We start from the raw sequence: 52,394 nt of genomic DNA on the forward strand, positions 1-52,394 counted from the left end.
GCTGCTGATCCTCACCGAGTGGGACCAGTTCCGGGCCCTGGACCTGGAGCGCCTCAAGACCCTGCTGGCCGCCCCGGTCGTCGTCGACCTGCGCAACATCTACAAGCCGCATGAAATGGTCCGCCACGGCTTCACCTACGCCTCGGTGGGGCGCGGGGCGTGAGCGCCGGCCCCGTCATCGTCACCGGCGCGGCCGGCTTCATCGGCATGCACGTGGTCGAGCGCCTCCTGGCGCGCGGCGAAACGGTGATCGGCGTCGACGTCTTCAACGCCTATTACGACCCTGCCCTGAAGGCCGCCCGCGCCGCGCGCCTCGAGGGCCGCCCGGGCTTTTCGATGATCCGCATGGACATCGCCGAGCACGAGGACCTGCTGGCGCTCGTGAAATCGTCGGGGGCCCGGCGGATCGTCCACCTGGCCGCCCAGGCCGGGGTGCGCTACTCGATCGACAACCCCTTCGCCTACGAGCGCTCGAACCTGGCCGGCCACCTGTCGGTGCTGGAGGCCTGCCGCCACGGCGGGGTCGAGGCCCTGGTCTACGCCTCGTCCAGCAGCGTCTACGGCGAGCGGCCGCTGGCCGGCGAGGGCTTCAAGGAAACCGATCCGGCCGAGGCGCCGGTGTCGCTGTACGCGGCCACCAAGCGCTCGTGCGAGCTTATCAGCCAAAGCTACGCCAGCCTCTACGGCTTCCCGCAGGCCGGCCTGCGGTTCTTCACGGTCTATGGCCCCTGGGGCCGGCCGGACATGGCCTATTTCAGCTTCACCCAGAAGATCCTGCGCGGCGAGCCGATCGAGGTCTATGGCGAGGGCAGAATGGCCCGCGACTTCACCTATATCGACGACATCGTCGACGGCATCGTCGGCGTGCTCGACAACCCGCCGCCGCGCGGCGGGCACGAGGTCTACAACATCGGCGACAGCAACCCGGTCGGCCTGATGGACATGATCGCGGCCCTGGAGGCCGCCATCGGCCGCCAGGCGGAAAAGGTGTTCCTGCCGATGCAGCCGGGCGACGTGCCGGCCACCTATGCCGACGTCTCCAAGCTGCACGCCCTGACCGGCTACAGGCCCACGGTCGGCGTCGAGGAAGGCCTCAAGCGCTTCGCGGCCTGGTACGCCGACTTCTACGGCCGCTGAAACGACGCCTCTCCCGAGGCGCTGAAGCGGATCTTCTGGCCGAACGACACTTCCAGCGTGTTGCCGTCGGGATCGGCGACATAGGCCCAATAGCCGACCGGCTGGCCGCCATCGACGGGCGGCGAGCGCAGCACGCCCTCGGCCTGGGCCAGCGCGCAGAGGCGATCGACTTCGTCCCGCGTGGCGCAGGCCAGGCCCAGGTGACCGAACGGGCCAAGCGGCGTGTCATTGAGCTCGCACGACTCCACCAGCACGACCGCGAAGGCGCCGTGGCGGTCGGCCATCCAGGCCACACGTTGGATCGCCCCGCCCGCCTCGCGTGCGTGAACCATCCGCAGGCCGGCGAACGTCTCGTAGAACCTGCGGCTGCGATCGAGATCGCGAACCACCAGGGCCACGTGCGTCAGCCCCAGGTCATTGTCGCCGACGATGGTCATGTTCAGCTCCATTCTGCTCGGCCACAAAGATCCGCCATCGATTGAGCGAATGGAAATGATCTGTCAGCATGAACAACATGCGCACGACGAATGATCTTCACGGTGTCGACATGAACCTTCTGGTCGTGCTCGACGCCCTTCTGGCCGAGCGGCACGTCACCCGCGCCGCCCTGCGCATCAATCGATCCCAGCCGGCGGTGAGCCACGCGCTCAGCCGGCTTCGCCACCTGCTGGACGATCCGATCCTCGTACGCGTCGACGGGCGGCTGGAGCCCACGGCCCGGGCCATGGAGATCGCAGGACCCTTGCGAGAGGCTCTGGGCGTCATCGGCGGCGTGCTGGGCGACCCAGAAGGCGCGCCGGGCGCTCAGAAACGGCACTTCCACCTGTCGATGTCCGACTACGCCGCCGAGGCCCTGCTGCCGTCGCTGACGCGGGAGCTGCGGCGCCGGTCGCCGGGAACGCAGCTCAGCCTGCTGGCCCTGGGTCGCCGAGCCGCTCTCGCCGCCCTCGAGGCCGGCGAGATCGACCTGGCGGTGGGCGTCTATCCGGACCGCGACAAGTCCGTGGCCGAGGGCCTGTCGTTCGCGCCGCTGCTGAACGACCACTTCGCCTGTCTGCATGACCGTCGCGCAGGGCCCGCGCCGATGACGCTGGAAGCCTATCTGGCGAGACCCCACGTCGCCGTGGCCGCCTCGCCGCGCGATGTCGGCGAGGTCGACATCGCGCTGGCCGCCGCTGGCCGGGCGAGAAGCATCGCCGTCACCCTGCCGCACTGGTCGGTGGCGCCGGCCCTGATCGACGGCGCCGACCTGGTGCTGACGGCGGCGCGGCGCAGTCTTCCGGCCTCACCGTCCGGCGACCTGGTCGTCACCGACGTACCGTTCGAGGTCGCTCCCATTCCGCTGGTCATGGCGTGGCATGCGCGGCGTGACTTCGACCCCGGACACCGTCGGCTGCGCGAAGCTCTGCTCGAAGCCTGCCGGGAGGGATGAGCGCCGCTACTCAGCCGCCTGGCCCGCGATCATCGTCGCGCGCATGGCCTGCGCCTGCTCGGGCGAGACGCCCATGGCCGCCAGGATCGGCGAGGGCGTGCGCGTGTCCCAGCTGCTGCGCGGACCGATGGTGATGCCGCCGTCGACGACGATGTGGGTTCCGCTGACGAAGGCGCTGTCGTCGCCGGCCAGATAGAGGGCGGCGGCGGCGATGTCCTCGGGCAGGCCGGCCTTGGCGATGGGCTGGATCTTGGGCCCGACCTCGGCCACCCGCGCGGCCATCTGGTCGGCGACCGCGCGTGGCAGGCCGATCGAGGCCCCGAAGATCGAGGTGGCGATCAGGCCCGGGCAGATGGCGTTGACCCGCACGCCCAGCGGCGACAGTTCGGCCGCCGCGCAGCGGGTCATGTGGATCACCGCCGCCTTGGCCGAGGAATAGGCCAGCGGCCCGAAGCCCGCCTGCAGGCCGGCGATCGAGGCGGTGTTGATGATCGAGCCGCCGCCCTTCGCCCGCATGGCCGGCAGGGCGTGCTTCATGCCCAGCACCGGGCCGCGCAGCAGCACGGCGAAGGTGGCGTCCCAGGCCTCGCCGGTCATGTCGGCCACGCCGTTGTGGGCGCCGCCATGGCCGGCGTTGTTGAACAGGATGTCGAGCCCGCCGAAGGCCTGCGTCGCCAGGCCCATGGCGGCGGCGATGTCGTCCTCGACGGTGACGTCGCAGCGCGCGAAGCGCACCGCGTCGGGGAAACGCTGCTCGAGGATCGCGCCCTTTTCGGCCTGCAGGTCGGCGGCGACGACCTTCGCGCCTTGGGCGACGAACAGTTCGACGGTTCCCAGGCCTATGCCCGAGCAGGCTCCGGTGACGACGGCGACCTTGCCGTCCAGACGTCCGGCCATGCGGCGTCCTCCCTTTTGGCGCGCGGCCTCTGGAGGCGGGCCGCTTTACGCGGGAGGATCATGGGACGGGCCGCCGCGTGCGGCCAGCCTTACGCGGCGTCAGCGGCCGAGGCGCGGCCGAACGGCGAGCGCCCCTGAGGGCGGCGAACGACCAGGCTGAACAGCAGCCACAGGGCGCACGGAACCAGCATCACCGCCCAGGCCAGCACCAGGCCGGCCAGGCCGAAGATGGCGCAGACCCGCTGCCAGGCGTTGGGCCGCTCGGCGGCGCGACGACGCGGCTTCTTTTCGATCTTCAAACCCATGGGTCCCCCACGGACGTCAGGTTAAGGCTTGAGCGCGAGATCGGTGGCGCGCCGATAGGCGGCCTCCGGCGGAACGGCGTTCTTCTTTTTGCCCGGCTTCAGCTGCCGCGCAAGGGCGTTGCGCGCATCGACCATGGCCGGACCGAACAGGTGCCAGGGCTCGACGCAGTAGCGGGTGAACAGCCGCTCGGGATCGGCCATCAGCCGGAACAGCCATTCCATGCCCACCTGGCCCATCCAGCGCGGTGCGGCCAGCTGCACCCCGGCCTCGTAGTCGAAGGCGCCGCCGACCGTGAAGCCGACGCAGGGGTCGAGCTTCTTGTGGTTTTCCAGCAGCCACTTCTCCTGGCGCGGCATGCCCATGCCGACGAACAGGATGTCGGGCTTGTAGGCCTTGATCCTGGCGACCACCGCCTCGTTTTCCGCCGAGCCATCGGTGACGTCGAAATAGCCCTGATGGCTCTCGACCTGGGCGTTCGGCCAGTCGCGGCGGATGTTTTCCAGCGCCGCATCAGCCACGCCCGGAGCGCCGCCGACGAAGAACACCTTCCAGTTTTCCTTGGTGGCGCGGGCCCAGAAGTCGTTGCGCCAGTCGAGATAGGTGCAGCGGTGGAAGCGGCGGCTGGCCCGGCCGACGATGCGCGCCCAGAAGATCAGCGGCACGCTGTCGACCTCGATCAGTTCGGCGGCCTTGAAGAAGTCGACGACCTGCGGGTCCTTCTGCAGCAGATACAGGCTGTGCAGGTTGTGGTTGGCGACGATCGCGCCCTTGCCGCCCGCGATCCGGCCCGCCACGAAGTGGAAGACCTCCTCGGGGCGCACGAGATCCATCTCGCCCCCGAGCACCTTCACGCGCTCCTCGGGACGCCGGTTCATACGGTACGGGCGGCGCGTCTCCACGGGAAACGCGTCGCGAGCAGGAAGGAACATCTGAACGCCGCCTCCGACTATTCGAAGAGCAGCAATAGCTCAGTTGATCTCACCGCTTTGCTAAGGGACGTCCTTACCGACCGTTTAACCGTATGATTTTACTGTTGTTTCAGAACGGGACGGCAGGCAGGTGATTTGCGAAGACTTAACCACGACCGCCCCGTCATCCCGGCCAAGCGCAAGCGAGAGCACGGGCCCCAGGCGCCGTGCGCACAACGCCGAACCGAGCGGACGGGCAGCGGCGATTAACGCCGCGCCAAGTCGCCTGGGTCCCGGATAACGGCTGCGCCGCTTCCGGGATGACGCAGTAGGTGCGAGGCGGCGTTGACGGAGCCCTACTCCACCGTCACCACGACCTTGCCCATGGCCTTGCGGCTGGCCAGGTGGGCGATGGCGTCGCCGGCTTTCTCCAGCGGGAAGCGCTCGGAGACGTACGGCCTGATCTTGCCGGCGGCGTAGAGGTCCATCAGCTCGCGGACATTGGCGGCGTGGCCGGCCGGGTCCCGGGCCACGGCCGCGCCCCAGAACACGCCGACGATGTCGCACGACTTCAGCAGGGTGAGGTTCAGCGGGATTTTCGGGATGCCCGACGGGAAGCCGATCACCAGCATGCGGCCGCCCCAGCCGGCGGCCCGGATGGTGGCTTCGGAATAGTCCCCGCCGACCGCGTCGTAGGCCACGTCCCAGCCATTGGGCCCGCAGGCGGCCTTCAGCTGGTCGGCCAGGGCCTTCTGGCCGTCCTTGTCGAACGGGCCGCGGGCGTAGACGACGCCGGCGTCGGCGCCGCGTGAGATGGCCAGGTCCACCTTCTCCTGGCTGGAGGCGGCGGCGATGACCCGCGCGCCCATGGCCTTGCCCAGCTCCACCGCGGCCAGGCCCACGCCCCCGGCCGCGCCGAGCACCAGCAGGGTCTGGCCCGGCTTGAGGAAGCCGCGGTCCTTCAGGGCGTAGTACGAGGTGCCGTAGGTCAGGATGAAGGCCGAGGCCTCGTCGAAGGGCATGGCGTCGGGGATCGGCGTGCAGCGCGCGGCCTCGACGGCCAGCTTGTCGGCCATGCCGCCCCAGCCGGTCGACGCCAGCACCCGCTGGCCGACCGACAGGCTGGTGACGCCCTCGCCCAGGGCCGCGACCACGCCCGACACCTCGCCGCCGGGGGCGAAGGGGCGCTGCGGCTTGAACTGGTACATGTCCTGGATGATCAGCAGGTCGGGATAGTTGACCCCGCAGGCCTTGACGTCGATCAGCACCTGGCCGGGCGCGGGGACCGGATCGGGCAGGTCTTCCAGCACCAGGGTCTCGGGTCCGCCGACCGCCTTGCTGAGCACCGCCTTCATCTCGCTTCTCCCGCATTTCTTGGTTTTAAGAGCGCGCAACGGCCGCCAAAACCGCTCACACTTTTGGCTGTTGCGCTTTAGAAACCCGACGCTAACCCACGCCGCACGGCCGAGAAAGCCAAATGTCAAACAAACGTTTTACCCTCGCCCTGCACGGCGGCGCCGGCGCCAAGCGCGGCCATGACTACTCGGTCGAGATCGCCCACATGCGCGGCCTGATCGAGGCCGGCCGCGAGCGGCTGGCGGCGGGCGCCAGCGCCCTGGACGTGGTGGTCGAGACCGTGGCGGCCCTGGAGGCCTCGGGCCTCTACATCGCCGGCAAGGGCGCCTCGCCCAACGCCGACGGCGAGTACGAGCTGGACGCCAGCCTGATGGACGGCGCCACCAGCCGCGCCGGCTCGGTGGCCGCGCTGCAAGGCTTCGCCAGCCCGATCCGCGCCGCCCGGGCGGTGATGGACCAGACCCCGCACGTGATGCTGGCCGGCGAGGGCGCCATGGCCTTCGCCCGCGCCCAGGGCCTGGAGACGATCTCGGATCCCGAGACCTACTACACCCGCGCCGGCGCCTTCGAGGACAACGCCCCGCCCTCCTCTCCCATGGGCGGCCTGCCCACCGGCACCGTCGGCTGCGTGGCCTTGGACCAGGACGGCCGCCTGGCCGCCGCCACCTCGACCGCCGGCGTGTTCGGCAAGCTGCCCGGCCGGGTCGGCGACAGCCCGATCATCGGCGCCGGAGCCTGGGCCGACGACTGGGCGGCGGTGTCGTGCACCGGCCAGGGCGAGTATTTCATCCGCACGGCCGTAGGCGCGCAGATCGCCCACCGCATCCGCTTCGGCGGCCAGGACCTGGACGAGGCGGCGGCCGGCGCCATCCAGGGCGTCGCCGACCTGGGCGGCCACGGCGGCCTGGTGTCGGTGGACCGCGACGGCAATGTCGCCATGCCCTTCGCCTCCAGCGGCCTGAAGCGCGCGGCCCTGATGCCCGACGGGACGATCCTGGCCGAGGCCTTCTGATCTGGCCTACCCCCTTGACCCCGCCCGATCCCGCGCCAAGAAGGAGGGCGGGGCAACCTGCGGACTCATAATGGAAATCGGAGCGCGACCTTGAGCCAAGCCATCCTCGTGGCCGGCGGCGCGGGCTATATCGGCTCGCATACCTGCCTGCGACTGGCCGAGGCCGGCTACACGCCCGTGGTCTACGACAACCTGTCGAACGGCTGGAAAAGCTTCGTCCAGTGGGGTCCGCTGGAAGTGGGCGACATCAACGACGCCGCCCGCCTCGACGAGGTCTTCGCCAAGCACAGGCCCGCGGCGGTGATCCACTTCGCCGCCTTCATCGAGGTCGGCTTCTCGGTCGCCGAGCCCGGTCCGTTCTACGGCAACAATGTCGGCGGCGCGATCACCCTGATCGAGGCCGCCCGCCGCGCGGGCGTCAACAAGCTGGTGTTCTCGTCGACCTGCGCCACCTACGGCGCGCCGGTGCGGGTGCCGATGGACGAAAGCCATCCGCAGGCGCCGCTCAATCCGTACGGCCGCAGCAAGCTGATGGTCGAGGAGATCCTGCGCGACATGGACCGCTACAAGGGCTTCCGCTCGGTGGCGCTGCGCTATTTCAACGCCGCCGGCGCCGACCCGGAAGGCCGCATCGGCGAGAAGCACGAACCCGAGACCCACGCCATCCCCCTGGCCATCGCCGCGGCGCGCGGCGAGCGCGACAAGTTCATGCTGTTCGGCAGCGACTACGACACCCGCGACGGCACCTGCGTGCGCGACTACATCCACGTGCTGGACCTGGCGGACGCCCACGTGGCGGCGCTGAAGTGGCTGCTGGCGGACAAGGAGAGCGCGGCGTTCAACCTGGGCACCGGCACGGGCACCACGGTCAAGGAACTGATCGGCGCCATCGAACGCCGCTCGAACCGTCCCTTCCCGCTCGAGCCGGCCCCGCGCCGTGACGGCGACGCCCCCAGCCTGGTGGCCGACAACAGCAAGGCGCGCGAGCTGCTTGGCTGGACCCCGCGGTATGGGCTGGACGACATCATCGAGCATGCCTGGGCCTGGCACGCAGGCGGCGCGGCCACGCTGAAGCGCTGAAGCGCGAAAGCGGCTTTCCCGCGAGGGTGGAAACCTTCTAGCGTAGGTCCATGCATGGCCTGGCCCTCGCCCTGATCTGGCTGGCCGCGACGCCTCCGGCGGTCGCGGGCGGCGACATGGCGGGCGGCGTGACGGCCAAGGTGCGGGCCGGGGCCGACGGACGCGGCGAGGTGCGGGCGGCGATCGACATTCCCGCCCCGCCCGAGCGCGTATGGCGCACCATCCTCGACTGCCGCCTGGCCGAGCGCATGACGCCCAGCGTCAAGCGCTGCACGGTGCTGGAGCGCTCGCCCGACGGCCGGACCGAGACCCGCGAGCACTGGATCAAGCGCGGCCTGTTCTCGCCGATGCTGCGCTCGGTGTCGCGGCTGGAGCTGGAGCCGGGCCGGCGCATCGGCTTCCGCTGCATCGGCGGCGACATCGACGACTGCGAGGGCCAGTGGCTGCTGAGCCCGCTGGACGACGGGGCCGCCACCCGGGTGGTCTACGAGAACAAGGTCAGCGCGCCGTTCGGCCTGCCGGCCGGCATGGCGGCGGCGGCCATGCGGCGCGACGTGCCCGCCGCCTTGCAGGCCCTGAAGCGCGAATGCCTGGAGCCCCGCCCATGAGCGCACCCGTAACCGCGCCAGAGCCGCTGTGGCTGTTCGACGGGGTGTGCAACCTGTGCTCGGGCTCGGTGCGGGCGGTGCTGGCCATCGACCGCAAGGGGATCATGCGCTTCACGCCGATCCAGTCGGACTATGGCCGGGCTCTGGCGATCGCCCATGGGATCGATCCGGACCATCCGGCCAGCTTCCTCTATCTCGACGACGGCAAGGCCCTTGAGAAGAGCGCCGCGATCCTGGCCCTGCTGCGCCGGCTGGGCGCGCCGTGGTCGGGACTGGCGGCCGTGGTCGGCCTGCTGCCCAAGACCTGGCTGGACGGCGGATACGATTGGCTGGCCGCCAACCGCTATCGGCTGATGGGCAAGCGCTCGACCTGCATGGTCCCGACACCGGCCCAGCGGACCCGTTTCGTGCTGGAACCGCCGACGGCATGAGCCATGGCCTCTTCCCGCGCGCGCTGGGCGAGGCCTTCGCGGACCTTCCCGCCGAGGTGCGCGCCGCCCACCAGGGCCGGCGGGCGGTGAGCCTTCACGGTCGGGCCCGGGCGCGGGGCGACCGCGGTGTCGCCGCCCTTGTCCGGCGATTGCAGGACCTGCCGGGCCCCGGCGTCCACGACACGACGGTTGAGATCGCGCCCCTGGCCGCCGGCGACGAAGCCTGGACGCGCCGGTTCGGCGATCGGACCTTCACCTCGCGCGTCGCCCCGGCGGCCGACGACCCGCACGCCTTCGAGGAGACGGTCGGCCTGCTAACCTACCGCTTCCATGCCGAGCCCTATGCGGACGGCTTCTGCTGGATCTTCGAGGGCTGGCGGCTGGGCCCATTGCCCCTGCCCTCCGCCTGGGCGCCGCGCAGCCGGGCGCGGATCTTCGAGCGCGACGGAGCCTACCGCTTCAGCGTGCTGGTCGCCCATCCGTGGCTGGGCGTGATCTTCGGCTATGCCGGCCGGCTGGACCGGCCGATCGGCGACTAGCCCTTGCGCAGGCGGGCGTTGATCGCGGGGCGGCAGACCGACAGGCCCAGGATCAGCGGGGCCAGCATCACCGCCAGCACGTAGCGCTGGATGTTGTCGGCCCGCTTGATGAAATAGCGCGCCAGGCCCACGCCCTTGTGGAACTCGACCTTGACCGGATGTTCCAGGCTGGTGTGGCCCAGGTGAATGACCCGCGCGTTCGGATGGAACAGCACCTGCCCCCCGGCCTGGCGAGCACGCCAGCACAGGTCGACGTCCTCGACGTGCAGGAAATAGCCTTCATCGAAGCCGGCCAGGGAATCGAAATCCGAACGCCGGAGGGCGAAGCAGGCGCCGGAGATGGTCGGCATCTGGGTCGGCTCGGCCGGCAGCGGCTCGTGTTCGCGGTGGATCTCGAAGCGCTTGAAGCGCGCAACCTTCTGGCTGAGCTGCGACAGGCTGAGCAGTGTGGTGACCGGCGTCACTTCGCCGCGGCGGCCGCCCCGTTGCTCGGTGCCGTCGATATTCATGACCCGAGCGCCCATCACGGTCGGCACCGGCTGGCCGCGGAAGGCCGAGACCATGGACGGCACGCAGTCGGGTTGCAGGTTGGCGTCGGGATTGAGGAAGATCAGGTATTCGCCCTGCGCCACCGAGGCGCCGAGATTGGCGCCCTTGGCGAAGCCGACATTGCCGTGGCCCTGCACCAACTGGACGCGCGGCTCGGTCAGGCCCAGCGCCCGCAGCATGTCGACGTCTTCCGGCGGCGAGCCGTTGTCGACGATGACGAACTCGTCGACCATCGGCTCGGCCAGCACGTGGCGGATGCTTTCGACCAGCGCTTCTCCCGTCCAATAGACGACCATCACCACCGAGACCAAGGGCTTGGCGGGACGCGCGCCTGCGGCGAGCACCGTAAAGGACGGGAGAATGCTGTTCATGTCAGACCTGGACAGGCTCCCGCGTGGATTGCGGCGCGCGGGCGCGAGCGAGGTCGGGGGGCGTGGCTTCCTGGACGAGGATGGACAGCGCTTCGTCGAGCGAAAGGATCTGCTGACCCTCGCCGCCCAGGCGCCGCAGGGCCACTTGCCCCGTCTCCGCTTCCTTACGTCCGACCACCGCGATCACAGGAACCTTGGCGAGACTGTGCTCGCGAATCTTGTAATTGATCTTCTCGTTACGCAGGTCGACCTCCGCGCGCAATCCCGCTGCCGTCAACCGCTCAACGACAGTGCGCGCGTAATCGTCAGCGTCCGACGTAATCGTCGCCACAACGATTTGCGTCGGCGCCAGCCAAAGCGGCAGGTGGCCCGCGTAGTTTTCCAATAGAATACCGATGAACCGCTCGAACGACCCCAGGATCGCGCGATGCAGCATCACCGGCCGCTTCTTGGATCCATCTTCGGCAACGTACTCGGCGCCCAAACGTTCCGGTAGAACGTAGTCGAGTTGCAGCGTGCCGCAGGTCCATTCGCGACCGATGGCGTCCTGGACGATGAAGTCGAGCTTGGGCGCGTAGAAGGCGCCGTCGCCCTCGGCGATCACCGGCTCGACGCCAGCCAGGCGCGCGGCCTCGGCCAGCATGCCCTCGGCCTTGTCCCAGAACTCGTCCGTGCCGGCGCGCAGCTCCGGACGCGTGGCCAGGGCGACGTACTTGGTCGTCATGCCGAGATCGGCGTGGATCATCCGCGTCAGACGGATGAAGCGCTCGGTCTCCTCGACGATCTGGTCCTCGCGGCAGAAGATGTGGGCGTCGTCCTGGGTGAAGGCGCGCACCCGCATCAGGCCGTGCAGGGCGCCCGACGGCTCGTAGCGGTGGCAGGCGCCGAACTCGGCCATGCGCATCGGCAGTTCGCGGTACGAACGCTGGCCGACGTTCCAGATCTGCACGTGGCCCGGGCAGTTCATCGGCTTGAGGGACAGGATCTCGCCTTCGACCGTCTCGCAGACGAACATGTTGGCGCGGTACTTGTCCCAGTGGCCGGAGTTTTCCCAGAAGGTCTTGTCCAGGACCTGGGGCGTCTTGACCTCGATATAGCCGGCGCGGTCGAGGCTGCGGCGCATGTAGGCTTCGAGGTTCTGCCACAGCTTCCAGCCCTTGGGATGCCAAAAGACCATGCCCCGGCCCTCTTCCTGCATGTGGAAGAGACCCAGCGACTTGCCCAACTTGCGGTGGTCGCGCTTCTCGGCTTCCTCAATGCGCTTCAGATAGGCTTCGAGGTCGGCCTCCGAGGCCCAGCTCGTGCCGTAGATCCGTTGCAGCTGGGCGTTGTTCTGGTCGCCGCGCCAGTAGGCGCCGGCCAGCTTGGTCAGCTTGAAGGCCTTGCCCACATGCTTGGTCGACGGCAGGTGCGGGCCGCGGCAAAGGTCCTTCCAGTTCCCCTGGCGATAGACCGTGATCGTGTCCGTGCCCGGCAGGTCGCGGATGATCTGGGCCTTGTATTGCTCGCCGATCTCGTCGAAGTGCTTGATGGCCTCGTCGCGGTCCAAGACCTCGCGCGTGATCTTCTCGTCGCGGTCGACGATCTCCTTCATGCGCTTTTCGATCGTCGCCAGGTCGTCCAGGCTGAACGGCTCGTCGCGGGCGAAGTCGTAGTAGAAGCCGTCCTCGACGTTCGGGCCGATCGTCACCTGGGTGCCGGGGAACAGCTCCTGCACGGCCTCGGCCAGCACGTGGGCGGTGTCGTGGCGGATGGTGTCGAGGGCCTCGGGCGCGTCGCGCGTCAGGATCTCGAACTTGCGCTCGCCGGTCAGCAGGTCGGGCGTCAGGGCGCGGTCGAGGTCCAGCACCTGGCCGTCCAGCTTGATCAGCAGGGCCTTCTTCTCAAGCGACTTGGAAATGGCCGCGGCCACGTCCCGCCCCGTCGAGCCGTCGGGGTACTGACGGGAGGAGCCGTCGGGGAAAACCAGATCGATCATTCTTCACACATCCACTTGCGCGGCTCGCGCGGCGGGGGCGGCGGGTCGTATCCCCAGCCCCCGAACGGATTGCATCGGCAAATCCGTCGCAGAGCGAGCCAGGACCCCTTGGCGGGTCCGTGATCCTTGAGCGCCTGGGCCGCATACTCCGAACAGGTCGGCAGATAGCGGCACTGGCGCCCGATGAGAGGCGAGAGCGTCAACTTGTAGGCGCGCAGGCCGAAGTCGACGACGCGGTGATAAAGGCTCATGCCGGCGCTTTCGCGAACGGAGTCGGGCACTTATCGCACCCGCGAGAAACCGATCAAGCGGCGCCGGCGCTGCTAGTTCGCGTTTGGGTCGACCCTGTGGCCTTACGGACAGCCTCGACCGCGGCCTCGAACGCCAGAAGCGTCGAGGCGTGACGGGCGGGATAGTCCTTGACCGGCTCCAGCACGGCGAGCTCCGCAAAGCGGCCCGCAGGGTGCGGACCGTTCGTTTTCAGCATAGCGGCCAGGGCGTCGCGGGCCAACTCAAGTTCGGCGAGGTCCGCCCCGATCACATGGGCGCCCAGCACCGCGGCGCTGGCCTGGCCCAGGGCGCAGGCCGTGACCTCCTGGGCGAAGTCGGCGACCTTGCCGTCCTCGACCACGACGTCGACGATGATCCGGCTGCCGCACAGCTTGGCCGTGCGGTCGGCGCTCGCGTCGGGCGCGGCCAGGCGCCCGGCCCGCGGCATGTTGGCCACGAGCGTCAGGATGCGGGCGCTGTAGAGATCGTCGATCATCCGGCTTCAGATGGGGCGGCCGCGCGCGCCTGCCAGAGGGCCTCGGCGCGGTCGCGCACCGCCTCGCCCATGGCCGTGAAGGCCGCCTTCAGGGCGCGGCGCTCGTCCTTGGAGATCCACTTGACCAGGAGGCCCATGAACAGCTCGCCGTTCGAGAAGGTGGCGTTGCCAGGGCCCATGTTCTCGACTTCCAGATAGCGGATGGCCGTGACGAAGCCGCCCAGGCGTTGCGAACGCCAGTGCAGCTGCTCGAACGGCACCCAGTCCTGGACGACCGGCTGGATCACCTTGACCGGGCGATCGCCGATGGCTTCTTCCAAGGTCAGGGCGGTGCCGATCTTCAGCTGGCCGGCGGCCTTGACGTAGAGCGGGTTCCACTCGTGCCAGCGCTCGAACTCGGACACGACTTCCCAGACGATCTCGGCGGGGGCCTGGACCCCGATACGGTGCTCGACGGCGCGTTTCATGCTGGCGATCTAGCACATCCAGGGGGTGGAGCTACAGGCGTGAATTGATCCCGTCATCAGGGCTTGGCCGGTAGCACGGCCATCAGGGCGCGGGTAAAGCCGACCGGGGCTACGGTCAGGTGATCCTCGCCCGCAAGCACGGTCGAGCGCACCTTCAGGCCCGGATAGCCGTGCGACTTCAGCACCTGCTCCATGGTCTTCACATCAGCGACCATGTCGGGGCCGGAGGTGTTGCGCGAGCTGGGCCCCGGCGCCTCGTAGCCGCCGACGTACATGAAGACGTCGGCCGGCAAATCCTTGTGCGTGCGGGCGTAGTCGGCCTCCATCGTCATGATGTGGCGCTTGTCGAACCAGAAGGACGGACTGCCCAGCACATAGGCGTGGAACATCGCCGGGTCGGTGAACAGGACCTGCGCGCCCAGCAGGCCGCCGTAGGAATGACCCAGCAGCACCCGTCGGGCCGGATCGGCGCGGAAGCGGCCCTCGACGAAGGGGATCACCTGGCTCTTCAGGTAGGCCTGGTAGGCGGGGCCCTGGCCGTGGACGGTGGCGCTGGCGTTGCGAGGTCCGTTGGACGTGGGCGTGTAGTCGCGGTTACGGCTGACGACGCCATTGTCGCCGCGCGAATAGGACAGGCCCACGAGGATGAACTCCTCGATCACGGGCCCGTCCAGGTTCACCCGTCGGGCGACCTGGCGGATGATCGGAAAGGCGTAGTCGGCGTCGGTGACGAAGACCACCGGATAGCGCCGCTGGGGGCTGGCCTCGTAGCTGGCCGGCAGGCTGACAAAGACCTCGTAGTCGCGGCCCGAAACGGGATCCGGCACGGTCCAGACCTGGGTGCCCCTCAGGACGTAGGGACCGCCCTCGACCGAGACGGCCGCAGCCGGCGGCGGCGATTGGGCGTCGGCCTTTTCGGTGCAGGCCGACAGCACGCCCGCCGCCAGCAGCGTCATCGCCAGTCCAAACGTCCGCATCCCCGACTCCCCTGAAAGCTGCACCGGGGCACCCTAGGGGCGAATGGGGCGAAACTCGGCCTTGGCGAGCGCGGAGCTGGCCTCAGACCCCGGCCTCGCGCTGGTAGACGGGCAGGTCCAGCGACGGCGGGGCGATCCCGGCCTGGCCGATCAGGTCGTGGGCCTGGCCGCGATGGTGGGTCTGGTGGTTGAAGAGGTGGGCCAAGGTCTTCCACAGCGGGCCGACCACCTCGACGCCGTCGGCCTTGCGCACCCAGCGGAACTGCGCGGCGCAGGCCTCGTCGGTGAGGCCGGCGACATAGGCGACCAGCCCCGCGTCCTCGACGTCGCGAGCGGCGCGCAGTTGCGCGAGGTCGTCGAACAGCAGGGTGTCGAGCCCATAGGGCGGCAGCGGCGTTCCGGCCAGGCGCGCCGTCCAGATGCGGTCGGTGACCAGGAGGTGGTTCAGGGTCCCGGCGATCGAGCCGAAGAACCCGCCGCGCTCGGCGGTGAAGGCCCCGGCCGGCAGAGCCTCGCAGGCCTCCAGCAGGCGGGCGTTGGCCCAGGCGTTGTAGCCGGCCATCAGGGTGAAGTAGTCGCGCATGCGGTCGGCTCCGGACTCGGGCGAGTTGCGGGCGCCCGGGTCCGGAGATGGCGCAGCTTCAGGGGTGGCGCAAGGCGGCGGACGGCATACTCCCTCTCCCATAGGGAGAGGGTCGGGGTGAGGGGTTACGGCGTCCGACGGAGAGCCGGCACGCCGTCAGACCTCGTAACCCCTCACCCTCCCACCGCTCCGCGGCGGGCCCCTCCCTCTCCCTATGGGAGAGGTTTTTTCCTAGACCGCCACCTCGAACGCCGCCTCGGTCTTGGCCTGGACCTCGTCGACCGACACGCCCGGGGCCAGTTCGATCAGCTTCACCGGGGTCCTGCCGCGGTTGATCTCGAAGACGCCCAGTTCGGTGATCAGCAGATCCACGACGCCGGCGCCGGTCAGCGGCAGCGAGCAGGCTTTCAGCAGCTTGGGCGCGCCCGACTTCTCGCAGTGGTCCATGACGACCACCACGCGCTTGACGCCGGCCACCAGGTCCATGGCCCCGCCCATGCCCTTGACCATCTTGCCGGGCACCATCCAGTTGGCGAGGTCGCCGGTCTCGGAGACCTGCATGCCGCCCAGGATCGACAGGGCGATGTGGCCGCCGCGGATCATCGCGAAGCTGTCGGCCGACGAGAAATACGAGCTGCTATCCAGCTCGGTGATCGTCTGCTTGCCGGCGTTGATCAGATCGGCGTCCTCCTCGCCCTCATAGGGGAAGGGACCCATGCCCAGCATGCCGTTCTCGCTTTGCAGCGTCACGTGCATGCCCTCGGGGATGTAGTTGGCCACCAGGGTCGGGATGCCGATGCCCAGGTTGACGTAGAAGCCGTCGCGCAGCTCCTTGGCGGCGCGGGCCGCCATCTCGTCGCGGGTCCAGGCCATTACGCTTGCTCCTTGGCTTCGCGGGGGCGCGTGGTGACGCGTTCGATGCGCTTTTCGAACTTCGCGCCCTTGATCAGCCGGTCGACGAAGATGCCGGGGGTGTGGATGTTGTCCTTGTCGAGCGCGCCGATCTCGACCAGCTCCTCGACCTCGACGACGGTGGCCTTGCCGGCCGTGGCCATCATCGGATTGAAGTTGCGGGCGGTCTTTCGGTAGACGAGGTTGCCCTCGGCGTCGGCCTTCCAGGCCTTGACGATCGAGAGGTCGGCGACAAGGCCGCGCTCCATCACGTACATCTCGCCGTCGAATTCGCGCGTTTCCTTGCCCTCGGCCACCAGGGTGCCGTAGCCGGTGCGCGTGAAGAAGGCCGGGATGCCCGCGCCGCCGGCGCGGATGCGTTCGGCCAGCGTGCCCTGCGGATTGAACTCCAGTTCGAGCTCCCCACTCAGGTATAGCTGTTCGAACAGCTTGTTCTCGCCCACATAGGACGAGACCATCTTCTTGATCTGACGGTTCTCCAGCAGGATGCCCAAGCCGAATCCGTCGACCCCGCAGTTGTTGGAGATGACCGTGAGGTCCTTGACCCCCGTCTCGCGGATCGCCGCGATCAGGTTTTCGGGAATGCCGCAGAGACCAAAGCCCCCGGCCATGATGGTCATGCCGTCGAACAGCAGACCCGCCAACGCTTCTGCGGCGTCGGATTTCACCTTGTCGACCATGCTTCCTCCCGGAGCGACGTTCGCCGACTGCTCTCGCCCGCCGGCCGGAGAAATTCAAGCCTTGATGAATAAATTTTCCCGTCATGCGACCACGGTAGGCGGTTACGCGTGACCACTGACCCTAACACCCCGATCGTGACGCCCGCCACCGCCGGCGCCCTGCTGACCCTGGCGCACCCGGCGCTTGAACGCTCGCGCGCCAATCGCGCCCTGGCCAAGGCGGCCAAGGCCCTTTCCGGCGTCACCTTCCACGATCTGTACGAGACCTATCCGGACTTCTCGATCGACATCGAGGCCGAGCAGCAGAAGCTGGTAGACCACGACATCATCGCCTTGCAGTTCCCGCTGTTCTGGTACTCGCCGCCGGCCCTGATGAAGGAGTGGCTGGATCTGGTCTGGCTGCACGGCTTCGCCTACGGCCTGGGCGGCGACGCTTTGGCCGGCAAGCGCCTGTTCGTGGCCTGCACCACCGGCGGCCCGGCCCAGGCCTATCACGCCAAGGGCTACAACCGCTTCACCCTGGACGAATTCCTGCGCCCGCTGGAGCAGACGGCCTATCTGTGCGGCATGGTCTGGGAGACGCCCTTCGTGGTGCACGGGGCGGCGATGAAGGACGACGAGCAGCTGAAGGCCGAGGCTCTGCGCTACCAGGCGCGGATGTCGGCCCTGCTGGCCGCCGACCACGCGGCCGAAGGAGCGTAAGCCATGGAACCGTTCCTCAAGCAGACCCTGGTCTATCTGGGCGCGGCCGTCATCTCGGTGCCGATCGCCAAGCGCCTAGGGCTGGGCTCGGTGCTGGGCTACCTGATCGCCGGCGTGCTGATCGGCCCGGCGATGCTGTCGCTGGTGGGCGAGCAGCACGACGTCATGCGCTTCGCCGAGTTCGGCGTCGTCATCCTGCTGTTCCTGATCGGCCTGGAGGTGCGCCCCTCCACCCTGTGGGAGATGCGCAAGACGATCTTCGGCTTAGGGGGCGCCCAGGTGGTGGGCACGGCCCTGGCCGTGGCCGCCGTCGGCTACCTGCTGAGCCTGCCCTGGCAGACGGCCCTGGCCGTGGGCCTGGTTTTGGCCATGTCGTCGACCGCCATCGTGCTTCAGACCCTGGACGAGAAGGGCCTGCGCCAGGGCCCGGTCGGCCGCGCCGCCTTCGGCGTGCTGCTTTTGCAGGACCTGGCGGTGATCCCGATGTTCGCCCTGCTGCCGCTGCTGGCCACGGTGGCGCCCGACGCCCATGCCAGCGACGCCGGCGGCCATGGCGCCAGCCTGATCTCGCACCTGCCGGCCTGGGCGCAAGGCCTGGCCGTGCTGGGCGCGGTGGGCGTGGTCGTCGGCAGCGGCCGGTTCATCGTGCGGCCGATCTTCCGCTTCATCGCCGAGGCCCGCCTGCGCGAGATCTTCACCGCCGCCGCCCTGCTGATCGTGGTCGGCGTGGCCGGCCTGATGCAGTCGGTGGGCCTGTCGCCGGCGCTGGGCGCGTTCCTGGCCGGCGTGGTGCTGGCCGAGAGCGAGTTCCGCCGCGAGCTGGAAACCGACATCGAGCCGTTCCGCGGCCTGTTGCTGGGCCTCTTCTTCATCACCGTCGGCGCGGGCATCGACCTGACGCTGATCGCCCGCCAGCCGCTGACCCTGATCGCCCTGGTGCTGGGCCTGATGGTCCTGAAGTTCGCGGTGATGTTCGGCATCGCCCGCATCGCCGGGGCACAGGGCCGCAGCGCCGCCGCCGTGGCCACGGCCCTGGCCCAGGGCGGCGAGTTCGCCTTCGTGCTGCTGAGCTTCACGGTGGGGGCCGGCGTCATCGGCGCGGACCTGGCCGCCCTGCTGACCGCCACGGTCGCCGTCTCGATGGCCCTGACGCCGGTGGCCATGATCCTCTACGAGCGCATCGCCGAGCTGGTGAACGCTGCCATCCCCGACGTCGAGCCGGAAGCCCCGCAGTTCGACGAGGGCGAGCCCGACATCATCATCGCCGGCTTCGGCCGCTTCGGGCAGATCACCGGCCGCCTGCTGCAGGCCAACGGCTTCAAGTCGACGGTTCTGGACAGCGACATCGAGCAGATCGAGCTGCTGCGCCGCTTCGGCCGGCGGGTGCACTATGGCGACGCCACGCGCCTTGACCTGCTGCGCGCCGCCGGCGCCGAGCACGCCCGCATGCTGATCGTCGCCCTGGACGACCGCGAGAAGACCGCCGAGCTGGTGGAGACGGCCCGCCGGGCCTTTCCCAACCTGATCATCCTGGCCCGCGCCTGGGACCGCCGCCACGCCTACGACTTGCTGGCCAACGGCGCCGACGCGGTGGAACGCGAGACCTTCGAGGCCGCCCTGGCCCTGGGCTCGACGGCCCTTCAGAAGCTGGGCTTCCGAGCCCACAAGGCCTTCCGCGCCACCTCGTTCTTCCGCCGCCACGACCGCAAGACCTTCGAGGACCTGAAGCCGATGTGGGGCCAGGAAGAGGCCTACATCCTGGCGTCGCGCGACGCGGCCCAGACCATGGACCGGCTGCTGGCCGCCGACCTGGCGCGCATGCGTCCGGGCGAGGCCGGCGGGGCCTGGGACACGGCGGCCCGCGACGAGGAGCTGCGCAAGCTGGCCCAGCGCAAGGGGGGCTCGGGCGGCGAGACCGAACCGGCCGAAGCCGACGGCTGGACGGGAACGCCTCCGCAGGGCTAAGGCTGGATCAAGGAAGGGCCGGGACGGTCCGGGAACGACGGGAAAGAAGCGGCATGTATCTGGAGTGCTATCCCACCGAGAGCCGGCCGCCGGAGATCGTGCCGGGGCGCCCGCAGCGGGCCTGGATGGACAACTTCGCCGACCGCCACCCCTATCGCTGCCTGCCGCTGACCATGGCCAACACCACCGGCTGGGAAATCCTGTGCCCGGTCGGCTTCGAGGCCACCTGGAACGGCGGCATCCACCAGAACGACATCACCTTCAAGTCCGACCACCCGCATCCGGGCTTCGACGACTTCGTCAAGTCGCACTTCTCGCGCGGAACGATCACCTTCCACACCGGCTACCTGTTCCGCACGCCGCCGGACTGGCTGATCTGGACCATGGGCCCGCCCAACCACATCAAGGACGGCATCCAGCCGCTGGCGGGCCTGGTCGAGACCGACTGGCTGCCCTTCCCATTCACGATGAACTGGGTGTTCACCCGCCCCGGCACGGTGAAGTTCGCCAAGGGCGAGCCGTTCTGCTTCATCACCATGATCCAGGACAAGCCGCTGGAGACGGTCCAGCCGGTCATCCGGCACTTCAACTCCAACCCCGACATGCGCAAGCAGTACGACGTCTGGGCCGAGAAGCGCGGCGAGTTCAACGCCCGCATCGCCGCCCGCGACCCGGCCGCCACCAAGGAGGCCTGGCAGCGCTTCTACTTCAAGGGCGAGCTGCCTGAAGAGATCGAGGCCCCCAACCCCAAGGGCCACGTCAACAAGCGCCGCCTGAAAGCCCCGAAGATCGGGTTCTGATTTCTCCCTTCCCCTTCGATGGGGGAAGGGTCGGGGATGGGGGTGACTGCCGAGTTGGCGGGTGCAGCGTCCGACGCCGCACCACCCCCACCCCTGCCCCTCCCCCATCAAGAGGGAGGGAATTGGGATCACCGCCGCAGCAGCTTCCCCGCCAGCCAGCGCCGCGCCGGCTCGTCATAGAGCTTGAGGCAGGCCCAGGCGATCGCAACCGCCGCCGCGAACACCCCCACGCCGACCAGCGCGCCTTGGGCGGCCGGGACCTTATGATCCACCACCCAGGCGGTGTAGACGTAGATCAGCGGATAGTGGGTGATGTATAGCGGGTACGAGAGGTCGCCGAAAAAGCGGGCGATGCGCAAGCTGGGGCCGTCGACGTCCTTCTCGCCCGCGCCGATGGCGACGATCAGCGGGAACAGCAGGATCACGCAGGCGGCCTCGTACAGGCCGTTGACCCAAAGGCGCTCAGGGCCGCCAAAGCGGGGCAGCGACAGGGCGGCGATCAGCAGCACGCTGCACACCGCAAAGCCGTGGCGGACCTTGATCCGCTTGCCCAGGCGCATCAGCAGCACGCCGGCGAAGAACGGGAACATCACCCGGGTCAGGCCGATGTGGATCCCCTTGGCGTCCAGGGCCCAGCCGCCGATGACGTCGCCGCGCGGGCCCAGCACCAGGAGGCCGATCAGGGCCAGGGCCGACACGCCGACCAGGACGCCGAGCCAGCGGTTGGAAAGCTTCCGCAGGCCGACGGCATAGAGGATGTTGGCGACGTACTCGTAGAACAGGGACCACTGCGGGCCGTTCAACGGATAGATCTCGCCCCAGCCGCGGATCTCGGCCGAGGGGCGCAGCGGGATCATCACGAAGCTCAGCAGCAGCACGCCGATCACCTGCCAAGCGGTGACGGTCTCGAGCTTGGGGAACATCGGTGAATGCTGGAAGGCCAGCAGGGCCGCCCCGATCAGGCCGCCGATGATGATCATCGGCTGCAGGCGCACCAAGCGGCGCTTGTAGAAGGCCCACGGGCTCATGACGCTCCAGCGGTCGTCATAGGCGTAGGCGACCACGAAGCCCGACAGCAGGAAGAAGAAGTCCACCGCCAGGTAGCCGTGGTTGATGATCTGCTTGTGCGGGCTGCCGCCCGAATAGGCCTCGAACAGGTGGAAGGCGACCACCATCAGGGCGGCCACGCCCCGCAGGCCGTCGAGGATCACGTAGTGGCTCTTGGCGGGCGCTGTGGCGTTGGTCGAGGTCGCGGCGGCGAAAGACGTCATGGGCAAGCTTCGCTGATGATGAGTCGCGATGAAGCGTTGTTGGGTTTATCGTTAAACCACAACCCTCTTTAGGAACGCCGTTTCGTGGGCCTTCCAATCTCGCAGGACCTGACGACCATGCAGCGCTCCAGGCGCCCCCGCGAACGGGCCAGGGTGACCATCAAGGACGTGGCGCAGAAGGCCGGCGTCTCGGCCATGACGGTGTCGAACGTCTTCAACGGCACGGGCAAGTTTTCGGCGCAGACCCGCGATCGGGTGATGGCCGCGATCACCGCCCTGGGCTACGTGCCCAGCTCGGCCGCGCGGAGGCTGGTGGGCGCTGCGCCGGCGCGGGTGGGCCTGCTCTATGCCGGGGTCGACAGCATGTTCATCCACGCCGTGCTGGCCGCCGCCGCCGTGGCCAGCGCCGAGCGCGGCCTGCAGCTGATTACCCGCAAGGCCGGCTCGCCCGCCGAGGCGCTGGAGGTCGCGCGCGCCTTGCAGCGCTCGGGCGCCGACGCGCTTCTGCTGCTGCCGCCGTTCGACACCGTGCTGAGCGGCTCGACCGCGTTCGCCTCGCTTGGCCTAGCCACCGCCTCGATCGCCACCGCCGCGCCCCTGCCCGACATGATCACCGTGCGCATCGACAATCGCGCGGCCTCGTACGCCGTCACCGAACGGCTGGCCGCCAAGGGGCGACGGCGCATCGCCGTCATCGCCGGCCCGCAGGACCATTCCGACAGCGTCGAGCGACTGGAGGGCTGCCGCGCGGCTCTGGCGGCCCACGGCCTGTCTCTGCCGGAACAGCTGGTGGTCGAGGGCCGCTTCACCTTCGAGTCCGGCCTCGCCGCGACCGAACAGTTGCTCACGCTGGCGGAGCCGCCCGACGCCATCGTCGCGGCCAATGACGACATGGCCGCCGGCGCCCTGTGGGTGGCGCATCGCCGGGGGCTTTCCCTGCCGCGCGACCTGGCCGTGGCCGGCTTCGACGACACCCTGCTGGCGACGCGGGTCTGGCCGCCGCTGACCACGGTGCGCCAGCCGATCGACCGCATGACCGGCCGAGCGCTGGACCTGCTGCTAGACGCGCTGCGCCGCCCGGCCGGCGAGGGTCCGCCGGCCGACGTGCTGGAAGCCTATGACCTGGTGGAGCGCGCCTCGACCTGAAGCGGGCGCGAAAACCCCTCTGACCTGGCGTCAGAGGTTCAGCAACAACCGGCTGGCGCCGTAGGCCGTGGCCAGCCAGAAGAGGGCGCTGAATGCGCCGCCGAACAGCATCGCGCGACGGAACTCGCGGCTGTGCAGAAGGCCGGGCGCGGCAGCGGGCCGCGAACCATGCGTATGGAACACCTGACGTTTCCTCCGTGGCTCGGCGCTGTGGGGGCTCGCGCCGTTAACCACGGGGACGACGATGTCACGAAACTGACGAAACACAACCTGAGCCGTCGCCTTTTAGGCGGGTTTCGGCCGCTTTTTCGCCCGAATTAGTGCAGCTACACGGAATATTCGTGCTCAGACAGCCTTCACCGCGGCGGCGATGTCGCCAACCACCTTGCGCACCAGGGCCGGGTCGTCGCCCTCGGCCATGATGCGGATCAGCGGCTCGGTGCCCGAGGCCCGCACGACGATGCGGCCGGCCCCGTTCAGCTGGGCCTCGCCGTCGGCGATAGCTTCCTTGACCGCCTTGGCCTCAAGCGGCTTGCCGCCGGCGAAGCGGACGTTTTCCAGGAGCTGCGGCACCGGTTCGAACTGGCGGGCCAGGGCGCTCATCGGCTTGCCGCTCTCGACCATCACCGCCAGCACCTGCAAGGCGGCGATCAGGCCGTCGCCCGTGGTCGAGAAGTCCGACAGGATCAGGTGGCCCGACTGCTCGCCGCCGACATTGAAGCCGCCCTCGCGCATGCGCTGCATGACATAGCGGTCGCCCACCGAGGTGCGCTCCAGGGTCAGGCCCAGCCCGCCGAGCTGGCGCTCGAGGCCGAGGTTCGACATCACCGTGGCCACGACGCCGCCGCCCTTCAGCGCACCGGCCTTGGCGAAGGCGGCCGCAATGATGGCCATGATCTGGTCGCCGTCGACCACCAGGCCCTTCTCGTCGCAGATCACCAGGCGGTCGGCGTCGCCGTCCAGGGCGATGCCGATGTCGGCGCGATACTCGCGCACCAGCTTGGCCATCTGGTCCGGATGGGTAGAGCCGCATTCCTCGTTGATGTTGGTGCCGTCGGGCGTGACGCCCAGGCTGATGACCTCGGCGCCCAGCTCGTAGAGGGCGGTGGGGGCTACCTTGTAGGCCGCGCCGTTGGCGCAATCGATGACGATACGCAGGCCCGACAGCGACAGGTGACGCGGGAAGGTCGCCTTGACGATCTCGACATAGCGGGCCTGGGCGTCGTCGATACGCTTGACGCGGCCCAGGTCGCGCGGGGCCGCCAGGCCTTCCTGCAGGCCCTCGTCCATCAGCGCCTCGATCTTCAGCTCCTGTTCGTCCGACAGCTTGTAGCCGTCGGGACCGAACAGCTTGATGCCGTTGTCGGCGAAGTTGTTGTGCGAGGCCGAGATCATGACGCCGAGATCGGCGCGCATCGAGCGGGTCATCATCGCCACGGCGGGGGTCGGCAGCGGACCGAACAGGCGCACGTCCATGCCCACGCTGGTCAGGCCCGCCACCAGGGCCGGCTCGATCATGTAGCCCGAAAGCCGGGTGTCCTTGCCGATCACCACCAGGTGGCGGCGGTCGTCCTGCGAGCGGAACAGCTTGCCGGCCGCCAGGCCGACGCGCAGTGCGACTTCGGCGGTCATCGGGTGCTTGTTGGCCTGGCCGCGGATGCCGTCGGTGCCGAAATAGGCGCGCTTGCTCATGATGATGGTCTTCGTCGCTGTCGGGTCGCTGTGTGAATCGGAGCAACGCCCATATAGAGCGTCTTCGAAGTCTCGTACGGACCGCGAAACGATCCGAAATGCAGATTTACGTCGCCGGCCCCTGCACGAGTGCTAAAGGCCGCGCTCGAAATATCCCGTGCTGGTAGCAATAGTCCTACAGGCGCGTTCTACAAAGGATCATGTCCCATGTGCGGCATCATCGGCATCGTCGGTAAGGCCCCCGTCGCCGAGCGTCTGGTCGAGAGCCTCAAGCGGCTCGAGTACCGGGGCTACGACTCCGCCGGCGTGGCCGGCGTGGTGGGCGCGCGCGTCGAGCGCCGCCGCGCCAAGGGCAAGATCAAGGCCCTGGAAGAGGTGCTGGCCGCCGAGCCGCTGACCGCCACCACCGGCATCGGCCACACCCGCTGGGCCACCCACGGCGCGCCCAATGTCGCCAACGCCCACCCCCACAGCGCCGGCCGCGTCACGCTGGTGCACAACGGCATCATCGAGAACTTCGCCGAGCTGAAGGCCGAGCTGGCCGCCGCCGGCCGCACCTTCGAGAGCGACACCGACACCGAGGTGATCGCCCACCTGATCGACGCCGAACTGGCCACGGGCCTTGCGCCCATCGACGCCTTCAAGGCCACGCTCGACCAGCTGACCGGGGCCTATGCCCTGGCCGTGCTGATCGAGGGGGCCGAGAACCTGGTGCTGGGCGCCCGCCGCGGCAGCCCGCTGGTCGTCGGCGAGGGCCAGGGCGAGATGTTCCTGGGCTCGGACGCGCTCGCCGTCGGCCCCTTCACCAACCGGGTGATCTATCTCGACGAAGGCGACTACGTGGCCCTCGACCACGACAGCGCCAGGATCTTCGACGCCTCGGGCGCGGCCGTGACCCGTCCCGTGCGCGTGGTGCCGACCAGCGCCGTGATGATGGAGAAGGGCAACTACCGCCACTTCATGGAGAAGGAGATCCACGACCAGCCCGAGGGGTGCCAGCGCACCATCGCGGCCTATGTGGACGCCCTGACCAGCAGGACGGCCATCCCCGGCGACGTCGATTTCGCCAGGCTGGAACGCATCCAGATCGTCGCCTGCGGCACCTCCTACATCGCCGGCGTCGTCGGCAAGTACCTGATCGAGCAGCTGGCCGACCTGCCGGTGGACGTCGAGATCGCCTCGGAGTTCCGCTACCGCCAGCCGGCTTTGCGCCCGGGGGCTTTGGTGGTGGCCATGTCGCAGTCGGGCGAGACGGCCGACACCCTGGCGGCCCTGCGCTACTGCAAGGCCAAGGGCATGAAGAGCGCCGTGGTGGTCAACGCCACGGAGTCGACCATGGCCCGCGAGGTCGACGTGGTCTGGCCGATCCACTGCGGCCCCGAGATCGGCGTGGCCTCGACCAAGGCCTTCACCGCCCAGGTCAGCGTGCTGACCGCCATCGCCGTGGCCGCCGCCAAGGCCCGCGGGACCATCGACGCGGCCGAGGAGCAGCGCCTCGTGAAGGTGCTGCTGGAGGCGCCGCGCCTGATCGCCGAGGCCATCCACCTGGAAGGCGCGATCAAGGAGATCGCCGCCGACGTGGCCAAGGCCCGTGACGTGCTCTACCTGGGCCGCGGCCCGATGTCGGCCCTGGCCCTGGAAGGTGCGCTGAAGCTGAAGGAGATCAGCTACATCCACGCCGAGGGCTACGCGGCCGGCGAGCTGAAGCACGGCCCGATCGCCCTGGTCGACGACCAGACCCCGATCGTGATCCTCGCGCCCTACGACTCCTGGTTCGAAAAGTCGGCCTCGAACATGAGCGAGGTGATGGCGCGCGGCGGCCAGGTGATCTTCATCACCGACACCCTGGGCGTGAAGCACGCCCCCGAAGGCGCCAAGGTGGTGGTCACCGCCCCGGCCAGCGACCCGCTGGTCTCGACCCTGGTGATGTCGGCCCCAATCCAGCTGCTGGCCTACCACGTGGCCGTGCTCAAGGGCGCCGACGTCGACCAGCCGCGCAACCTGGCGAAATCGGTGACGGTGGAGTAGCGCCTACCAGTCGGGCGTCTCGCCGTCAGCGAGACTGTAGCTGTGGAAGAAGGCGCCGGCGAACCGTGCGCCTTCCATCTTCGCCCCCTTAAAGGTGGTTGCGCATAGGGCCGCATCGCGGAAATCGGCCCCCGTCAGGTCTGCGCCGGTGAAGTCGCAGGTCTTGAGATTGCAACGCATCCCGGACCTGCGGAGCGACGTCCCGCGCAGCGAAACTGCGAGGCAACAGCCCCGCATCTCGACACCGTCCAAGACGGCGCTTTCGAGGGCGTCGGACCCGTCGGCGACGATGTCGAGGTTCGAGAACACTCTCTCTCCCCGCCTATACCGGGCGAGGAGTTGGCTCTCGGTGATCTGCGCATCCATGGCGAGACAGTATCAGCGACGCCACTTCAGTCCAGACGCGCTCAGCCCGCCGCCAGTCCGGCCAGGATCGACGGTTTCACCTTCAGGCCGGTGTCGCTGAAAGAGAGGTCCTCGCGACCGAAATATTCGTGCTGGCGGCCCGCGCACCAGTCGGTGGTGACGACGGTGAGGTGGGTCTTGTCGGGACGGGTGGGGCCGCTGGCGTAGGCGAAGTCGCCGGTCAGCCTGTCGAACGGGAAACCGCGATCCTGGTCGGTGCGGGTGAGGATGTCGGCCAGGGTCTCCGCGTCGACCTGGGCCTTCACGATCCTGCCGTCGAAGCGGACCACGGAGTCGTAGGCGTAGCGCGACAGGTCGCCGGCCGGCAGGCCCATGCCCAGGGTGGTGTGGCCCATGAAGCCGATGTCGGCGCCGGCGGCCCGGGCCATCAGCCCGGCGACATGGCGACCGGTGTCGCCCAGGGACAGGGCTTTGGGGACCTTGGCGACCACCGCCCGCTCTTCCGGCGTCAGCTGGGCGGCCAGGGCTTCCTTCACCTGGCGGGCCAGGGCCTGGTCGGCCGGGCCGCGCGGGTCGACGATGACGCGGGAGATGCGAATCGGGTCGGCCTTGCGGGCGCGGTCGATCGTGGCGACCGTCAGGGGCTGGCCCCAGGCGCCGGTGTGGACGTAGCGGCTGGTCCCCTGCGCGTGCTCGACGGTCACGTGGTTGTGGCCGCCCAGGAACAGGGTGCGCTCGGGCAGGCCGGCCAGCAGCGGCCGGTCGGCGGGCAGGCCCGCGTGGCTCATCACCACCATCATGCCGTCCTCCGGCGGCGCAGCCGGCAGGTTGGCCTGCGCCCACGCCGTCGGCGCCGGGATGGCCAGGTCAGGCCGGATGGCCTTGGGATAGGTATCGATCGAGTTGGTCGCCCAGCCGATCAGGTGGACGGGGAAGCCGAGATCGAGCGTGGCGCGCGAGCTGGCCACCGGGCGGCCGGTGCGCTTGTCGACGATGTTGCTGATCACGGTGATGCCCAGAGCCCGGGCGCGGTCGGCAGCGGCGGCGATGTCCTCCACCAGGTCGGCGTCGTGGTTGCCGATGTTGATCACCGTCGGCGCCAGCTTGGCCACCGCCTCGAGGAACGCCCAGTCCAGCGCGCCGTCGGTGCGCTTGGCCACCACGTTGCCGGCTTCGAAGAGGTCGCCGTTCAGCAGGATCAGGCTGGGGGCGGCGTCGCGACGGACGATGCGGCGCATGGCCTCCAGCAGGGCCGGGGTGATCCCGTAGGCCGAGTGCAGGTCCGACAGCATCAGCACCTTGGCCCGGCCCGTGGCGGCGCCGGCGCTGGAACCGAACGACAGGGTCATGGCGGCCGCCGCGCCGCCCAGCACCGTGCGCCGATTGAAACCGTTCATGCCGAGCCTCCAGAGATCGTCGGTGCCTTGCCTAGACCGCTCCAGGCGAGGCGCCAACAAGGCTTTGGATGGTCAGCGTTCGCTGTCGAGATGGGCCATCATCGCCGGGGCGTAGCGCTCGCCCGCCGCCGCGCCCTTGGGCACGGCCGCCTCGATGGCGGCCAGATCCTCCGCCGTCAGGACGACGTCCAGCGCCCCCAGGGCCTCGGCCAGGCGGTCGCGGCGGCGGGCGCCGACCAGGGGAACGATGTCGTCGCCGCGGGAGGCGACCCAGGCGATGGCGATCTGGGCGACGCTGACGCCCTTGCCCTCGGCCACCGCCCGCAGGGTCTCGACCAGGGCCAGGTTGCGGTCGAGGTTCTCGCCCTGGAAGCGCGGGGAATAGACCCGGAAGTCGCGGGCGCCGCGCTGGGCGTCCTTGCTCCAGTGGCCGCTGATCAGGCCGCGCGACAGCACGCCATAAGCCGTCAGGCCGATGCCCAGCTCGCGCAGGGTGGGCAGGATGGCGTCCTCGATCCCGCGCGACAGCAGCGAATATTCGATCTGCAGGTCGCAGATCGGCGCCACGGCGGCGGCGCGGCGAATGGTGTCCGCGCCGACTTCGGACAGGCCGATGTGGCGGATGTAGCCGGCGTCGCGCAGCTCGGCCAGGGCGCCGATCGCATCCTCGATCGGCACGTCGGGATCCAGGCGCGAGGGGCGGTAGACGTCGATGTGGTCGACCCCCAGCCGGCGCAGCGAACAGGTCACGAAGTTGCGGATCGCCTTGGGCCGGCTGTCGAAGCCGAGGAAGGCGCCGTCGGGCCCGCGCAGGGCGCCGAACTTGACGCTGATCACGGCCTTGTCGCGGTCCTGGCCACGCAGGGCCTCGCCGATCAGCATCTCGTTGTGACCCATGCCGTAGAAGTCGCCGGTGTCGAGCAGGGTGACCCCGGCCTCCAGGGCGGCGTGGATGGTGGCGATGGCCTCGCTACGGTCGGCGGGGCCGTAGAGGTCGTCGGACATGCCCATGCAGCCGAGGCCGAGGGCCGAGACGGCGGGACCGGTGTTTCCGAGCTTGAGCTTACGCATGGGCGATCTCCTTGGAGACGCGGCGTGGGGAGCGCCGCGGGTGTTGGACAAGCCGACTATGACCCGGCGCGACCTGTGCGATAATCCGACCGACGGCGCACGAGCCGTTTGGAATTTCGCACAATGGCCGGCCCCGTCCTCGCCGATCTCGACGCCTTCGCCGCCGTGGCCCGGGCCCGCAGCTTTCGCGGCGCGGCGGTGGTGCGTGGCGTGTCGCCCTCGTCGCTGAGCGAGGCGGTGCGGCGTCTGGAGACGGCGCTGGGCGTGCGGCTGCTCAACCGCACCACCCGCAGCGTCACCCCCACCGAGGCGGGCGAACGGCTGCTGGAACGCCTGGCGCCGGCCCTGGCCGACGTGGCCGGGGCGCTGGACGCGGTGAACCAGTTCCGCGACAGCCCGACCGGAACCTTGAAGCTGAACGTGCCCATCGTGGTGGCGCGCCTGGTCCTGCCCGACATCGTCGGCCCGTTCCTGAAGGCCAATCCCGGGATCACCCTGGAGATCACCGCCGAGGACGATTTCGTCGACGTGCTGGCGGCCGGGGCCGACGCCGGGGTGCGCTATGGCGAGCGGCTGGAGAAGGACATGATCGCCGTGCCGCTGTCGGGTCCGCAGCGCTACCAGGCGGCCGCCTCGCCCGACTTCCTGGCGCGGCACGGCACGCCGCGCCATCCGCGCGACCTGTTGTCGCTGCCCTGCATCCGCCACCGGTTCTCGAGCGGCGCGATCATCGTCATGGAATTCGAGAAGGACGGCGAGATCGTGCGCATCGCCCCCGACGGCCCCCTGATCTCCTCGTCGATGGAGCTGGAGTTGCGGGCCGCCGAGGAGGGCCTGGGCGTGATCGCCAGTTTCGAGGGCTTCCTTGCGGCGTCGGTGGCCGCGGGCCGCCTCGTGCCGATCCTGGAGGACTGGAACCCGCCCTTCGAGGGCCCCTTCCTCTACTATCCCAGCCGCCGCCACATGCCCGCGCCGCTGCGGGCCTTCATCGACTTCATCCGCGCCCGGCGGCAGGAAACCTGAACCTTCCCCGGAAATCTCAATTTTCGGCGCGTTTGCCGCCTGTTCACCGTCGCCTGCCATGCTCGGCGCGAAAGAACGAGGGGCCACCGCCGATGATCGTCCGCAGCCGCACCGCCGCCCGCCTGGGCGGGGCGCTCGTCCGCGCCGCTGCCCGCCTGCGCGGGTTCCGGTCCGACCGGCGCGGCGCCCTCGCCGTCTGGGTGGCCCTGGGCCTGATCCCGCTCTGCCTGCTGGTGTTTGGCGTCTTCGACCTGAGCCGCATGAGCGTCGAGCGCCGGCGCCTGCAGGACTCCCTGGACGCGGCCACCCTGATCGCGGCCCGCTCGACCGCCACCGACACCGCCACGCTCACCACCCTGGGCAAGGCCGCCCTGACGGCCGAGCTGGGCCAGGCCGCGACCACCGCCAGCTTCGTCGGCTCGACCAACGGCAAGCAGGTGACCGGCTCCGCCAGCTACACCTTCGACCCGATCATCCTGGGCCTGATCGGCAAGGACAAGCTGACGGTCGGCGCCCAGTCGGTGGTGGTGCGCGCCGCCAACAACCTCGAGATCGCCCTGGTGCTCGACATCACCGGCTCGATGGCCGGCACGCGCATCAGCGACCTGAGGACGGCCGCCACCGACCTGGTGGACATCGTCGTGCAGGACATCCAGGAGCCCTACTATTCCAAGGTCGCCATCGTGCCCTACTCGATGGGCGTCAATGTCGACACCTATGCCGACGCCGTGCGCGGCGCGATCCCGAGCTCGGCCCTGGCCACAGCGGCCTGGAACACCGGCGTGACCAAGACGGTGTCGAGCTTCACCGGCAACACGACCTCGCCCGTGGTCACCACCTCGACCGCGCACGGCCTGGCGGTCAACGACTACGCCATGGTGTTCGGCTCCAACCAGAGCAGCATGAACGGCAAGGTGCTGAAGGTGACCGCGGTCGGCTCGACCACCAAGTTCACCGGCGCCAACCAGTCGGGCACGTCGGTCACCGCCGGCTCCAGCGGCTCGGTCTACAAGTGCCTGAATTCCAGCTGCACCTTCGTCTTCACCAGCAAGGCCAGCCATGTCTTCCAGACCGGCGACCAGCTGAAGCTGACCGGGATCACGGGCCTGACGACGCTGAACAGCGCCACCCCCACCATCACGGCGGTCTCGGGCCTGGCCATGACCAGCAACCTGTCGCCCACGGCCAGCACGAACTATGTCACCACCACCGCCGGCGCCAACGGCACGGCGACCTGCCAGAGCACCTCGCGCAGCGACATCAGCTGCGCCAACCTGAACTTCACCAACGCCAGCAGCAGCGCCAAGACCCTGGCGATCAGCACCTGCGTCACCGAGCGCACCGGGACCTACGCCTATACCGACGACGCCCCGACCACCGCCCTGGTCGGCCGCAACTACCCGGCCTCGAGCAACCCCTGCCCGGCGCCGAAGATCACCCCGCTGACCTCCGACCGCACGGTGCTCAAGAACCAGATCTCGGCGCTGGACGACGGCGGCTCGACCGCCGGCCAGATCGGCCTGGCCTGGGGCTGGTACATGGTGTCGCCGAACTTCGCCTACCTGTGGCCCAGCAACAGCCAGAAGCCGGCCGCCTATGGCGCGGCCGAGACCATGAAGATCGTCGTGATGATGACCGACGGCGCCTTCAACACCCCCTATTGCAAGGGCGTGATCGCCGCCAACGCCGGCTCGGGCTCGGGCTCGGCCTCCGACCACATCAACTGCAACGCCACCAACGGCGACGCCACGGCACAGGCCAAGGAGCTGTGCACCAAGATCAAGGCCAAGAACGTCATCATCTTCACGGTCGGCTTCGACGTCGACTCCACCGCCAAGTCGATGCTGACGACCTGCGCCACCAAGACCAGCCAGGCCTATTTCCCGGCCACCGGCGGCGAGCTGAAAACGGCCTTCAAGTCGATCGCCCAGGAGATCTCGGCCCTGCGCATCGCCAAGTAGCGACGCTGCGAGACCAGCATGAAAAAGGCCCCGTCCGCGAGGACGGGGCCTTCGTCGTTTTCAGGAGCAGCGGGCCGGATCAGGCCAGCTTGATCTCGCGCAGGCGCTGCTGGAGGAACTCGTCGGCGGTGATCGATTCCGGATAGCGGTCCGGGTTCTCGTCGGTCACGCAGTTGGGCAGGGTCTTGATCTCGTAGTCCGACGCGAAGTGCAGGAAGAACGGCGTCGAGTAGCGCGGCAGGTGGCGGCGCTCGGCCGGCGGGTTCTGCACGCGGTGGATGGTCGAGGGCAGGACGTGGTTGGTCAGGCGCTCGAGCATGTCGCCGATGTTGATGACGATACAGCCCGGGGGCGGGTTGATCGGCAGCCACTCGCCGTTGCGGTCGAGCAGCTCGAGACCACCCTCCTCGGCGCCGAGCAGAAGCGTGATGGTGTTGATGTCGCCGTGGGCGCCGGCGCGCACGCCGGTGGCGTCCTGCGGGATCGGCGGATAGTGCAGCAGGCGCAGCACGCTGTTGCCGTTCTCGACGGTCGGCTTGAAGAACTCGCGGTCGAGCTTCAGGTAGGTGGCGATCGCCTCCAGCACCTTGCCGCCCATGCTGTCGAGCGCGTTGTAGAGCCAGCTGACGTCGTGCTTGAAGGCCGGGATCTCGGCCGGCCAGACGTTGTCGGCCATGGTGGCGCGGAAGCGGTGGCCGGGCGGCAGGTCGCGGCCCATGTGCCAGAATTCCTTCAGGTCGTAGTGCGTGGCGCCCTTGGCGGTTTCGACGCCGAACGGGATGTAGCCGCGCGCGCCGCCCTTGACCCCGGCGTACTGCTTCTTGGTCTCGACCGGCAGGGCGAAGAAGGCCTTGGTGTCGGAAATGGCCGCATCGATACGGTCCTGCGGCAGGTCGTACTCCGACAGGACAGCAAAGCCATAGCGCTCGAACGAGGCGCCCAGCTCCTGGGCGAAGCGCGGGAAGTCCTTGCTGTAGAGGGTGAACGAGATGGGCTCGATGGCGGATGCGGACACGTTTGGCCTTCGCGGGATTAGTAAGACGGGCCTTACTACACCCAACAGGCGGCGGAACGAAGGCCGTTCATCCCCCGCTCATCCGGATTGTCGGAACTTGACTATAAACGGGCGCGTTTGCCCGGCTTGAGTTTACCTTGGGCATGCACAACGACAGGACCTGGCCATGACGACCAAGAAGACCGCGTTCCGCGCCGCCGCCTTCGGCGCCCTGCTGATCGGCGCCGGCGCGATGACGGCCTGCACCACCACCGACCCGTACACCGGCATGCCGGTGCGCAACAACACCGGCACCGGCGCCTTGGCCGGCGCAGCCGGCGGCGCCCTGCTGGGCTACCTGACCAACACCAACAAGGGCGAGCAGGGCCGCAAGAACGCCCTGATCGGCGCCGGCATCGGCGCCCTGGCCGGCGGCGCGGTCGGCAACTACATGGACCGCCAGCAGGCCGACTTCCGCCGCAGCCTGGAAGGCTCGGGCGTGATGATCCGCCGCAACGGCGACCAGATCGTGCTGGTCATGCCCAGCGACGTGACCTTCGCCGTCGACAAGTCGGACGTGCAGCCGCAGTTCACCCGCGTGCTCGACGACGTCGCGCGCACCCTGAACGCCTATCCCCAGACCACCATCGACGTGGTGGGCCACGCCGACAGCACCGGTCCGGACGACTACAACCAGGCCCTGTCGGAGCGCCGCGCCGGCTCGGTGGCGGGCTATTTGACCGGCCCCGGCCGCGTGCTGCCCGACCGCGTGTTCGTGGCCGGCCAGGGCGAGCGCCAGCCGATCGCCTCCAACGACACCGCCGAGGGCCGCGCCCAGAACCGCCGGGTCGAGATCATCCTGCGCCCGCTGACCCAGTAAGCGGCGCGAGATATCGCCTTCAAAGCGGGCGGGGCGGCTTGACCAGCCGCTCCGCCTTTCGTTTTACAGGGCCCATGAAGACCCGCGCCGACCTCATCGCCTTCTTCGACGCCCACGATGTCGACCACGCCACCCTCGACCATCCGCCGGTGTTCCGCGTCGAGGAAGGGCTGGAGATCAAGAAGGCCCTGCCCGGCGGCCACACCAAGAACCTGTTCCTCAAGGACGCCAAGGGCCAGCTGTGGCTGATCTCGGCGCTCGGCGAGACGGCGATCGACCTGAAGAAGCTGCATCACGTGATCGGCTCGGGCCGGCTGTCGTTCGGCCCCGAGGCGATGATGGTCGAGACGCTGGGCGTCACGCCCGGCTCAGTCACCGCCTTCGGCCTGATCAACGACGAAAACCGCAGGATCCGCTTCGTGCTCGACAAGGCCCTGGCGCAGGCCGATCCGGTGAACTTCCACCCGCTGAAGAACGACGCCACCACCGCCGTCAGCCAGGCGGGCTTCCGCCGGTTCCTGGCCGCCCTGGGCGTCGAGCCGATGATCGTCGACTTCGAGGCGATGGCCGTCGTCGGCTAAGGCCCTCTTTTTCTAGCGCTGGGGCCCGACCCGGAACCGCAGGCACGCCCCGCGAGCCCGGACCGTCGGCTCGCCGGTGCAGTCGACGTCCACGGTCGCCGGACGCAGCGCCGTCAGCTTGCGGCCCGCCGGCGCCGCCAGGCAGTCGGTCAGGGTCTTGGCCATCTTTTCCAGCTCCACCGTGTGCGTCGCCTGGGCGTAGCCCTCCCACAGGAGCGTGCGCGCCTCGTCGGGCGTCGAGGGCGAGCCGGCCAGGACCGCGTACATGTAGGCCTGGCCGTCGGCCTCGTCGGCGGGCCAGAAGAACACCGCCTCGTGGCTGTCGGCCGCAGGGGTGGAGCCGATGAAGGCGTAGAGGGGCTCGCACGCTGCCGGCTTCTCCGCCGCCGACGCCTGCCCGGCTAGGCAGGACGCCGCCGCCCCGAGCAGGCTCAAGGACAGACGGAGCGGAAGACGACGGGCCATGTGGATCCTGGTGGAACGCCCCGGACGGGCGGCGCGCACCATCGCCGCCAAACGCCTTCGGGGCAAGAAGCCGCAGCCGCCGATTGCGAACCGCCTCGCCAAGGACCATCTTGCGGCGCTGAGCGTCCGCGCACGAGAGAAGAAGCAGTCATGTCCCTGATCGGTGAAAAGCCGGCCCCCATCCCGGCCGGCGGCAAGAGCGAACACATCAAGGACGGGACCGACGCCAGCTTCATGGCCGACGTCATCGAGGCCTCGAAGACCCAGCCGGTCATCGTCGACTTCTGGGCCACCTGGTGCGGCCCCTGCCGCCAGCTGACCCCGGCGCTGGAAAAGGTGGTCACCGCCGCCAAGGGCGCGGTGAAGCTGGTCAAGATCGACGTCGACAAGAACCCGGGCTTCGCAGGCCAGCTGCGCGTGCAGTCGATCCCCACCGTCTACGCCTTCGTCGACGGCCAGCCGGTGGACGGCTTCCAGGGCGCCCTGCCCGAAAGCCAGATCCAGCAGTTCGTCGACCGCATCTCGGGCCCGCCCGAGGCCGGCGCCGTGGACGAGCTGCTGGCCATGGCCAAGGAGAGCCTGGACGTCGAGGACCTGGGCGGCGCGGCCCAGGCCTTCGCCCAGGTGCTGCAGATGGAGCCCGACAACATCAAGGCGCTGGGCGGCCTGGCCCGCGTCCACCTGGCCGGCGGCGACCTGGAGCGCGCGGCCGAGATCGCCGACATGGCCCCGGCCAACGCCAAGGACCCGGACCTGGAAAGCGTGCGCGCCGCCTTGAAGCTGGCCCAAGCGGCTCCGTCCGAGACCGCCGCCTTCGAACAACGCCTGGCCGCCGACGCCGACGACCACGAAGCCCGGCTGGAACTGGCCAAGGCCTTGGCCGGCGCCGGCCAGCTGGACGCGGCCTGCGACCACCTGCTGACCATCATCCAGCGCGACCGGACCTGGAACGACGACGCCGCCCGCAAGCAGCTGCTGACCGTGTTCGAGGCCGCCGGCCCGACCTCGGAAGTCGCCAAGCAGGGGCGCAAGCGCCTGTCGTCGATCCTGTTCAGCTAGGTTTCAAGGACCCGTTCGCCGGGACAAGCGTTCAGAACACCCAGTCAAGGAGGCCGCCATGCCGGGCGTATACCGGAAGACCCTCGACCTGCCGCTGGTGATCCCCGTGTTCCCATTGGACGGGGCGCTGTTGCTTCCCGGCGGCCAGCTGCCGCTGAACATCTTCGAGCCGCGCTATCTCAACATGCTCGACGACGCCATGTCGGGCGAGCGCATGATCGGCATGGTCCAGACCCGGCCGGGCGGCGACATCACCCGGCCGGCCCTGGCCCCGATCGGCTGCGCCGGCCGGGTGACCAGCTTCGCCGAGACCAGCGACGGCCGCTATCTGATCACCCTGACGGGCGTGGCGCGGTTCCGCCTTGGCGAGGAGCTGCCGGCGCGCACGCCCTATCGCCAGGTGCGGGCCGACTTCACGCCCTTCGATCTCGACCTGCGCGAGGACCAGCAGGAAGCGGTCGGCGACGCAGCCCCGCTGCTCAACGCCCTGCGCCGCTATCTAGACCACCGGGGCCTGGCCATCGACTGGAGCGAGGCCCAGGCCGCGCCGTCCGACGCCCTGATCAACAGCCTGGCCATGGCCCTGCCGTTCGACCCGCTGGAGAAGCAGGCCCTGCTGGAGGCCCGCACCATCGCCGACCGCCGCAGCACCCTGGTGGCGCTGCTGGAGATCGACGCCGCCCAGGACGACGACGAGCCGCCCTCGGTGCAGTAGAGCGTCAGGCCGCGGCGGCCGCGCCGTCGGCCTTGGGCTGCGGCCGCCCGAAGCGGTTGTCGCCCGCCGTACCGTCCTGCAGGACGAAAACGATCAGCACGGCGGTCCCGCCCGGCACGAGATTGAGCAGCAGCCACCAGCCGCTGCGGTCGATGTCGTGCAGGCGGCGGATGGTCACCGACAACGCCGGGATCGCCAGGAACAGGCCGACATAGGGCAGCAGCGAGGCCGGCTTGTGGGGCGGCAGGCCCCGCAGGCCGTCGGCCAGCCCCCAGGCCATGCTCCAGACATAGCTGGGCAGCAGCGCCAGGGTCAGGGACAGCAGCAGGAATTGCAGGAACTCCGACCGGTCCGACCGGCCCTTGAAGTCAGCGAACCGGATCAGCGCCTTGAACATCGATATCGCGAGCCCTCCGCTGAACACCACCCATGGTAGCGAAACGGAGCGCGGTGAAAAGGTCCTGTGGGCGAAGGCCGCCTTTTAGGGCTTCACTGCATCCCAGGCGGCCACCTGGTAGCCGTTTTCGGACAGGCACTGCCCCATGGCGGCCTTGTGCCGCTCGTCCAGCGCGGCCCGCACGCCCTTGGAGCCCTTGGCCTTGTCGTACGGAACCTTGAGCACCAGGCCGGTGGGCCCCCGTTGCAGGTCGCGGGCCGTGGCGCTGGCCGGATGCACCTTGAAGCCGCTGGTCTTGCCCGCCCGCACCTCGTCGCGGCACGAGACAAAGGTGCTGGCGAAGGCCTTCTCGTCGCTGGCCCCCGTCGAGAGCCGCGGGCTGTAGGCGTTTTCGCCGCCCACTCCGCCTCCCATGGAGCCGCAGGCGGCCAGGGTCAGGGTGCTGGTGGCCACGGCGGCGGCAAGGAAGGTCCGTTCGATGGCGGTCATGTCGCTATCCGAGATCGTTGTTATCGCTTCTGCGACAACCGCGAGCCCGCGCGAGAGGTTCCGGCGGCGGGGCTTTCCCTATCGGCCTCCCGGCTCTAGAACAGCGCCATGACCGCCGCTCCTCCGCCCCCGCCCGTCGACGTCGATCCGCGCCTGCTGGAGGTGCTGGTCTGCCCGGTGACCCGCGCGCCGCTGTTCTATGACCGCGCCCGCGGCGAGCTGGTCAGCCACACGGCCAAGCTGGCCTACCCGATCCGCGACGGCGTGCCGATCATGCTGCCCGAAGAAGCCCGCAGCCTGGCTGACGGGGAGTAGCCCGCCTCTCACGGCGTGGCGAAAACCTTATCCTTCGACAAGCTCAGGATGAGGTTTTCGGTCAGACGCCGCGCCTGAACTCGTCCTCATCCTGAGCTTGTCGAAGGACGAGGACCACGTACGGCCTTACAGAGACGCCCCGCGTAACAATTTCGGCAGGTCGCCCACGCCGCCGCCGGCTTCGTGCATGAAGAACCGGCGCGCCGGCGCGATGCGGTTGACCGCCGCCATGCCGACGCCCCGCGCCACGCGCAGCAGCGGATTGTCGTTCGAAAACAGCCGCACGAAGCCGTCAAAGGCCAGGGCGTTGGTGACATTGTCGAACCGGCGCCAGCGGGCGTAGCGCTCCAGCGTCGCCTCGGCGCCGATGTCCTCGCCGTTGCGGATCGCCTCGACCACCACCTCGGCCAGGGCCGCGGCGTCCTTGAGGCCAAGGTTCAGGCCCTGGCCGGCGATCGGGTGCACCCCGTGGGCGGCGTCGCCGATCAAGGCCAGGCGCGGGGCGACCAGACGCTCGGCCAGCGACAGCGACAGCGGATAGACGAACACCGGCCCGGCCATCTCGACTTCACCCAGGAAGTCGCCGAACCGGCGCATCAGGTGGGCGTGGAAAGCTTCGGGGCTGGCGTGGCGCAGGGCCTCGCCGCGCGCAGTGCTCTCGGTCCAGACCAGGCTGGCGCGGTTGTCGGTCAGCGGCAGGATGGCGAACGGGCCGCTGGGCAGGAAATATTCATGCGCCACGCCCTCGTGCGGGTGCTGCATCTTCACCGTGGCGACGACGCCGCTCTGGCCATAGCCCCAGCCGATGTCGCCGATGCCCGCGGCCTTGCGCAGCGCCGAGTTGCGCCCTTCGGCGCTGACCGCCAGCGGCGCGCTCAGCACCCGGCCGTCGGTGAGCGTGACGCGCGCGCCCGAGGCGTCGACCTCGAGCCCCGCCGCACCGGCCGGAGCGATGACCTCCAGGCCCTTGTCCAACGCCGTCTTCGACAGGGCCGCGCGGATCTGGCGGTTCTCGATCAGGTAGCCCAGGGGCTCGCCTTCCGAGCGGTCGGCGATCTCGCCGCTGTCGAAGCGCAGGAAGAAGGGCGACGGCTTGCCCGAGGCCGCGCCCGGCGCCTTGCCGTCGGTGACCAGGATCTGCTCGATGCGCTGGGCGTGGGGCGCCAGGGCCTCGCCGGCGCCGATCGCCCGCCACTGGCGGAACGACGAGTACGCAATGGCTGAAGAGCGGCCGTCGAAGGTCGGCGCCAGCTGGGCGTCGAAGGGCTGCGGGTCGACCAGCAGCGGCCTGACGCCGCCGGAAGCGAGGGCGAGCGCCAGGGTGGTTCCGGCCATGCCGGCCCCGGCGATGATGACGTCGGCGTCGTGCTTGCGCATGGCGTGGGTATGCGCCCGCGCCGGGCTCGCTGTCCAGTTGGACGAAGCGTCCGACAGGCCCTTAGGGAGCCGCTCCAGCCTCCCCATATAGGGCAAAGCAAGATTTTTCCTCCGTGCGCGGCTATTCGCCGCCACCTTTGGAAATCCATGCCCTTGCCTACCTGCGTTACGAGGCGTAACGGGACGGCGCATTTCCCCTTGTCGGGGCTGAAAGATTGGAGACTGCGATGGGTTACCGGGTCGCCGTGGTCGGCGCCACGGGCAACGTGGGCCGCGAGATGTTCAACATCCTCGAGGAAGTGAAATTCCCCGTGGAGAAGATGCACGCCATCGCCTCGCGCAAATCCATCGGCACCGAGGTCTCGTTCGGCAGCCAGATCATCAAGTGCGAGGACCTCGAGCAGTTCGACTTCTCGAAGGTCGACATCGTGCTGATGAGCGCCGGCGGCTCGATCTCGGCCGCCTGGGGCGAGAAGATCGGCGCGGCCGGTCCGATCGTCATCGACAACTCCAGTCACTTCCGGATGGACCCGGACGTGCCGCTGGTGGTGCCGGAAGTGAACCCGGACGCCGTCAACAGCATCCCCAAGAACATCATCGCCAACCCCAACTGCTCGACCGCCCAGCTGGTGGTGGCGCTGAAGCCGCTGCACGACGAGGTGCCGATCAAGCGCGTGGTGGTGTCGACCTACCAGTCGGTTTCCGGCGCGGGCAAGGAAGGCATGGACGAGCTGTGGGACCAGACCAAGGGCGTCTTCGTCCTGGGCGCGCCCGAGCCCAAGAAGTTCACCAAGCAGATCGCCTTCAACGTCATCCCCCACATCGACGTCTTCATGGACGACGGCTTCACCAAGGAAGAGTGGAAGATGACCGTCGAGACCCAGAAGATCCTGGATCCGGCCATCCAGCTGGTCGCCACCTGCGTGCGCGTGCCGGTGATGGTGGGCCACTCGGAGTCGGTCAACATCGAGTTCACCGGCCCGCTGGACGAGGACGACGCCCGCGAGATCCTGCGCGACGCCGAAGGGATCGTGGTGGTCGATAAGCGCGAGAACGGCGGCTACATCACGCCGAAGGAAAGCCAGGGCGAGTTCCCGGTCTACGTGTCGCGCATCCGCAAGGACCCGACCGTCGAGCACGGCATCGCCCTCTGGTGCGTCGCAGACAACCTGCGCAAAGGCGCGGCCCTGAACGCCGTGCAGATCGCCCAGCTGCTGCACGACAAGGGCCTGATCAAGCAGAAGACGCCGGCCTAAAGAACGACCTCCCCGTCGTCCTTCCGCCAGCGGAGGGACGACGGGAACCGCCTTTCGGCGATACTTCGCACCCTTCAGCGACGCGGGCCCGCAAGATGTGGTCGGACGCCGGGATCCCTATCTGTCAGATCCCTCCGCGAAAGGTGCGGTCCATGCCTCCCAGTACCATCGGCAGTGCGAACAACGACGCGCGTTCGGCCTATCTCGCCGGCGTCGGCTGTTATCTGCTCTGGGGCTTCCTGCCCCTCTATTTCCACACCCTGTCGATCATGGGAGTCACCTCGTTCGAGATGATCGCCCACCGAACTCTGTGGTCGGTGATCTGGGCCGGCGGACTGGTGCTGCTGGCCCGCCAGGGCGGCCAGGTGGCGCAGGTGCTGCGCCAGCCCAAGACGCTGGGGATCCTGCTGCTGTCGACCCTGGCGATCTTCGGCAACTGGACGATCTACGTGCTGGCGGTGAACGCCGGCCGGGTGATCGAGGCCAGCCTCGGCTACTACATCAACCCGCTGATGAACATGGCGGCCGGCGCCCTGCTGTTCCGCGAGCGGATGAGCACCGAGGGCAAGGTCGCCATCGGCCTGGCCGCCGTCGGCGTGGCCATCCAGACCATCGCGCTTGGCCACCTGCCGCTGGTGTCGCTGGGCCTGGCCTTGAGCTTCTGCATCTATGCGATCCTCAAGAAGCAGGTGAAGGCCGACGCCCAGACGGGCCTGTTCATCGAGTGCGCCTACCTGGCCATTCCCGGCCTGCTCTATGTCTGGCATCTGCAATCGACCGGGGCCGGGCACTTCACCCAGGACGCCCGCACGGCGATCCTGCTGCTGGCCGCCGGCCCCGCCACCGTCGTGCCGCTGGCCCTGTTCGCCTGGTCGGCCCGCCGCCTGCCGCTGAGCGCCATGGGCTTCCTGCAATTCATCGCCCCCACCTTGCAGTTCCTGCTGGGCGTGTTCCTGGGCGAGGCCTTCACGCCGCTGCGGGCGCTGTCGTTCGTGTTCATCTGGCTGGGCGTGGCCGCCTTCGCCTACGGCGCCTGGAAGCGCACGCGGAGCGTCGCCGCGGCGAGCTGAACCGTCACGGTCGATAAACGTTGGTCAATTTGTCGCACCGCCGCCGACCCTTAAGCCGGCGGCAAGACGCGCTGCGTCAGGTATGCCGACAGACTTAATGCTGGGGGAACCATGTCCACGGAAACCATCACCACGCCCGATCTGGCCGCCGTGCTCGAGGCTCTGTCGGTCGAGATGTCATTGGCCGCCGAGGCCTGCGGCCACCTGGACAGCGCCCTGGGCAAGATCCTCGAGAACACCCCGCCGGAATCCCGCCTGGCCGTGATGCAGGAACTGCACACGGTCGACCACCTGGCGCAGCACATCACCGCCATCACCGACTTCACGGCCAAGCTCGTGCAGGCCGCCCCGGAAGGCGTGCCGCTGCCGGTGCAGGAGGCCCTGTCGACCATCACCCTGGGGGCGGTGGCCGAGCGGCTGCGGGGGCGGCTGGGGCTGTAGGCTCTCTCCCATACCTCCCGTCATTCCCGCCCTCGTGGCGGGAAGCCCTGGGTCCGCTCGCACGTGAAGCACCAGCGGCGTGCTGAGCACGCCGCCCCGTCTGCCCTTGCGGCTGATAGAGGGGTTCCCGCCACGAGGGCGGGAATGACGGGCGGATAGGGTGTGAACCTACAAGCTGGCGTATGCCGCCTTGATCAGGCTGACCGCGCGCGGGTCGCCGATCAGTTCGTTGCCCTGGCGGTTCATCACGTACGAGCCCGAGACCCCGGTCTTCGGGTCGGCGAAGGCGCAACTGCCGCCCCAGCCCGAGTGGCCGAAGGCGTCGGCCGTGGGGCCGTAGAAGAAGTTGGGCGTGTTGCGCATGAAGCCCGCGCCCCAGCTGATCTGGTAGGGCAGGACGAGGTCCTGGCCGGCGATGCGCTCGGCGCGGGCCTTTTCCATCGTCTGCGGCGACAGGATCTTCACGCCGTCCAGCGTGCCGCCGCTGGCCAGGGCGCCCATCAGGCGAGCCAGGGAATGGGCGGTGGCGTGGCCGTTGGCCGAGGGGATCTCGGCCCGGCGCCATTCGCCGGTGCCGCGACCGCCGGGCGCGGCCCATTTGGTCATGAAGGCGGCCTTCACCGCGTCGTTGATCTCGCCGAATTTCGGGAAGGCGGTCGGGCGCATCAGGTCGGCGCAGCGCGCATGCTCGCTGTCGGGCAGGCCGATCCAGATGTCGAGGCCCAGCGGCTGGGCCAGGTCCTCGCGCAGCGCGGTCCCCATGGTGCGGCCGTCGACCCGACGGAAGATCTCGCCGGCCGTGAAGCCGAAGGTCACCGGGTGGTAGCCGCTGGCCGAGCCGATCGGCCACAGCGGGGCCATGGCCGCCAGCTTGGCGGTCGTCGCCTGCCAGTCGAACCAGATGGCCGGATCGACCTCGTCGAGGAAGCCCGACAGGCCGTCCTGGTGCGACATCACCTGGCCGACGGTGACGTCCTGCTTGCCGGCCTGCGCGAACTCCGGCCACACGGACGCAACGGTCTGGTCGTAGGTCAGCTTGCCCTGGTCCACCAGGCGCGCGACCAGCAGGGCGGCGATGGCCTTGGTGGTCGAGAACAGCGGGGTCAGGGTGTCGGGCCCGAAGGCGACCTGATGCTTGCGGTCCGCATAGCCGGCCATCAGGTCGACCACCACCTCGCCGTCGACGGCCAGGGTGAAACGCGCGCCCAGCTCGCCGCCGCCCGGCGAGGCTGGGTCGAAATTGGCCTCGAAGGCTTCGTAGACCTGGGCGAACGGGGCGGGGCAGACGCCGGTGATGTCGAGGCTCATGAAGTTTCGTCTAGCCCGCCAGGCCGGGGTTTGTCATCCGAAGGACAGTGCAACGCGTAACCGGAGCCCCCGATGAAGCCCGACGTCCTGCAACTGAAGGCCCTGTCCCCACAGCTCGAAGCCGGGCTGGAGGCGGCCTATGCCGTCCACCGCCCCTATCGCGCCGCCGATCCGGACGCGCTGATCGCGCAGGTCGCGGAAACGGTCCGTGCCGTGGTCACCGGCGGCGACCTGGGCATGCCCGCCGCGCTGTGGGCCCGCCTGCCGGCCCTGGAGATCGTGGCGGTGCACGGCGTCGGCCTCGACAAGGTCGACCTCGACGTCGCCGCCGCCCGGGGCGTGACCGTAACCACCACGCCCGGCGTGCTGACGCAGGATGTCGCCGAGCTGGCGATCGGCCTGTGGCTGTCGCTGTCGCGCCGGATGGTGAGCGTCGACCGCTACGTGCGCGAAGGCCGCTGGCCGAAGGCAGAGCGCTTGGCCCTGGCGCGGCGGGCGACAGGGCGCACGGTGGGGATCCTGGGCCTGGGCCAGATCGGCCGGGCCATCGCCGACATGGCCGCGCCGTTCGCGGGCCAGATCGCCTACCACAGCCGCCGGCCGGTCGAGGGCGTCCCCTACGCCTACCAAGCCAGCCCGCTGGAGCTCGCGAAGGCGGTCAACGTGCTGTTCCTGGTCACCCCGGGCGACGCCGGCCCGCTGGTCGACGCGGACGTGCTGGCGGCCCTGGGTCCGGACGGCCTGCTGGTCAATGTGGCGCGCGGCTCGGTGGTCGACGAGGCGGCCCTGGTCGCGGCGCTCAGCGACGGCACGATCGCGGGCGCGGGCCTCGACGTCTTCGAGGACGAGCCGAACGTTCCGGAAGCACTGCTCACGATGGACAACGTGGTGCTGCAACCCCACCGCGGCAGCGCCACGGAAGAGGCGCGCGCGGCGATGGCGGCCCTGGTCTTGGAGAACCTAGAGCGGCATTTCTCGGGCTGAGACGCGCCTAAACCACCAGCTTCCAGGCGTCCGCGATCAGCTGATCCAGCAAGGCGGCCTCGTCCGGGCCATGGCGCTCGATGGCCAGGCCGTCGGAGGCCTTGCCCCGCACCCGATACATGCCGGCCGTGACCTCGGTCAGCGTGAAGCTCCAGCCCTCCCGCGGCGGGCTTTTCACGGCGCGGGGATCATGGGGAATGCTCATCAGGCCAACCGCTCGATCCGCACGGTCGGGGAGGTCTGCTTGATGCGGGCGGCCATGGCCACGATCGGCAGTTCGGGCGCGTTCCAGATATTGGCGGCGGTGACGGTCTCGGCCACGCCGCCGACGGCGCGGGCCAGGCCATAGGACAGGGTCTGGCCTTCCAGGATCGAGGCGGCGAACAGGGCCGTCAGCAGGTCGCCGGTGCCGCTGGGCGAGCGCTCGGCCTTGGCGTGGGCGGCGAGCCACGCTTCCTTGCGGTCGGCATAGACCACGCCGATCTCGCTGCCGCGCTGCACCGACGAGACGATCACCGGCTTGTTCAGCAGGCGCGCGGCGCGTACGGCCCCGGCCGGATCGCGCACCTCGGCCCCGGTCAGGCGTTGCAGTTCCCAGGCGTTGGGGGCGACGATGTCGGCGCGCGGGATCAGGTCGGCGGCGATGGCGTCGGCGACCTCGGCCGGCACGTAGAGGCCCTTGCCGGCGTCGCCCATGGTCGGATCGACGATGATGGTCGGCTTGCGGCCCGAGGACCCGTCGCGCGGAGCGGCCCGCACGGCGTCGATGGCCCGGGCGGCCGCGCGGACCTGGGCGGCGCTGGCGAAATAGCCGGTGATGACGATGTCGGTCAGGCCGAACAGGCCGTTGGCCTCCAGCCCGTCGAGCATGCCCTCGACCACCTCGATCGGCACCGGCGCGCCGCCGGGAACACCCCAGCCGGGATGGCGGCCGAACAGCACGGTCGGCACGACCATGGTGTCGATGCGGAACTGGGTCAGGGCCGCGGCCTGGGCGGTGGCGCCGACCTGGCTGCCGGCGACGTGGCTGGAAATGAGGAGCGCGAGCGGCATGGTCAATGCGATTAGCCGAGCCGACAGAACTTGAACAGGGCGTCACGACGGCAAAACCGAGGCCGCCGTCTCGCTGTCGTCCAGGCAACAAAAAAGCCCGCTCCGAAGAGCGGGCTTTCCTGGGTTCTGCCTGCCGGCGGATCGCTTAGTAGCGGTAGTGGTCCGGCTTGAACGGGCCGGCTTCCGGCACGCCGATGTAGTCGGCCTGTTCCTTGTTCAGCTTCGACAGCTTCGCGCCGAGCTTTTCGAGGTGCAGGAAGGCGACCTTCTCGTCGAGGTGCTTGGGCAGGGTGTAGACTTCGTTCTTGTAGGACGCGGCGTTGGTCCACAGCTCGATCTGGGCCAGCGTCTGGTTGGTGAACGAGGCCGACATCACGAACGAGGGGTGGCCGGTGGCGTTGCCCAGGTTCACCAGGCGGCCTTCCGACAGCAGGATGATCTTCTTGCCGTCCGGGAATTCCACGTGGTGGACCTGCGGCTTGATCTCGTCCCACTTGAAGTTCTTCAGGCCGGCGACCTGAATTTCCGAGTCGAAGTGGCCGATGTTGCAGACGATGGCGTTGTTCTTCATCTGCCGCATGTGGTCGACGGTGATGACGTCCTTGTTGCCGGTCGCGGTGACGTAGATGTCGCCCTTGCCGGCGACGTCGTCGAGGGTCTGGACCTCGTAGCCTTCCATCGCCGCCTGCAGGGCGCAGATCGGGTCGATTTCGGTGACGATCACGCGGGCGCCGCCTTGGCGCAGCGAAGCGGCCGAGCCCTTGCCCACGTCGCCGTAGCCGCAGACCACCGCGACCTTGCCCGACAGCATGACGTCGGTGCCGCGACGGATCGCGTCGACCAGCGATTCACGGCAGCCGTACAGGTTGTCGAACTTGCTCTTGGTGACGCTGTCGTTGACGTTGATGGCCGGGAACGGCAGGTCGCCCTTGGCGGCCATCTGGTACAGGCGGTGGACGCCCGTGGTGGTCTCTTCCGACACGCCGCCGATGGCGTCGCGGATGGCGGTGTAGAAGCCCGGCTTCTCGGCCAGGTAGCGCTTCATGACGGTGTAGAGCGCTTCTTCTTCCTCGTTCTGCGGGTTGTTGAGGATCGACGGATCCTTCTCGGCCTTCGGGCCGAGCACGCACAGCAAGGTGGCGTCGCCGCCGTCGTCCAGGATCAGGTTCGGGTAGCCGCCGTCGTGCCACTCGAAGATCTTGTGGGCGTATTCCCAGTACTCGACCAGGTTCTCGCCCTTGAAGGCGAAGACCGGGATGCCGGCGGCGGCGATGGCGGCCGCGGCGTGGTCCTGGGTCGAGAAGATGTTGCACGAAGCCCAGCGGACTTCGGCGCCGAGAGCCACCAGGGTCTCGATCAGCACGCCGGTCTGGATCGTCATGTGCAGGCTGCCGGCGATGCGGGCGCCCTTGAGGACCTGCGCGGGGCCGTATTCGGCGCGCGTGGCCATCAGGCCCGGCATTTCGGTCTCGGCGATGGCGAGTTCCTTGCGGCCGAAATCGGCGAGCGAGATGTCCTTGACGATGTAGTCGGCCACGGGCGGCTCCTGGATCGGGGGAATGTCTTGACCGCTGTATAGCGCGGGCGGCGGACAGTGGCAAATTGACATAAAGATTTCCTTATGTCCGCGCGCCCATGAAACGGGCAGACGCCAATACGCCTGGCGGGAGAACTGGCGTGACCCTTGCGGACCAAGGCGGCTCTAGTGCCAATGTGGGATGTGGGGGATTACCGAAATGCGTTCGCCGAGCCGGCCTTTTTTCAAGGCCTATGAAGTCGTGGCCATCGTGGCCTTCGTGATCGTCGCCGCCGTCGTGGGCAGCCTGAAACTGGTCTACTGAAAACAGCCCGGCGGGCCGTCGAGGGAACGGAACGCCGTTCGCCGCGCGTTGTAGGCGGATGCCGGAAGGTCCCGTTTCGACACCGCCGACGCCGACCAGCCCCGGGCGCAAGCCCGGCGCCCGTTGGCGCGCCCTGCCGCGCTCGGCCCGCTGGGGCATCGGCGGCGCCCTGCTGATCCTGGCGGCGATCGTCGCCTTCTTCGTCTGGTTCGACTGGAACATGCTGCGCGGCCCCGTCGGCCGCTTCGCCTCGGCCCAGCTGAAACGGGAGGTGCGGATCGACGGCGACCTGCGTGTCCATCCCTGGTCCTTCTCGCCCAAGGCCGAGGCCTATGGCCTGTTCCTGGGCCAACCGGACTGGGCGCCCAAGACCGGCCCGCAGGCCGGCCACATGGCCCGGGTCGACCGGGTGGCGGTGCAGATCAAGCTGCTGCCGCTGCTGAAAGGCGACGTCATCCTGCCGCTGGTGGCGGTCGACCGCCCCGACGTGCGGCTGCTGCGCGAGGCCTCGGGCCGCGCCAACTGGACCTTCGGCGACCCCAACAAGAAGCGCACCAAGCCGCTGAAGCTGCCGGCCATCCAGCACTTCGTGATCAACGACGGCGCCCTGCGGGTCGAGGACCGCCAGCGCGACGTACTGTTCACCGGTACGGTCAGCTCCAACGAGCACGCCAGCGGCGACGGCAAGGGCCGGTTCGTGCTGGAGGGCAAGGGGACCTACAACCGCCAGCCGTTCCTGGCGCGGGTGACCGGCGGGCCGCTGCTGAACATCTCGCCCAATCGCCCCTACCCGTTCGACGCCCAGGTCAGCGCCGGCACGACGCAGATGAGCGCCGAGGGCTCGATCACCAAGCCGTTCGATCTGGGCCGCTTCGAAAGCGACCTGACGGTGGCCGGCACGGATCTCAACCGCCTCTATGGCCTCACGGGCCTGACCCTGCCCAACACCCCGCCCTACCGGATCAGCGGCCACCTGGTGCGCAAGGGCGGCCGGTTCGACTTCGAGAAGTTCTCGGGCCGCATCGGCGACAGCGACGTCAACGGCGACCTCTTCGTGCTGGTCGACCGCGAGCGGCCCTACCTGGAGGCCGACCTGCGTTCCAAGCGCCTGGACTTCGACGACCTGGGCAGCCTGGTCGGCGCCGCCCCGGCCACAGGTCGCGGCGAGACCGCCTCGGCCGGCCAGAAGGTCGAGGCCGGCCAGCGCGAGGCCACCGGCCGCATCCTCCCCGACGCCACCCTGCAGGTGGACCGCGTGCGGGCCATGGACGCCAAGGTCACCTACCGCGCCCTGGCGGTAAACGCCCCCAACCTGCCGCTGCAGAAGGTGCGGCTGGACCTGAAGCTCGACAAGGGCGTGCTCGACATGGACCCGATCGCCTTCACCTTCTCGCGCGGGGATCTGGCCGGGAAGGTGCGGCTGGATGCACGGCCCAACACGCCGGTCACCGACCTTGATTTGCGCCTGACCAACGCCAAGCTGGAGGACTTCATCCCGCTGAAGACCGCCGGCAAGCCGGCCATCGAGGGCGGCATCGTGGCGAGGGCCAAGCTGCGCGGGACCGGCAATTCCGTGCACCGGGCCGCAGCCTCGTCGAACGGCACGGTGACCCTGGTCGCCCCCAAGGGCCAGGTGCGCCAGGCCTTCGCCGAGCTGCTGGGCGTCAACGCCTCCAAGGGCCTCTTGATGCTGCTGTCGAAGGATCCGAAGGAGACCAGCCTGCGCTGCGCCGTGGCCAGCTTTGACGTCAGGGACGGCGTCATGCGCGCCGACAAGATCATCGCCGACACCGGCGTGGTTGTCGCCAAGGGCGAGGGCACGATCAACCTGAAGACCGAGCGCCTGGACCTGCGCATCGAGGGCGACAGCAAGAAGCCGCGCCTGGTGCGCCTGTTCATTCCGATCGAGATCAAGGGCCCGCTGGGCAAGCCCGACATCGACCTGCAACCCGGCGGCGCCATCGCCCAGGGCGGCGTCGCCGCGGCGCTGGGCTCGCTGCTGAGCCCCCTGGCGGCGATCCTGCCCTTCGTCACGCCCGGCCTGGAGAAGGACGCCGACTGCGCGGCCCTGGTCGCCGAGGCGCGCGGCGACGGCGTGGCGGTGCGCACCACCCAAACGACGCAGGCCAAGCCGAAGAAGGGCGAGTAGCCCGGCCGCTCACCAGAACGGCTTGAGGTCCCTCATCTGCGCCAGGGCGGCCTTGGCCTCGCGCATCAGCTTGTGGGTCGCCTCGGGCGCGGCCGACAGGGCGCCGGCGGCGTAGGCCGCCTGGGGGTCGCCGTCGACCAGGGCGGCTTCGCGGGCGAGGCCGGCGCCCAGCGCCTGGTCGTTGAGGCCGCCCAGGGCGTCCTGCAGGTCGCGGGCGGCGTCCGACCACCGCTCCAGCCGCCTGGGATGGTCGGGGAACAGCGTGGCCAGGGCGTCAATGGCGTAGCGCAGGCCCTTGCCGCGGATCCGCAGGCGGTGGCGGGCCTCGGCGTCGAGCGCCTCCAGGTGCTCGCCGCGCTTGAGCACGTCCTTCGACAGCGCCTTGAGCCGATCGGCCGCGAAGGCCTTGGCGGAGCTTCCCCGCACCTCGGCCCGTTCGGGATCGGCCAGCCAGTCGCCGGCCTCCAGCCAGGCGGCGATGTCGAGGGCCAGGAGGCCGAAGCGACCGGGCGCGGCGGCGTCCAGGGCACGGGCGTAGGCGGCCTGCTGAGCCTCGACCAGGGCCTTGCCCAGCGCGCCCAGGCCTTCGACCGGCTGCGGATCGGCCTCGACGGCCGGGCGCCAGGTGCCGGCGATGTAGACATCGAGGTCGCGGGCCGGGCCCAGGGCGTCGGCCATGACCTTCAGCGCGTCGGAGGCCGGCCTCGCCGCCAGCCTGCCGGTGACCGGCCGGAACAGCTTGAGCAGGGCGCGCAGGCGGCGGGCCGCCACGCGCAGATTGTGCAGCGCCTCGGGACCGGGCAGGTCAACCAGGGCCTCGGCGGCGACGCACAGGCGGCCCAGCGCCGTGTTGCCCAGGGCCTGGAAGGCCTCGGCGGCGGTCATGGCGCGGGTCAGGACAGCGGCCTCGCGGCGGGCGCCGGGCGCTTCGCCGAGCGCCAGGGCGTAGCCGCGCTCGGCCTTGCTCACCAGCGACAGGCGCAGGGGCGCATGGGCCATCAGGTCACGCGCCAGGTCGAACAGGGCGGCGGGCTCGCCGGTCTTCAGCTCCAGTTCCAGCTCGTTGACGGCGGCGCGATCGGTTCCGGCCTGCAACTCGCCGCGATCCAGGGCCGCCTCGATCACCGCGCCGGCGTGCTCGACCAGGCGCAGGGTGCGCTCGACCTTGGCGGCGAAGACGGGCGCCAGGACGTCGCCATTGACGATGCGGCCGGCCGGGGTCTGGTCCAGCAGATCGCGGTCGGGGCCGGGCCCCGAAACGGGCGCCTCCCACTCGCCGCGGGCGAAGACGCCGCCGGCCGAGGCCGATTTCAGGGTCTGCTTGCGGCCGCCGTCGCCGTCGCGCACCCGCAGGCCGAAGCCCGCCCGGCGCAGGGCGTGGTCGGCGGTGTCGTAATAGGTGGCGTCGAGCCGGCGCACCGCGCCATCCGCGCCCAGACGGGCCAGGATCGCGTCGGAAGCCTCCGGGGCGATCAGGAACTTCAGTTCGATTTCGCGATCCATGATCCGACTATAACCACCCTGCAGGCGTTTGGCTTCCGCAACGCAACATCGTGCGGATGCGCGGGCCGTCTTGCCATTCTGATCGCCCAAGTTCAAACCTGCGCGCCATGACGCCGATCAACATCTCCGCACAGCCCCGCCACGACTGGACCCTCGAGCAGGTCGAGGCGCTGTTCGCCCTGCCGTTCATGGAGCTGGCGTTCGAGGCCGCGCGCGTGCACCGCGCCTGGTTCGACCCCTCCGAAATGCAGCTTTCGCAGCTGCTGTCGGTCAAGACCGGCGGCTGCGCCGAGAACTGCGGCTATTGCAGCCAGAGCGCCCACTTCAAGACCGGCCTGAAGGCCGAGAAGCTGATAGAGCCGGCCGTGGTCATCGCCAAGGCCCGCGCCGCCCGCGACGGCGGCGCCCAGCGCTTCTGCATGGGCGCGGCCTGGCGCGAGCTGAAGGACCGCGACCTGCCCAAGCTGGCCGAGATGATCGGCGGCGTGAAGGCGCTAGGCATGGAGACCTGCGCGACGCTCGGCATGCTGACCGCCGAACAGGCCAAGCAGCTGAAGGACGCCGGCCTCGACTACTACAACCACAACCTCGACACCGGCCCCGACTACTACAAGGACGTGGTGACGACCCGCACCTACCAGGAGCGCCTCGACACCCTGGCCTATGTGCGCGACGCGGGCATGAGCACCTGCTGCGGCGGCATCGTCGGCATGGGTGAGACCCGCCGCGACCGCGCCGGCCTGCTGCATCAGCTGGCCACCCTGCCGGCCCACCCCGACAGCCTGCCGATCAACGGCCTGGTGCCGATCAGCGGCACGCCGCTGGGCGACCAGATCCTGGCCGAGGGTGAAAAGGCCATCGACTCCATCGAGTTCGTGCGCACCATCGCGGTGGCCCGCATCGTCTGCCCCAAGGCCATGGTCCGCCTGTCGGCCGGCCGCGAGGGCATGAACCGCGAGCTGCAGGCCCTGTGCTTCCTGGCCGGCGCCAACTCGATCTTCGTCGGCGGCAAGCTGCTCACCACGCCGCTGCCCGACATGGACGACGACAGCCGCCTGTTCCACGACCTCGACCTCAAGCCGATGGTCATGGTGAAGGCCGAGGTG

56 protein-coding genes and 1 pseudogene (1 of these 57 running past the window's edge) are annotated in these 52,394 nt (G+C 69.3%); 27 read left to right on the plus strand and 30 right to left on the minus strand.

Annotation, left to right across the window (positions count from 1 at the left end):
• Together SGCZBJ_RS01990 and SGCZBJ_RS01995 are read left to right on the plus strand one after the other, a co-directional pair.
• A partial coding sequence (locus SGCZBJ_RS01990) for a UDP binding domain-containing protein (protein WP_240621393.1) occupies positions 1–163 on the plus strand: 163 nt, incomplete at its 5' end.
• On the plus strand, positions 160–1,137 hold the full coding sequence (locus tag SGCZBJ_RS01995) for an NAD-dependent epimerase/dehydratase family protein (RefSeq protein ID WP_101716365.1): 978 nt from the start codon (positions 160–162) through the stop codon (positions 1,135–1,137). The genes SGCZBJ_RS01990 and SGCZBJ_RS01995, both read left to right, overlap by 4 nt.
• Here the strand turns inward: SGCZBJ_RS01995 and SGCZBJ_RS02000 are convergent.
• Positions 1,125–1,574: a VOC family protein gene (locus SGCZBJ_RS02000; RefSeq protein ID WP_205685304.1), complete on the minus strand. Its 450-nt coding sequence runs from the start codon at positions 1,572–1,574 to the stop codon at positions 1,125–1,127. The two genes, SGCZBJ_RS01995 and SGCZBJ_RS02000, sit on opposite strands and share 13 nt — an antisense overlap.
• 110 nt (positions 1,575–1,684) lie before the next feature.
• Here SGCZBJ_RS02000 and SGCZBJ_RS02005 point away from each other — a divergent pair, with 110 nt between their 5' ends.
• Entirely contained in the window at positions 1,685–2,569 is an 885-nt protein-coding gene (locus SGCZBJ_RS02005; RefSeq protein WP_205685305.1) for a LysR family transcriptional regulator, read from the plus strand.
• Positions 2,570–2,575: 6 nt separating this feature from the next.
• Here SGCZBJ_RS02005 and SGCZBJ_RS02010 read toward each other — a convergent pair whose 3' ends face one another.
• The 4 genes from SGCZBJ_RS02010 to SGCZBJ_RS02025 form a co-directional block, all read right to left on the minus strand.
• Entirely contained in the window at positions 2,576–3,466 is an 891-nt protein-coding gene (locus tag SGCZBJ_RS02010; RefSeq protein WP_101716367.1) for an SDR family NAD(P)-dependent oxidoreductase, read from the minus strand.
• A gap of 89 nt (positions 3,467–3,555) precedes the next feature.
• The gene (locus tag SGCZBJ_RS02015; protein ID WP_101716368.1) at positions 3,556–3,771 is read right to left on the minus strand and encodes a hypothetical protein; all 216 of its coding nucleotides are present in this window, start codon (positions 3,769–3,771) and stop codon (positions 3,556–3,558) included.
• A 21-nt stretch (positions 3,772–3,792) separates the two neighbouring features.
• On the minus strand, positions 3,793–4,701 hold the full coding sequence (locus tag SGCZBJ_RS02020) for a WecB/TagA/CpsF family glycosyltransferase (protein WP_101716369.1): 909 nt from the start codon (positions 4,699–4,701) through the stop codon (positions 3,793–3,795).
• A 335-nt stretch (positions 4,702–5,036) separates the two neighbouring features.
• A complete protein-coding gene (locus SGCZBJ_RS02025) occupies positions 5,037–6,035 on the minus strand; it encodes an NADPH:quinone oxidoreductase family protein (protein WP_101716370.1) in 999 nt (332 codons plus the stop codon).
• 122 nt (positions 6,036–6,157) lie between these two features.
• Between SGCZBJ_RS02025 and SGCZBJ_RS02030 the strand changes: the two genes are divergently transcribed.
• From SGCZBJ_RS02030 to SGCZBJ_RS02050, 5 genes are all read left to right on the plus strand, one after another.
• Positions 6,158–7,048: an isoaspartyl peptidase/L-asparaginase family protein gene (locus SGCZBJ_RS02030; RefSeq protein WP_101716371.1), complete on the plus strand. Its 891-nt coding sequence runs from the start codon at positions 6,158–6,160 to the stop codon at positions 7,046–7,048.
• A 90-nt stretch (positions 7,049–7,138) separates the two neighbouring features.
• On the plus strand, positions 7,139–8,128 hold the full coding sequence (galE, locus tag SGCZBJ_RS02035; protein ID WP_101716372.1) for a UDP-glucose 4-epimerase GalE: 990 nt from the start codon (positions 7,139–7,141) through the stop codon (positions 8,126–8,128).
• A gap of 50 nt (positions 8,129–8,178) precedes the next feature.
• Positions 8,179–8,736: an SRPBCC family protein gene (locus tag SGCZBJ_RS02040; RefSeq protein WP_101716373.1), complete on the plus strand. Its 558-nt coding sequence runs from the start codon at positions 8,179–8,181 to the stop codon at positions 8,734–8,736.
• Positions 8,733–9,167 carry a thiol-disulfide oxidoreductase DCC family protein gene (locus SGCZBJ_RS02045; RefSeq protein ID WP_101716374.1) on the plus strand — a complete coding sequence of 145 codons (435 nt, stop codon included), beginning with the start codon at positions 8,733–8,735 and terminating at the stop codon, positions 9,165–9,167. The genes SGCZBJ_RS02040 and SGCZBJ_RS02045 overlap by 4 nt, the downstream gene beginning before the upstream one ends.
• On the plus strand, positions 9,164–9,706 hold the full coding sequence (locus SGCZBJ_RS02050) for a DUF4166 domain-containing protein (RefSeq protein WP_101716375.1): 543 nt from the start codon (positions 9,164–9,166) through the stop codon (positions 9,704–9,706). Before SGCZBJ_RS02045 ends, SGCZBJ_RS02050 begins: the two co-directional genes overlap by 4 nt.
• Here the strand turns inward: SGCZBJ_RS02050 and SGCZBJ_RS02055 are convergent.
• The 7 genes from SGCZBJ_RS02055 to SGCZBJ_RS02085 form a co-directional block, all read right to left on the minus strand.
• On the minus strand, positions 9,703–10,626 hold the full coding sequence (locus tag SGCZBJ_RS02055) for a glycosyltransferase family 2 protein (protein WP_101716376.1): 924 nt from the start codon (positions 10,624–10,626) through the stop codon (positions 9,703–9,705). The two genes, SGCZBJ_RS02050 and SGCZBJ_RS02055, sit on opposite strands and share 4 nt — an antisense overlap.
• Position 10,627: 1 nt before the next feature.
• The gene (gene thrS / locus SGCZBJ_RS02060; protein ID WP_101716377.1) at positions 10,628–12,604 is read right to left on the minus strand and encodes a threonine--tRNA ligase; all 1,977 of its coding nucleotides are present in this window, start codon (positions 12,602–12,604) and stop codon (positions 10,628–10,630) included.
• On the minus strand, positions 12,601–12,855 hold the full coding sequence (gene yidD / locus SGCZBJ_RS02065) for a membrane protein insertion efficiency factor YidD (protein ID WP_101716378.1): 255 nt from the start codon (positions 12,853–12,855) through the stop codon (positions 12,601–12,603). Before yidD ends, thrS begins: the two co-directional genes overlap by 4 nt.
• Before the next feature lie 53 nt (positions 12,856–12,908).
• A complete protein-coding gene (locus SGCZBJ_RS02070) occupies positions 12,909–13,370 on the minus strand; it encodes an iron-sulfur cluster assembly scaffold protein (RefSeq protein ID WP_101716379.1) in 462 nt (153 codons plus the stop codon).
• Entirely contained in the window at positions 13,367–13,837 is a 471-nt protein-coding gene (locus SGCZBJ_RS02075; RefSeq protein ID WP_101716380.1) for an SRPBCC domain-containing protein, read from the minus strand. Before SGCZBJ_RS02075 ends, SGCZBJ_RS02070 begins: the two co-directional genes overlap by 4 nt.
• A gap of 56 nt (positions 13,838–13,893) precedes the next feature.
• Positions 13,894–14,814: an alpha/beta hydrolase gene (locus SGCZBJ_RS02080; RefSeq protein WP_205685306.1), complete on the minus strand. Its 921-nt coding sequence runs from the start codon at positions 14,812–14,814 to the stop codon at positions 13,894–13,896.
• An 82-nt stretch (positions 14,815–14,896) separates the two neighbouring features.
• A complete protein-coding gene (locus SGCZBJ_RS02085) occupies positions 14,897–15,397 on the minus strand; it encodes a DinB family protein (RefSeq protein WP_101716382.1) in 501 nt (166 codons plus the stop codon).
• A 117-nt stretch (positions 15,398–15,514) separates the two neighbouring features.
• On the opposite strand from SGCZBJ_RS02085, the pseudogene SGCZBJ_RS25950 reads away from it, so the two are divergent.
• Positions 15,515–15,622 (plus strand): annotated as a pseudogene (locus SGCZBJ_RS25950) (hypothetical protein); the annotation flags it as partial.
• 6 nt (positions 15,623–15,628) lie between these two features.
• On the opposite strand, the gene SGCZBJ_RS02090 reads toward SGCZBJ_RS25950, so the two are convergent.
• The gene (locus tag SGCZBJ_RS02090; RefSeq protein ID WP_101716383.1) at positions 15,629–16,270 is read right to left on the minus strand and encodes a 3-oxoacid CoA-transferase subunit B; all 642 of its coding nucleotides are present in this window, start codon (positions 16,268–16,270) and stop codon (positions 15,629–15,631) included.
• Entirely contained in the window at positions 16,270–16,989 is a 720-nt protein-coding gene (locus tag SGCZBJ_RS02095) for a CoA transferase subunit A (RefSeq protein WP_101716384.1), read from the minus strand. The genes SGCZBJ_RS02090 and SGCZBJ_RS02095 overlap by 1 nt, the downstream gene beginning before the upstream one ends.
• 108 nt (positions 16,990–17,097) lie before the next feature.
• On the opposite strand from SGCZBJ_RS02095, the gene kefF reads away from it, so the two are divergent.
• The 3 genes from kefF to SGCZBJ_RS02110 are packed head-to-tail and all read left to right on the plus strand — an operon-like array spanning position 17,098 to position 20,456.
• Complete coding sequence (gene kefF, locus SGCZBJ_RS02100; protein WP_165799218.1) at positions 17,098–17,691, plus strand: glutathione-regulated potassium-efflux system oxidoreductase KefF; 594 nt, start codon at positions 17,098–17,100, stop codon at positions 17,689–17,691.
• 3 nt (positions 17,692–17,694) lie between these two features.
• Positions 17,695–19,656, plus strand: a complete 1,962-nt coding sequence (locus SGCZBJ_RS02105; protein WP_101716385.1) for a monovalent cation:proton antiporter-2 (CPA2) family protein — start codon at positions 17,695–17,697, stop codon at positions 19,654–19,656.
• A gap of 53 nt (positions 19,657–19,709) precedes the next feature.
• Positions 19,710–20,456: a DUF6065 family protein gene (locus tag SGCZBJ_RS02110; RefSeq protein ID WP_101716386.1), complete on the plus strand. Its 747-nt coding sequence runs from the start codon at positions 19,710–19,712 to the stop codon at positions 20,454–20,456.
• Between the two features lie 128 nt (positions 20,457–20,584).
• Here SGCZBJ_RS02110 and SGCZBJ_RS02115 read toward each other — a convergent pair whose 3' ends face one another.
• The gene (locus SGCZBJ_RS02115) at positions 20,585–21,727 is read right to left on the minus strand and encodes an acyltransferase family protein (RefSeq protein WP_101716387.1); all 1,143 of its coding nucleotides are present in this window, start codon (positions 21,725–21,727) and stop codon (positions 20,585–20,587) included.
• Between the two features lie 84 nt (positions 21,728–21,811).
• On the opposite strand from SGCZBJ_RS02115, the gene SGCZBJ_RS02120 reads away from it, so the two are divergent.
• On the plus strand, positions 21,812–22,873 hold the full coding sequence (locus SGCZBJ_RS02120; protein ID WP_205685307.1) for a LacI family DNA-binding transcriptional regulator: 1,062 nt from the start codon (positions 21,812–21,814) through the stop codon (positions 22,871–22,873).
• A 30-nt stretch (positions 22,874–22,903) separates the two neighbouring features.
• Here SGCZBJ_RS02120 and SGCZBJ_RS25525 read toward each other — a convergent pair whose 3' ends face one another.
• Both SGCZBJ_RS25525 and glmM read right to left on the minus strand, forming a co-directional pair.
• Positions 22,904–23,056, minus strand: a complete 153-nt coding sequence (locus SGCZBJ_RS25525) for a hypothetical protein (RefSeq protein ID WP_165799219.1) — start codon at positions 23,054–23,056, stop codon at positions 22,904–22,906.
• Positions 23,057–23,218: 162 nt separating this feature from the next.
• Entirely contained in the window at positions 23,219–24,565 is a 1,347-nt protein-coding gene (gene glmM, locus SGCZBJ_RS02125; protein ID WP_101716388.1) for a phosphoglucosamine mutase, read from the minus strand.
• A gap of 207 nt (positions 24,566–24,772) precedes the next feature.
• Here glmM and glmS point away from each other — a divergent pair, with 207 nt between their 5' ends.
• Positions 24,773–26,593 (plus strand): glutamine--fructose-6-phosphate transaminase (isomerizing), encoded by a 1,821-nt coding sequence (glmS, locus tag SGCZBJ_RS02130; RefSeq protein ID WP_101716389.1) that lies wholly within the window; start codon positions 24,773–24,775, stop codon positions 26,591–26,593.
• 3 nt (positions 26,594–26,596) lie between these two features.
• Here glmS and SGCZBJ_RS25825 read toward each other — a convergent pair whose 3' ends face one another.
• From SGCZBJ_RS25825 to SGCZBJ_RS02145, 3 genes are all read right to left on the minus strand, one after another.
• Positions 26,597–26,959, minus strand: coding sequence for a pentapeptide repeat-containing protein (locus SGCZBJ_RS25825; protein WP_101716390.1), 363 nt, complete (start codon positions 26,957–26,959; stop codon positions 26,597–26,599).
• A gap of 41 nt (positions 26,960–27,000) precedes the next feature.
• On the minus strand, positions 27,001–28,356 hold the full coding sequence (locus SGCZBJ_RS02140) for a metallophosphoesterase (RefSeq protein WP_101716391.1): 1,356 nt from the start codon (positions 28,354–28,356) through the stop codon (positions 27,001–27,003).
• A gap of 72 nt (positions 28,357–28,428) precedes the next feature.
• Positions 28,429–29,427, minus strand: a complete 999-nt coding sequence (locus SGCZBJ_RS02145) for an aldo/keto reductase (RefSeq protein ID WP_101716392.1) — start codon at positions 29,425–29,427, stop codon at positions 28,429–28,431.
• 123 nt (positions 29,428–29,550) lie between these two features.
• Between SGCZBJ_RS02145 and SGCZBJ_RS02150 the strand changes: the two genes are divergently transcribed.
• Both SGCZBJ_RS02150 and SGCZBJ_RS02155 read left to right on the plus strand, forming a co-directional pair.
• A complete protein-coding gene (locus tag SGCZBJ_RS02150; protein WP_101716393.1) occupies positions 29,551–30,450 on the plus strand; it encodes a LysR family transcriptional regulator in 900 nt (299 codons plus the stop codon).
• Between the two features lie 92 nt (positions 30,451–30,542).
• Positions 30,543–32,411, plus strand: coding sequence for a pilus assembly protein TadG-related protein (locus SGCZBJ_RS02155; protein ID WP_101716394.1), 1,869 nt, complete (start codon positions 30,543–30,545; stop codon positions 32,409–32,411).
• A 79-nt stretch (positions 32,412–32,490) separates the two neighbouring features.
• On the opposite strand, the gene SGCZBJ_RS02160 is transcribed toward SGCZBJ_RS02155, so the two are convergent.
• Positions 32,491–33,426, minus strand: a complete 936-nt coding sequence (locus SGCZBJ_RS02160; protein WP_101716395.1) for an isopenicillin N synthase family dioxygenase — start codon at positions 33,424–33,426, stop codon at positions 32,491–32,493.
• A gap of 166 nt (positions 33,427–33,592) precedes the next feature.
• Here SGCZBJ_RS02160 and SGCZBJ_RS02165 point away from each other — a divergent pair, with 166 nt between their 5' ends.
• Positions 33,593–34,285, plus strand: coding sequence for a YiaD family glycine zipper/OmpA-like lipoprotein (locus tag SGCZBJ_RS02165; RefSeq protein WP_101716396.1), 693 nt, complete (start codon positions 33,593–33,595; stop codon positions 34,283–34,285).
• A 74-nt stretch (positions 34,286–34,359) separates the two neighbouring features.
• Positions 34,360–34,866 carry a prolyl-tRNA synthetase associated domain-containing protein gene (locus tag SGCZBJ_RS02170; RefSeq protein ID WP_101716397.1) on the plus strand — a complete coding sequence of 169 codons (507 nt, stop codon included), beginning with the start codon at positions 34,360–34,362 and terminating at the stop codon, positions 34,864–34,866.
• A gap of 12 nt (positions 34,867–34,878) precedes the next feature.
• On the opposite strand, the gene SGCZBJ_RS02175 is transcribed toward SGCZBJ_RS02170, so the two are convergent.
• A complete protein-coding gene (locus tag SGCZBJ_RS02175; RefSeq protein ID WP_133149167.1) occupies positions 34,879–35,331 on the minus strand; it encodes a hypothetical protein in 453 nt (150 codons plus the stop codon).
• Between the two features lie 150 nt (positions 35,332–35,481).
• On the opposite strand from SGCZBJ_RS02175, the gene trxA reads away from it, so the two are divergent.
• On the plus strand, positions 35,482–36,390 hold the full coding sequence (trxA, locus tag SGCZBJ_RS02180; protein WP_101716399.1) for a thioredoxin: 909 nt from the start codon (positions 35,482–35,484) through the stop codon (positions 36,388–36,390).
• Between the two features lie 58 nt (positions 36,391–36,448).
• Positions 36,449–37,105 (plus strand): LON peptidase substrate-binding domain-containing protein, encoded by a 657-nt coding sequence (locus tag SGCZBJ_RS02185; RefSeq protein WP_101716400.1) that lies wholly within the window; start codon positions 36,449–36,451, stop codon positions 37,103–37,105.
• A gap of 4 nt (positions 37,106–37,109) precedes the next feature.
• Here the strand turns inward: SGCZBJ_RS02185 and SGCZBJ_RS02190 are convergent, their stop codons facing one another.
• The gene (locus SGCZBJ_RS02190; RefSeq protein ID WP_101716401.1) at positions 37,110–37,502 is read right to left on the minus strand and encodes a DUF805 domain-containing protein; all 393 of its coding nucleotides are present in this window, start codon (positions 37,500–37,502) and stop codon (positions 37,110–37,112) included.
• A gap of 84 nt (positions 37,503–37,586) precedes the next feature.
• On the minus strand, positions 37,587–37,991 hold the full coding sequence (locus SGCZBJ_RS02195; RefSeq protein ID WP_101716402.1) for a hypothetical protein: 405 nt from the start codon (positions 37,989–37,991) through the stop codon (positions 37,587–37,589).
• Positions 37,992–38,099: 108 nt separating this feature from the next.
• Here SGCZBJ_RS02195 and SGCZBJ_RS02200 point away from each other — a divergent pair, with 108 nt between their 5' ends.
• Entirely contained in the window at positions 38,100–38,306 is a 207-nt protein-coding gene (locus tag SGCZBJ_RS02200; RefSeq protein ID WP_058348402.1) for a Trm112 family protein, read from the plus strand.
• Positions 38,307–38,432: 126 nt separating this feature from the next.
• Here the strand turns inward: SGCZBJ_RS02200 and SGCZBJ_RS02205 are convergent, their stop codons facing one another.
• Positions 38,433–39,683 (minus strand): UbiH/UbiF/VisC/COQ6 family ubiquinone biosynthesis hydroxylase, encoded by a 1,251-nt coding sequence (locus tag SGCZBJ_RS02205; RefSeq protein WP_101716403.1) that lies wholly within the window; start codon positions 39,681–39,683, stop codon positions 38,433–38,435.
• A gap of 227 nt (positions 39,684–39,910) precedes the next feature.
• Here SGCZBJ_RS02205 and SGCZBJ_RS02210 point away from each other — a divergent pair, with 227 nt between their 5' ends.
• The 3 genes from SGCZBJ_RS02210 to SGCZBJ_RS02220 all read left to right on the plus strand — a co-directional run bounded on the left by SGCZBJ_RS02210 (position 39,911) and on the right by SGCZBJ_RS02220 (position 42,450).
• Positions 39,911–40,939 carry an aspartate-semialdehyde dehydrogenase gene (locus tag SGCZBJ_RS02210; protein WP_101716404.1) on the plus strand — a complete coding sequence of 343 codons (1,029 nt, stop codon included), beginning with the start codon at positions 39,911–39,913 and terminating at the stop codon, positions 40,937–40,939.
• Between the two features lie 152 nt (positions 40,940–41,091).
• On the plus strand, positions 41,092–42,009 hold the full coding sequence (gene rarD, locus SGCZBJ_RS02215) for an EamA family transporter RarD (RefSeq protein WP_101716405.1): 918 nt from the start codon (positions 41,092–41,094) through the stop codon (positions 42,007–42,009).
• Positions 42,010–42,120: 111 nt separating this feature from the next.
• Entirely contained in the window at positions 42,121–42,450 is a 330-nt protein-coding gene (locus SGCZBJ_RS02220; protein ID WP_101716406.1) for a hypothetical protein, read from the plus strand.
• 168 nt (positions 42,451–42,618) lie between these two features.
• Here SGCZBJ_RS02220 and SGCZBJ_RS02225 read toward each other — a convergent pair whose 3' ends face one another.
• A complete protein-coding gene (locus tag SGCZBJ_RS02225; protein ID WP_101716407.1) occupies positions 42,619–43,758 on the minus strand; it encodes a serine hydrolase domain-containing protein in 1,140 nt (379 codons plus the stop codon).
• Between the two features lie 72 nt (positions 43,759–43,830).
• On the opposite strand from SGCZBJ_RS02225, the gene SGCZBJ_RS02230 reads away from it, so the two are divergent.
• A complete protein-coding gene (locus tag SGCZBJ_RS02230; protein WP_101716408.1) occupies positions 43,831–44,742 on the plus strand; it encodes a 2-hydroxyacid dehydrogenase in 912 nt (303 codons plus the stop codon).
• 7 nt (positions 44,743–44,749) lie between these two features.
• Here SGCZBJ_RS02230 and SGCZBJ_RS02235 read toward each other — a convergent pair whose 3' ends face one another.
• The 3 genes from SGCZBJ_RS02235 to ahcY all read right to left on the minus strand — a co-directional run bounded on the left by SGCZBJ_RS02235 (position 44,750) and on the right by ahcY (position 47,332).
• Positions 44,750–44,947 carry a hypothetical protein gene (locus tag SGCZBJ_RS02235; RefSeq protein WP_101716409.1) on the minus strand — a complete coding sequence of 66 codons (198 nt, stop codon included), beginning with the start codon at positions 44,945–44,947 and terminating at the stop codon, positions 44,750–44,752.
• Positions 44,947–45,795 (minus strand): pyridoxal kinase, encoded by an 849-nt coding sequence (locus SGCZBJ_RS02240; RefSeq protein WP_101716410.1) that lies wholly within the window; start codon positions 45,793–45,795, stop codon positions 44,947–44,949. The genes SGCZBJ_RS02235 and SGCZBJ_RS02240 overlap by 1 nt, the downstream gene beginning before the upstream one ends.
• Before the next feature lie 145 nt (positions 45,796–45,940).
• Complete coding sequence (gene ahcY, locus SGCZBJ_RS02245; protein ID WP_101716411.1) at positions 45,941–47,332, minus strand: adenosylhomocysteinase; 1,392 nt, start codon at positions 47,330–47,332, stop codon at positions 45,941–45,943.
• 362 nt (positions 47,333–47,694) lie between these two features.
• Here ahcY and SGCZBJ_RS02250 point away from each other — a divergent pair, with 362 nt between their 5' ends.
• Positions 47,695–49,785: an AsmA family protein gene (locus tag SGCZBJ_RS02250; RefSeq protein ID WP_101716412.1), complete on the plus strand. Its 2,091-nt coding sequence runs from the start codon at positions 47,695–47,697 to the stop codon at positions 49,783–49,785.
• A 9-nt stretch (positions 49,786–49,794) separates the two neighbouring features.
• On the opposite strand, the gene SGCZBJ_RS02255 is transcribed toward SGCZBJ_RS02250, so the two are convergent.
• Positions 49,795–51,288, minus strand: a complete 1,494-nt coding sequence (locus SGCZBJ_RS02255) for a CYTH and CHAD domain-containing protein (protein ID WP_101716413.1) — start codon at positions 51,286–51,288, stop codon at positions 49,795–49,797.
• A gap of 107 nt (positions 51,289–51,395) precedes the next feature.
• Between SGCZBJ_RS02255 and bioB the strand changes: the two genes are divergently transcribed.
• Positions 51,396–52,394: the 5' portion of a biotin synthase BioB gene (gene bioB, locus SGCZBJ_RS02260; protein ID WP_101716414.1), read on the plus strand. Its footprint extends 30 nt past the window's final position; the window shows 999 of its 1,029 coding nt (coding positions 1–999); the start codon lies at positions 51,396–51,398; the stop codon falls past the right edge of the window.

The organism is Caulobacter zeae (assembly GCF_002858925.1).
GTDB classification, from domain to species: domain Bacteria; phylum Pseudomonadota; class Alphaproteobacteria; order Caulobacterales; family Caulobacteraceae; genus Caulobacter; species Caulobacter zeae.

What these genes read in the sequence shown, in the direction of transcription:
- thrS (WP_101716377.1), bottom strand. Translation starts at nt 12,604, where the DNA reads ATGATCGATCTGGTTTTCCCCGACGGCTCCTCCCGTCAGTACCCCGAC.
- SGCZBJ_RS02205 (WP_101716403.1), bottom strand. Translation starts at nt 39,683, where the DNA reads ATGCGCAAGCACGACGCCGACGTCATCATCGCCGGGGCCGGCATGGCC.
- SGCZBJ_RS02010 (WP_101716367.1), bottom strand. Translation starts at nt 3,466, where the DNA reads ATGGCCGGACGTCTGGACGGCAAGGTCGCCGTCGTCACCGGAGCCTGC.
- SGCZBJ_RS02105 (WP_101716385.1), top strand. Translation starts at nt 17,695, where the DNA reads ATGGAACCGTTCCTCAAGCAGACCCTGGTCTATCTGGGCGCGGCCGTC.
- SGCZBJ_RS02175 (WP_133149167.1), bottom strand. Translation starts at nt 35,331, where the DNA reads ATGGCCCGTCGTCTTCCGCTCCGTCTGTCCTTGAGCCTGCTCGGGGCG.
- SGCZBJ_RS02030 (WP_101716371.1), top strand. Translation starts at nt 6,158, where the DNA reads ATGTCAAACAAACGTTTTACCCTCGCCCTGCACGGCGGCGCCGGCGCC.
- SGCZBJ_RS02190 (WP_101716401.1), bottom strand. Translation starts at nt 37,502, where the DNA reads ATGTTCAAGGCGCTGATCCGGTTCGCTGACTTCAAGGGCCGGTCGGAC.
- SGCZBJ_RS02110 (WP_101716386.1), top strand. Translation starts at nt 19,710, where the DNA reads ATGTATCTGGAGTGCTATCCCACCGAGAGCCGGCCGCCGGAGATCGTG.
- SGCZBJ_RS02250 (WP_101716412.1), top strand. Translation starts at nt 47,695, where the DNA reads ATGCCGGAAGGTCCCGTTTCGACACCGCCGACGCCGACCAGCCCCGGG.
- SGCZBJ_RS02200 (WP_058348402.1), top strand. Translation starts at nt 38,100, where the DNA reads ATGACCGCCGCTCCTCCGCCCCCGCCCGTCGACGTCGATCCGCGCCTG.
- SGCZBJ_RS25825 (WP_101716390.1), bottom strand. Translation starts at nt 26,959, where the DNA reads ATGGATGCGCAGATCACCGAGAGCCAACTCCTCGCCCGGTATAGGCGG.
- SGCZBJ_RS02005 (WP_205685305.1), top strand. Translation starts at nt 1,685, where the DNA reads ATGAACCTTCTGGTCGTGCTCGACGCCCTTCTGGCCGAGCGGCACGTC.
- SGCZBJ_RS02145 (WP_101716392.1), bottom strand. Translation starts at nt 29,427, where the DNA reads ATGCGTAAGCTCAAGCTCGGAAACACCGGTCCCGCCGTCTCGGCCCTC.
- SGCZBJ_RS02240 (WP_101716410.1), bottom strand. Translation starts at nt 45,795, where the DNA reads ATGCCGCTCGCGCTCCTCATTTCCAGCCACGTCGCCGGCAGCCAGGTC.
- SGCZBJ_RS02170 (WP_101716397.1), top strand. Translation starts at nt 34,360, where the DNA reads ATGAAGACCCGCGCCGACCTCATCGCCTTCTTCGACGCCCACGATGTC.
- SGCZBJ_RS02235 (WP_101716409.1), bottom strand. Translation starts at nt 44,947, where the DNA reads ATGAGCATTCCCCATGATCCCCGCGCCGTGAAAAGCCCGCCGCGGGAG.
- SGCZBJ_RS02040 (WP_101716373.1), top strand. Translation starts at nt 8,179, where the DNA reads ATGCATGGCCTGGCCCTCGCCCTGATCTGGCTGGCCGCGACGCCTCCG.
- rarD (WP_101716405.1), top strand. Translation starts at nt 41,092, where the DNA reads ATGCCTCCCAGTACCATCGGCAGTGCGAACAACGACGCGCGTTCGGCC.
- SGCZBJ_RS02075 (WP_101716380.1), bottom strand. Translation starts at nt 13,837, where the DNA reads ATGAAACGCGCCGTCGAGCACCGTATCGGGGTCCAGGCCCCCGCCGAG.
- SGCZBJ_RS02220 (WP_101716406.1), top strand. Translation starts at nt 42,121, where the DNA reads ATGTCCACGGAAACCATCACCACGCCCGATCTGGCCGCCGTGCTCGAG.
- trxA (WP_101716399.1), top strand. Translation starts at nt 35,482, where the DNA reads ATGTCCCTGATCGGTGAAAAGCCGGCCCCCATCCCGGCCGGCGGCAAG.
- SGCZBJ_RS02025 (WP_101716370.1), bottom strand. Translation starts at nt 6,035, where the DNA reads ATGAAGGCGGTGCTCAGCAAGGCGGTCGGCGGACCCGAGACCCTGGTG.
- SGCZBJ_RS02070 (WP_101716379.1), bottom strand. Translation starts at nt 13,370, where the DNA reads ATGATCGACGATCTCTACAGCGCCCGCATCCTGACGCTCGTGGCCAAC.
- SGCZBJ_RS02150 (WP_101716393.1), top strand. Translation starts at nt 29,551, where the DNA reads ATGGCCGGCCCCGTCCTCGCCGATCTCGACGCCTTCGCCGCCGTGGCC.
- SGCZBJ_RS02210 (WP_101716404.1), top strand. Translation starts at nt 39,911, where the DNA reads ATGGGTTACCGGGTCGCCGTGGTCGGCGCCACGGGCAACGTGGGCCGC.
- SGCZBJ_RS02115 (WP_101716387.1), bottom strand. Translation starts at nt 21,727, where the DNA reads ATGACGTCTTTCGCCGCCGCGACCTCGACCAACGCCACAGCGCCCGCC.
- SGCZBJ_RS02195 (WP_101716402.1), bottom strand. Translation starts at nt 37,991, where the DNA reads ATGACCGCCATCGAACGGACCTTCCTTGCCGCCGCCGTGGCCACCAGC.
- SGCZBJ_RS02165 (WP_101716396.1), top strand. Translation starts at nt 33,593, where the DNA reads ATGACGACCAAGAAGACCGCGTTCCGCGCCGCCGCCTTCGGCGCCCTG.
- SGCZBJ_RS02095 (WP_101716384.1), bottom strand. Translation starts at nt 16,989, where the DNA reads ATGGTCGACAAGGTGAAATCCGACGCCGCAGAAGCGTTGGCGGGTCTG.
- SGCZBJ_RS02230 (WP_101716408.1), top strand. Translation starts at nt 43,831, where the DNA reads ATGAAGCCCGACGTCCTGCAACTGAAGGCCCTGTCCCCACAGCTCGAA.
- SGCZBJ_RS02225 (WP_101716407.1), bottom strand. Translation starts at nt 43,758, where the DNA reads ATGAGCCTCGACATCACCGGCGTCTGCCCCGCCCCGTTCGCCCAGGTC.
- SGCZBJ_RS02085 (WP_101716382.1), bottom strand. Translation starts at nt 15,397, where the DNA reads ATGCGCGACTACTTCACCCTGATGGCCGGCTACAACGCCTGGGCCAAC.
- SGCZBJ_RS02090 (WP_101716383.1), bottom strand. Translation starts at nt 16,270, where the DNA reads ATGGCCTGGACCCGCGACGAGATGGCGGCCCGCGCCGCCAAGGAGCTG.
- SGCZBJ_RS02185 (WP_101716400.1), top strand. Translation starts at nt 36,449, where the DNA reads ATGCCGGGCGTATACCGGAAGACCCTCGACCTGCCGCTGGTGATCCCC.
- SGCZBJ_RS02045 (WP_101716374.1), top strand. Translation starts at nt 8,733, where the DNA reads ATGAGCGCACCCGTAACCGCGCCAGAGCCGCTGTGGCTGTTCGACGGG.
- SGCZBJ_RS02000 (WP_205685304.1), bottom strand. Translation starts at nt 1,574, where the DNA reads ATGACCATCGTCGGCGACAATGACCTGGGGCTGACGCACGTGGCCCTG.
- SGCZBJ_RS02055 (WP_101716376.1), bottom strand. Translation starts at nt 10,626, where the DNA reads ATGAACAGCATTCTCCCGTCCTTTACGGTGCTCGCCGCAGGCGCGCGT.
- SGCZBJ_RS02080 (WP_205685306.1), bottom strand. Translation starts at nt 14,814, where the DNA reads ATGCGGACGTTTGGACTGGCGATGACGCTGCTGGCGGCGGGCGTGCTG.
- glmM (WP_101716388.1), bottom strand. Translation starts at nt 24,565, where the DNA reads ATGAGCAAGCGCGCCTATTTCGGCACCGACGGCATCCGCGGCCAGGCC.
- SGCZBJ_RS02155 (WP_101716394.1), top strand. Translation starts at nt 30,543, where the DNA reads ATGATCGTCCGCAGCCGCACCGCCGCCCGCCTGGGCGGGGCGCTCGTC.
- SGCZBJ_RS02255 (WP_101716413.1), bottom strand. Translation starts at nt 51,288, where the DNA reads ATGGATCGCGAAATCGAACTGAAGTTCCTGATCGCCCCGGAGGCTTCC.
- yidD (WP_101716378.1), bottom strand. Translation starts at nt 12,855, where the DNA reads ATGAGCCTTTATCACCGCGTCGTCGACTTCGGCCTGCGCGCCTACAAG.
- SGCZBJ_RS02015 (WP_101716368.1), bottom strand. Translation starts at nt 3,771, where the DNA reads ATGGGTTTGAAGATCGAAAAGAAGCCGCGTCGTCGCGCCGCCGAGCGG.
- SGCZBJ_RS02050 (WP_101716375.1), top strand. Translation starts at nt 9,164, where the DNA reads ATGAGCCATGGCCTCTTCCCGCGCGCGCTGGGCGAGGCCTTCGCGGAC.
- SGCZBJ_RS02020 (WP_101716369.1), bottom strand. Translation starts at nt 4,701, where the DNA reads ATGTTCCTTCCTGCTCGCGACGCGTTTCCCGTGGAGACGCGCCGCCCG.
- SGCZBJ_RS02140 (WP_101716391.1), bottom strand. Translation starts at nt 28,356, where the DNA reads ATGAACGGTTTCAATCGGCGCACGGTGCTGGGCGGCGCGGCGGCCGCC.
- glmS (WP_101716389.1), top strand. Translation starts at nt 24,773, where the DNA reads ATGTGCGGCATCATCGGCATCGTCGGTAAGGCCCCCGTCGCCGAGCGT.